The organism is Empedobacter sp. GD03861 (assembly GCF_029840885.1).
Taxonomy (GTDB): Bacteria; Bacteroidota; Bacteroidia; order Flavobacteriales; family Weeksellaceae; genus Empedobacter; species Empedobacter falsenii_B.
The window spans coordinates 1-57,671 of the sequence record NZ_JAOCDJ010000002.1 but is presented as its reverse complement, the minus strand read 5'-3'; the positions used below and the strand labels follow the sequence as shown (position 1 = coordinate 57,671).

Below are 57,671 nucleotides of genomic sequence, written 5' to 3'. Positions count from 1 at the left end.
CTATTTTTCCACCATCTTTGATTTGATTCGTATAATCTAAATTAACACGAATGTTATTTGTTCTATCATCACGATCTTCATAATATTTTACTTCATCTGGATAAAAATTATGCATGTTTCGTAAATCTACACTTTTAGCTCTAGAGAAAAATGCGTCCAAAACAATGTTGTGATCTGCTTTATCAAAATCACGTTTGAAATTCAAACTATAATCTTGACTTCTCCAATCTCCATCAAAATTCGAATTATTGGGATAAAACTCTTGTGTTTTGGTATTCACCATATCCGATCCAATTAATCCATTTCCTTTTCCAAACCATTGATTTGTATAAATCGTCAAAGCTGTTTTGTCGTTGATGAACCAATCGAAACCAATTTTACCTGCTTGGCTTTCGTCATTGTTTAAAATATCAATTGCACTTTTGAAATTTGTGTCAAAATTATTTAAAGAGCCATGAAATTCACTTGGACGTTTATTGTAACTATAATTTCCGAAAAAATTGAAAGAACCTGTATTTACATTTGCTGTTAACGAATTATTGAAACGACTTTTCTTCCCTTGCTCATAACCTGTACTCAATGCAACATTGTATCCTTTTTTCTTTCCTTTTACCATCACTATATTGATGATTCCAGATTTTCCGTCCGCCTCATATTTTGCAGAAGGATTAGTAATAATTTCTACACGCTGAATTTGATTCGAAGGAATTTGCTTCAATACTTGCGATGCTGATAAAGATGAAGGCTTTCCATCAATATAAATTTTCACATTTTCATTTCCACGTAACGATAATTCTCCTGTTTGTTGATCAACATTTACAGACGGAATGTTATTCAAAACCGCAGCAGCATCCGCTCCAGAAGAAATTAAATCATTTCCTACTTCTACAACACGTTTGTCTATTTCGTTACGATATTGAGAAACTTCTGCACGAACGAAAGCACCTTTCAATTCTACAGTTTCAGTTTTAGCAGTTTCTAAAATGATGTTACCTAAATTTAACTCACCTCCTTTTACTTCTGCAGTTGTTACAGATTGTTGATAACCAAATTCTGTAATCACCAAACGATAACTTCCGTCTTCTAAATCTGGAATCTCGAATGTTCCGTCTGCGTTCGCATACACTTCATCGAATAATTCTTTTGAATCTGCTTTATAAATCTGAATCGCAGCCATACCAACCGCTTCATTTTTTGCATTTTCAATCTTTCCTTTCACAGGATGTTGTTCCTGCGAGAATCCGTAAATAGAGCAAACGGAGAAAAGAATAGCTAAAGTAAATTTGTTTAATTTCATAGTTAATATTTTTTAACAGTACTATGTTTTACATAATACATAATAAGAGTTGTCCGTACTTTTTCCTAATTAGACGTTTTAAAAAATGTTTTGTTACAAAATTTTTAAACTTTTTTTTAAATTTTAAAGTACTATGTTTTACATAATAGGTAAACCCAATTGTTGGATGATTTTATTAATAAGACGCAACAACTTCAAAAATGTTACAAGAATTTTTAATTTTTTTTTAAAATTTTTTTCCTCGGCTGAAAAACTTACATTTATCATTCAATTAATATTAATCAAAAAATTGCTAAAACATTGAGTTCAATTGTCATATTAGGTGCAGGAAATGTTGCGTTTCACTTAACTCGTGCATTAATCGAAAACACTTGCAATGTTCGACAAATTTTCAATAGAACATTAGAACATGCTAGAGAAATCGGAGAAGCAAATAGAATTTCGTATACCGATAAAATTTCTGAAATAGAAAAAGCAGACATTTATATTATTGCGAGTGCCGATTCTGGAATCGAAGAGTTTTCTCATTATATTCCGTATGATGATGTTTTGGTTGTGCATACTTCTGGTTCGTCTCCAATGTCTGTTCTGAAAGGCGATTACCGAAAAGGCGTTTTTTATCCATTGCAAACTTTTTCGAAAGAAAGAACAATGCGTTATGATAATATTCCATTTTTCATCGAGGCGGAAAATTCTGAAGATTTGAAGAAATTGAATGAATTAGGGAATCGTATTTCAAACGAAGTTCATGAACTAAATTTTGCAAGTAGAATGCAAGTGCATATGACAGGTGTTTGGGCAAATAATTTTGTCAATCATTTATATTATATCGCTGGAAATATTTGTGAGCAAAACAATGTTCCGTTCGATGTTTTGTTACCTCTTATACAGGAAACAGCAAATAAAGTCATCGAAATGAGTCCAAAAGATGCGCAAACTGGTCCAGCAAAACGTGGAGATCAAGTGATTATTGATCGTCATTTAGAGGCCTTACAAGATGATTCGAGATTATTACAGATTTACCAAATATTGACAGATTCAATCAAACGAGTTTACGAAAAATGATAAGTTATAAAGAAAAACTAAATAACATTAAAACCGTTATTTTAGATGTAGATGGAGTTTTGACAGATGGAAATTTAATTTTATTACCAACTGGCGAAATGGTGAGAACAATGAATACGCGCGATGGTTATGCAATGCAATTAGCCATCAAACAAGGAATACGAATTGCGGTGATTACAGGCGGAAGAGATGAAGCTGTTGTGAATCGTTTAAAATATTTAGGCTTAACAGATATTTACGTGAACAAACGTGATAAAGTAGAAGCCTTTGAAGATTTACTTTTTTCTTATGGATTAGATCCTGATGAAATTGCGTATATGGGCGATGATTATCCAGATTTAGCTGTGATGAATTTAGTAGGATTATCTGCTTGTCCAAATGATGCGTGTATGGATGTCCGCAAAGCGTCGGAATATATTTCACCAGAAAATGGAGGAAAAGGATGTGTTCGCGATTTATTAGAACAAATCTTGAAAGTTCAAAACAAATGGTATAATGTAGAAGAAGTAGCTTCTATATAAAAGAATTGAACAAATTAAATATTTAATTTTCTGCTTAAAATCGGTATTAAATCTATCACGTTAAGAAAATGTTCGAATGTAACGTTAAGAAGATTTTAGCCCGTTGGGTTTTTAAAATCTTTAGTGAAATGAAAACATTTTTAGTGAATAGATTTACAGCCTTGACTTTTTTGTTTCGTTTTTGTGTCAAGACAAAAATGAAAGAAGTATAAAATTTTAGTCAGAAATAACAGATAAGAATTCATCAGAATAACAAATCATAAAAATGTTATTAACAGAAAAATTAAAAGATACCAATATCATTTTGGCATCACAATCGCCAAGAAGAAAAGAACTTTTAGCTGGATTAGGATTACAATTTTCGACAATTTCATTGGATATTGACGAAACATTTGATCGCAACGAATTCAAGAAAGAACAAATCACCGAATATCTTTCCGCTAAAAAAGCCAAAGCTTATACGGATATTCAACCAAATGATTTGATTATTACTTCGGATACAACTGTTTGGGTTGATGATGAGTCGTTAGAAAAAGCTTCGAATAGAGAAGAAGCGTACGAAATGATTAAAAAATTAAACGGAAAAACACATTCTGTTTATACATCAGTTACGATTCGTTCTTTAGAGAAAGAAGTTACTTTTTCGGACGAAACACAAGTGACTTTCGCAGATTTAACAGACGAAGAAATATATTTCTATATCGATAATTACAAACCTTTCGATAAAGCGGGTGCTTACGGCGTTCAGGAATGGATTGGTTACATTGGTGTGGACAATATGAATGGAAGTTATTTCAATGTAATGGGACTTCCTACGCATAAGCTATATAAAGAATTGGTAAAATTCTAAACATATCATCCAGCTTCGGCTGGATTTTTTTATTCTACAATTATCGTATTTTTGTTTTTCTAAAAAATCAATTTTATGAAGGTCGGTTTATATTTTGGATCATTCAATCCTATTCATGTCGGACATTTAATTATTGCCAATCATTTTCAACAATTCACCGATTTGGATCAGGTTTGGTTTGTGGTTTCGCCTCAAAATCCATTGAAGAAAAAAAGTTCTTTAGCAAATGAATATGATCGATTAGAAATGGTAGAATTAGCGATTAAAGATTATCCTAATCTTCGTGCTTCTAACATCGAATTTACGTTACCAAAACCTTCTTACACGATTGATACATTAATTCATCTAAACGAAAAATTTCCTGAGCATGACTTTGCGTTGATTATGGGTTCTGATAATTTAGATGGAATTTCAAAATGGAAAAACGCTGAGATTTTAATGCGCGATTATCAAATGTATGTTTATCCGCGTCCTGGTTATTCGCAAGAAGAAAATTTGGATAATGTCGAAATGGTTGAAGCGCCTTTGATGGAAATTTCTTCTACATTTATCAGAAATGCAATCAAATATGGAAAAAATATAAAACCTATGTTACCTCCAAAAGTTTGGGAATATTTGGATGGAAGTAATTTGTATGGATAAATTTAATGTGAGAATTTGAAGGTTATGGACTGGGAAAATTTAATAGAATATGAATCATTAAGAATTCAAAAACAATTTGCTGGTGAAATTCGGTTTGGTCCAACTTTTTTCTCGCTTAATTCTAATCCAGAAATTAAAGAATTGAATAGTAAAATCTTTGGAGATTGGTTTTATAAACACAATTCAACGATATATTTACAACAATGGAATTCTACTAAAAACCCAGATATAAATCTTATTGCAATAGATATATTTACGCTTCAATATAAAATTGTATTAGAAAATATAAAATCTGTTTTTGGGGAAATGAGATGTAGAAATAATCAATTATATTTTGTAGATCAATACAATAAAAAAGAATATTTAATCACATAATCATGACAAAACAAGCCACAATAAATAATTTAGAAGAATTAGTTCCTTTATTTGATGCGTATCGTCAATTTTATGATAAAAAATCTGATGTAAAAGCAGCTGAAGAATTTCTTGAAGCCAGAATTGTAAATGACGAATCGGTTATCTTTTTAGCCTATAATGAAGACGAAAAAATAGTTGGCTTTGTACAATTATTTCCTTCATTTTCATCTACACGAATGAAACGTTTCTGGATTTTGAACGATTTATTTGTTTCTCCAGAATTTCGCGGACAAGGTTTTTCGAGAGAATTGATTGAAGAAGCAAAAAGTTTATGCCGCAAAACTGATGCTTGCGCGATGCTGTTAGAAACCAGTGTTACAAATCATATTGGAAATTCATTATATCCAAGTGCTGGATTTCAATTACGCGATGATGCAAATTTTTATGAATGGGAAGCTTAACCAAATTGACGTTTCAATTCGTAGATAATATCTTCTAAACCATTTAGTTTTATTTCGTAAACAGTCGATAATAAAACGCCTAATTTTCCTTTCGGAAAACCACCTTTACCAACAAACCATTCCAAATAAGAAACAGGTAAATCGCACAACAATCGCCCTTCATATTTACCGAAAGGCATTTTTGTTGTGACAATTTCTTTTAATATTTCGGGACGAAATCCTTCCATTATTTTGCTACAGTTCCTTTGTACGTTGACATTCCATCTTTGAAATTCTTCGCATTTTTGAAACCTTTTTCTTGCATTTTGTCTGTTGCTAATTTTGCTCTAACACCAGATTTACAATAAATAAAATAATTCTTTTTTGTATCTAATTTCTGAATTTCTTCTTCGAAATTTGGATTTTTTACATCAATGTTTACCGCTCCAGGAACATGACCTTCAGCAAATTCTTCAGGTGTACGAACGTCTAATAAAACATTCTTTTTGTTCTTGAAATTGATTTCATTTACATTGTCTAATGTCGAAGTTACTTCTTCTATTCTCGCTTCTTTTCCTTCTGAACTTGACGAATTACTTGCACAAGAACCTAACAAAAGTGTTCCTGCAATCATTGCAACTCCTAAAATTTTATTTACCATTATATTGATTCATTGTATTTCCTAATCCTTGAAAAATAAACGACAAAACTGCATCAGCAGCCAAATTCAATCGTTCATTCATTTTTTCATTTTCTTCTGCCGACCAATCGCCTAACACATAATCCACTTGTTTACCTTCCGAAAATTCGTTTCCTACACCAAAGCGTAATCGCGCATAATTTTGTCCGCCAACTTTATTTTGAATATCCTTCAAACCATTGTGTCCACCATCGCTACCTTTTCCACGCATACGAATTGTTCCGAAAGGCAAGTTCAAATCATCTGTAATGACAAAAATATTTTCTAACGAAATATTTTCTTTTTTCATCCAAAAACGAACCGCATCTCCACTCAAATTCATGTATGTATTTGGTTTTAACAACGTAACTGGACGCGCTTTATATTTAAACTGTGCTACTTCACCAAAATTTGATGGTGAAAATTTAGCATCAACTTTTTTAGCAACTTCTTCAACAACCTTGAAACCAATATTATGACGAGTATTTTCGTATTGAGCACCAATATTACCAAGCCCAATAATCAGATATTTTTGCATGAAACAAAATTACATCTTTTTGCAATGATTAGAAATAAATATTTACCTTTGCTTTAAAGTCTACTGAATTGGTATAGATTTTGTAAATACATGAAATCGATAAAAAATTATCATGAGAAAAATAATTAGCGTTTTAATATTATTTGTAGGAATTACTGCTTTTTCGCAGAAAATTCCAACGGTGATGAAAACTGAATTTCCCGCTGCTGCTTTGCAAGATAGTGTAGTTGATTTGGATGGAAATTCGACAACTATAGAAAAAGTTTTTTCGAATTATAAAGGAAAAATTGTCTTGTTGGATTTATGGGCAACTTGGTGTGGAGATTGTATCAAAAACATGCCTGCTTTGAAATCTTTGCACGAAAAAAATCCTGACGTAACCTTTGTTTACCTTTCAATGGACAAGAATGAGGAAGCTTGGAAAAATGGTATTAAAAAATATCAGATTGAAGGTCAACACTTTTACTTAGGAAACAACTGGAAAGGCAATTTTGGCACAGGGATTGATTTAAATTGGATACCAAGATATTTGGTTCTTGATCAAAATGGAAAAATTGCAGATTATTACAGCGTAAAAGCTGATGATCCTAAAGTTCAAGAAACAATTGATCGTTTAAGAAATAAGAAATAAATAGTTTATAGTTTACCAACCAAATGGTGATTGAAATTAAAAAATCAATCACCATTTTCTTTTATTAATCATTAGAAATCAATATCTTTCATAGAATAAAAATAAATATTCTATAATTTTTTATAGATCATTTTTTGTATCAAACTTTTAGTTATTATTGCATTGATTTTAATACCCTTTTTATTTATATGAAAATATGCTTCGTAATGTATCCTTGGGACAAGGTTGAACCAGGAAAAGACACCACTATGCGAATTATTAAAGAATGCGTAGATCGTGGATTTGAAGTATCCTATTTAACAAAAAAAGATATCTCTATTGCCAAGGGCAAAGTTGTGGGAAACTGCAAAAAGATGATAACTACAGAAACAAATGATTGTGTTGAGTTTTATCACACCATGAAATTTGAAAGTAGTATAAAAGATTTGACCGAATTTGATATGATTTTTATGAGAGCCGATCCACCAATTGATCCGCTTTTGTTGAATATGTTAGAATTAATCGAAGATAAAGTATTCTTCGTAAATAAAATTTCGGGTTTACGTAAAGCAAATAATAAAATATACGCCGCATCTTTTGATGATGGTCAAGAAACAATTGTTCCTCAAACACTTATTACAAAAGATATTGATTTGATAAAATCGTTTGTAGAGGAAAATAATTTCGAGAAATTTATCATCAAACCATTAGACGGAATGGGTGGTAAAGGTGTTATACTTTTCGAACGAAAAAATATTGGTAACTTAAGCTCGATTTGCGATTTTTATATCAATCATACCGGGAATTCTCAGCCTATTATTTGTCAAAATTATATAGAAGGTGCAGAAAAAGGTGATGTTCGCGCCATTGTGATTAATGGTGAACCGATTGGTGCAATTATGCGTGTTCCTGCAGAAGGTGACCACCGTTCTAATATTTCGGCTGGTGGTTCTGCGATTAGACACGAAATGAGTGAACATGAGTTAGATTTATGCCGTAAAATAGGAAAACAATTAAATGAAGATGGAATTTATTTTTGCGGAATCGATTTGATTAACGGGAAAATGGTTGAGCTAAATGTCGTAAGTCCTGGAGGAATTGTTCCTCACAATAATGTAAACAATAACAACGAAATTCAGAAACAAATCGTATCGATGTTATTGGAGAAATATAAAGAATTTAAAGCATGAAATCCATAAGTATACAGCAAATTTTAGATAATATTGAGAACGAAATTGTATTTGAAGCTTATGCAGAAGACGAATCATTCAAAATAAAAATCGACGAATACATTCCTTACGTTTGTGCTGCCATTCATGATGGTGGACAAATGCGCGAAGATATTCGCGAAAAATGTTTATTAAGCAATTATGAACGTTGGTACGAGGAAGATCCGCATACAGCTGAGTTTGTAGAAACTTTTCCAATCTTAATTCAAGGTTGTGATTCTCGATTTGAATACGATCTAAATCGTGGTCCAGAAACTGCTGTGTACGAAGAAGCTTGGGGAAAACAGGTTTGGAAAGAGCCTTTGTCGGTTTCTCAAAAACAAAAAAGTATTGCAAAACATCATGCTTTTTATGAGGTTTTGGAAGCTTTAATCAACAAGCTTGAAACTAAATTTAAGTCGTGTTTGGTTTATGATATTCACTCGTACAATTGGAAACGTTGGGATCGTCCGGTTCCAGTGTTCAACATTGGTGCGGAGCGAGTTGATAACGAACGTTACGGAAATTATGTAGAAAGTTGGCGCGATGAATTAGCGAATATTGAGTTAGAAAATATTCACAATTATTCAGCGATTAACGATGTATTTTATGGACGCGGATATTTGTTAGAATTTGTCACAAATCGATTCAAAAATACATTGGTTTTAGCGACAGAAGTTTCAAAAATTTATTGCGATGAATTGACAGGAGAATCTTTTCCAGAGATTATTAACCAAATAAAAGAAGGTTTTAAATCGGCGATTCTTAACCACGCTTACGAGTTTGTAAAAACGGAAACGACGTACAAAGTAGGTTCTAAGCAAGTGAATATTTTGCACAATGAATTAGAATCTGATTTGGTCAAAATTGATAAACAATTGTATCAATTGGTTCAAAATTTTGAGTTGTTGAGTGTCATCAATCCGATTAATTTAGAATTTGAAAAGAAGAAATTCTTAGCTTCAAAATATACATACGAACCACAATTTAAGTACAATCCGCTTAACATTGATCCATTCGAATTTAAACGAAAATTATCGAATATTAAAGTCGAGAAAATCAATGATATTAGTATTCAAAATATGTATGTTAACACGATTAACGCTTATTTTGACAAGGTAGATTTATTGGCGAATCTTGGTACGGATAAATTTTTGTACAATTCGTTGCGTTATTTTGGCGAACCATCTAAAAAAGATATCGAAAATGCGAACTTTATCCTTTATTGTCCTGAGTTTAGAATGGATAAACAAGGAAATTATACAGAGGAAGAAGTGGTTAATCTTTTTAGAAATGCTACTAATGATTATGGTTTCAAATTTGACATCGAAGTTTCGGATGATATCGCTTCAAAAGCGCTTGTGATTAATAGCAAAAGAAAAGTTGTGATTAAGCGTGGCGTTAAGTTTGACAAACGTTTTACAAATGGTTTAATTGAGCACGAAATTGGAGTTCATATGGTGACAACGATGAACGCGTTGGATCAACCATTAAAAATCTTTAGTATTGGTTTACCTGTGAATACGTTGACGCAAGAAGGTTTGGCGATTTTAAGTGAGTATTATTCTGACTCTATTAATCATAGCCGTTTAAGAGAACTTGGTCTGCGCGTTATGGCGGTTCATATGTTGACAAATGGAAAATCGTTCAACGAAACATTTATGACGTTGATGGAAGAATACAAAATGCAACCAGAAGACGCATTTTATCTGACAACTCGCGTTTATCGTGGTGGTGGTTTTACAAAAGACGCGCTTTACTTGAAAGGTTTGAAAACAATTTTGAATTATGTTGATCAAGGACTTTCTTTGGATAATTTATTAATTGGAAAAACTTCGGTTGAATACATTGATACAATTGACGAATTAGTTGAGCGTAAAATGATTAATAAACCAAAATATTATACCAAAATTTTCAAAAAACATCTTGAAAATCCAGAAATCAATCCGATTTTACAATATATTTTTAATGGAATAAAAGATTAAAAAAATAAAAACCCACTCAAATTGAGTGGGTTTTGTCTTATTATAAACTTATATTTAATCTTTGTTCTCAATTCTCTTATCAAAATAGAATAATACAATTCCTAATGTGATAATTCCTAAACCAAATAAACTTTCTTTTGGTTTTTGCATCAAAACGAAATAACAGATATATAAACTAAATGCTAAAAATATAGCAGGTAAGACATAAAAGAATTTACTTTTGATAATAGTTAATTGATCTTGTTTGATAAAGAAAGCTGTACAAACTGCTAATGTTGCTAATATTTGTAAAACAAACGATGTATAGGTAAAAATCACTTCAAAATCTCCTGAAAAAATTAGCAAAATACTAATTGCTGTATGCACCCAAATTGCACGAACTGGAATTCTATTTTTGTTCTCTTTCGCCATAAAATTCCACAATTTATTTTCGCGCGCTGTGGCTTGCGTCAAACGAGAACCAATCCACAAATAACCGCTAATCGTCGCAATTAATTGTAAAGCAATAAAGCAACTCACCCATTTTACATTATTTCCAAGCAGATTACCGAACGAAATATTTGCAACATTTTCTTGTCCAGCCAAAGTTCCTGCTGATGCATGTTTCAAGAAAACATAATTTAGCAAAACATAAGAAATCGTGACAAAAATAACGCCTATAAATAGTGCTTTTGGTAAGTTTTGTTTTGGTTGCTCAATTTCTTCTACGATGTATGAAGCCGAATTCCAACCTGTATAAGCAAAAGTAACATAAACCAAAGACGTCGCAAATGCAGGAAGTAACAATTCATTTTTCCAAGTCGAATCAAAAACTACCGCATTTGGCTCAACTGCTGGAGCAAAATAAAAACCTAAAGCAATTAAAACAACAATAAATACAACTTTTAGAATAGTAAAAATATTCTGAAATTTACTACTCAAATTTAGACTGAATGATTGAAAAACGGCAACAATCAAAATCATGGCTATTGCAAATTCTTTTCCTAAATCAAACCCGAAAACATTCAAGTATTTTCCCATTGCCAAAGCCGCTAAAGAAATTGGCGCTGAGAAACCAACGAATAAAGAAATCCAACTTGATAAATAACCAAAAACGGGATGAAATGTCCGAGATAAATAAATATAATCTCCTCCTGATTGTTTAAATTTTGAAGCTAATTCCGAATAAATAAATGCGCCAATCAACGCTAACAATCCTCCTATTGACCACAATAATAAGATAGAAGTTGTATTTTTTAAATCAGAAATTTGATAACCCAAACTGGTAAAAACACCTGTTCCGATCATATTCGAAATCACTAAAGCTGCTGCGGTTTTCCAACCAATTTTTGAATGTGCCATACACAAAAAAGTGCCAATTGAATGTTTGAATTTACATTAAAATTGACACTTTGAATATTTTATTATTGATTAAAATTTAAAACTTGCACGTGCAAAATAATACGCTCCTGTCATCCCCATTTGAACTGGCGCATACGGAAAAATTCCATAATAAGAATTCTCATAAACTTGCTTGTCTGGGAAAACATCAAACAAATTATTTGCACCAATTGTAAAGTTGAAATTCTTTGTAATATCATAACCAATCGAAGCATCCGTCACCGCTTTTCCCGTATGTTCTTGGATACTTCCCCAAGGATATCCATCTTTTGTCACTTTTCCGAAATACGTGTTACGCACCATAAAATTGAATCCAGAAATTGCATAATTCAATCCTAAAGTTGCTTTTGTTTTTGGACTTAATGATTCGATAATATTGACTTGATCAGGACCAAAAAATTCTTCCGTTGGAATTGTTAAAGCTGTTGGAAAATGATAACCGACAATTTTTGTTTCGTTGATATTTCCTGATAAACTTGCATTCAATTTTCCTCGACCTAAACGAGTATCATAGGAAATTACTAAATCCAAACCTTTGGTTTCTGTATCAATTGCATTCGTAAAAATACGCGCTGTCGCTACATTATATTTTTCTAAAGCAGGATCTGTGATATCAGAAGTTAAGACAATTCGGTCATCAACTTTTATAAAATATCCATCCAATGTGATAAATAATTTTGAAGTCGGACGAAATGTTAAACCTAAACTTGCATTGATTGATTTTTCTTCTTTTAATTTATCCAAACCAATTTCTTTCGACAATTCAGACTCATTTCGAATAATTCCTTTTGTTACCAAAACTTGATCACCATTATCATTCAAGAATAAATCGGTATACGAATTACTGAAATATTTTTGTTGTAAAGAAGGTGCTCTAAATCCTGTCGAAATTGCTCCACGAACCGAATACCCTTTTGCGTATTCATATCGCATCGCTAATTTTCCGTTGATTGTACTTCCAAAATCAGAATAATTTTCGAATCGTCCAGCCAAATCAGCCGTAAAATCTCCAAATTTCAACTCTCCATCTACATAAGCCGCAACTGAATGACGATCACCTTTTACAGCATTTAATGGAGAAAATCCTACAAAAGATTCAGATCCAGAACCTGAATAAGACGCTTCATCTCCAGCTTCAATTTTATATTGTTCAAAACGATATTCTCCTCCAAACGCTAAACTAACATTTTGATTGATTCGTTTCGAAAAATCTAAATTGACTGTATTTTGTTAAAATTGATGTTTCCCAGCGTAAAAATCGGTTGGAGAATTTAAGCCTAATGATTGATTAATTGAATTTTCTAAATCATACTTGAATGAATTTAATCCAAAAGTATTGCTCAAGTCAACTTTCCATCCATCATATGAATAACGTAATCCTGTAGAATTTGAATAATCATTTACATTAGATTTTAACGTTGCTTGAAAACCATTTGGATAAATTTTTAACGCATCTTCAGACAATTCGCTTGGTAATCTTCTAAAACCAAATCCATTTCCTTGGCGCAGCGAAACGCCTCCAAATGAATAAAAATCTAAACGATCATTAATCGCCGTTTCAGCATTTACAAAAAATTGTTGATTTTTGATTGCCGCATCTCCAATTTGAAATCTAAAATCTTTTCTCGAAAGCCCTAAAGCAGCAATTTTAGCGTCATCCGCAGCTCTTGCAGCATCTGGATCATCTGCAAAATCGTAGGCGAAATTATCTCCAAAAATATCTAAATTATGATCTTTCGAACGATTCGTTTTCTTGCGCTCACTTACAACTGCCGAAAAAACAATCGAACCCGATTGTCCTAATTTCGTTCCATAACTGCCGTTAAAATTGTACGTTTCTCCATCATTTCGAGAAGTCTGACCATACGTCAAAGACGCGTCACCACCTGGTTTAGATTTCAAAACAATATTTACAACTCCCGCAATCGCATCAGAACCATATTGTGCAGCCGCACCATCACGTAAAACTTCAATTTTATCAATTGCTGAAATCGGAATTGCACCTAAATCTGTTCCTACAGAACCATTCCCTACCGTATTTTGGTAATTCACTAAGGATGTTGTGTGACGACGTTTTCCATTAATCAAAACCAAAACCTGATCTGGTCCCATTCCACGCAACGTCACAGGATCAATATGCTCCGTTCCATCGGCAGATGATTGACGAACCGAATTAAAAGAAGGAATAACCACATTCAAAATATCATTCACACTCAATTGAGGAGAAGACGTTTTCAATTTCTCAACATCGATAATATCGACAGGAACCGACGAATTAACCACCGTTCTTTCTGATGTACGACCACCAATTAAAATAACTTCGTTAAGATTTGTTTCCTCTTTTTCAACTTCTTGAGCGAAAAGTGTAGATGCGCAAATAAATGCGAATGAAGCAAGTAAAAATTTGTTTCTTTTCATTTTTAATTTTCATAAAACTTTCAAGAAACCAACAGATAAAAGTGAAATACTTTTACTCATCTTTCCCTCTAATAGGTTGGATTTAGCACCTTAGATTATAAGTCATCTGGTTGCTAAGGTTTCACAGGGCCAATCCCTCCACCTTTCTTGATAAGTTATGCAAAGGTAATGTTAAAAAATGAAAATGCAAATAATACTCTATCAATTTTATAGAGTTATTTAATTAACAATGAAATATCTAATTCTTGACTTTCATCTAAATTCATCATTGCATTGATTCGTTTAAAGGATTTAAAATTAACTAGATCTGAAACTTTTATATTTTTCTGAATGATTTCGCCTGATTGCAACAAAGCTTCTCGCATTGTTCCTTTCAACAAAAAACTTCGTGGCGTGATCCATTTAGAACCATCAAAAAAAACAATATTCGAATAAATACAATCGGTAATATAATTCGATTTTACCAAGACCAAATCATCTGTTTTTGATTCTTTCAAATACTCATCAAAAAACCAACGATCCAAATATTTGTAGGAATAATCAATTTTATTTTCGATTTCAAAAAGTTGAATACTTTCAATTGGTTTGATTTGATACGGTTGAAATTCTACCGATTGAATTTCGCGATCATAAACAATTCTAACTTTATATTTTTCATCCGTTAAATCTGTTGGAAACTTAATAATTTCATCTAATAAAATCGGATTGATTTCAGTAAAATTATCATTTCTTGTTCGATCAAATCTCGCTTGATGAAATTCTAAATTTCGAAGTTGTTTATTCACACAACAAATCGATTCAATAAATTGGAACATATACTTTCTGAATTAATTCTTCGTATTCTGCTTTCGCTTTGCTTTTTGCCGTAATTCCTCCTCCACTTTTGAAAAACAATTCACCTTGATTATTTTCAATAAAACGAATCATCACAGCACTATCAAGATTTTCGCCATCAAAAACACCAAAAACTCCTGTATAAAAATTTCGATGATACTTCTCGGCTTCTAAAATAATTTCAACGGTTTTCTTTTTGGGCGCACCGCAAATAGAACCAGCAGGTAAAAGTTGATCGAAAATCGTTCCTAAATTTTGACTATAATCATCATTCAAATCGCCTTTTATCTCAGAACTTACTTGCAAAAGTGTTGCATCATTTGTCTTCACCTCATCCATGTAGCGATAATTTATCACCTCAACATTTTCGGAAACAAGACTCAAATCATTTCTGATTAAATCGACAATTGTTGCATGTTCGGCAGCTTCTTTTTCATCATTCAAAATAAGTTGCTTCGCATTTAGAATCGAGGCATCAATGGTTCCTTTCATTGGATTTGAAAAGATTTTTTGATCTTCAATTTTCACAAAACGTTCGGGAGAAAAACAAACAAATTCGTTTTTATATTTCAGTTTATATTTTGCTTCAGAAAACTGAAAAATATCATTCAAAGACAAATCTGTTTCAATTTTTGTTGGAAGCGTTAAATTCGTTAAATATGAATTTCCAAACAAAAGATTATCGTGAACATAATTGAATTTTGGCAAATATTCGTCGAAAGAAATCGGGAATTTATTGAATTTAAAATCTTTCTGAAAAGATTCTTTTTTTGTTGAATCTACTTCAAATTTTATCTCATCAGGTAATTCATTTAACGGAACTACTTCTCCATTTTCTTTCAAAAAATCGATCATAAAAAAAAAGGGAACTTTTGCAGCTCCCAATTCATTCATTTTCGTAAAAATCGAATGCTTTGCTAACATTCGATAAAATTAATATTATTCTTGATTTGTACCAAGTAGATCAATTTCTGTTTTTTCATCATCTGTCAAAATCATATCTTTTAACATAAAGTATACCATCATATAGCCAATTGGATAGGTTGCAAGAGCACCAACATAACAAGCAATAGCACCAATTGAAGCAACCAGACTAACCACAATCGCCATTAAAACCATCCACCAAAAATTCTTTTTTACAATTGCATAAGAAGTTTTCATTGCGTCAATAGCGCTCATGTTTCCGTAATGAATAAGATACGGAGCCAGATAAATGCACGCTTGTAGGAATAATAAAAATATCGTCGCCACTAAGATATATAACATACCGAAAAGTGATGAACCAATCATTAATGCTGGATTTACATTTTCGGGATCATTAAACATAAGTGGTAAAAAAGAAAAAATAATATAAGGCGACAAAACGACAAGCGAAACTCCCATTACGATAAGTGTTAAAAGGAAATAGCTTCCTATATTTTTGAAACCTCCAAAAAAGTCACCTAGTTCTACTGACATTTTGTTTTCGGCACGTTCTGCTCCAATCATAAATCCCATTATAAGTGGATACATCACAAAAAGCAATCCGATTACAGTGAAGGAAGTAAACATATAAATAATAGCTGCGACAAGAGCATAAATAACAAATGGCTGCCAATTATTTTGGAAAAGTTCTAATGATTGATTGAAATATTTCCCAATATCAAATTGAAATTTATTGTTTTTGTAATACTCAATTTTGTTGTAATCTAATGTTTTCATCTTAACGTTGGTTTTATTGAAATTAATGTAAATTTGCTTGATTAGTAGAATAAAATTAATAATTGTTACAACATGAATGCAAACGATTTATTATCAATCATAAAAAATAGACGCTCTATATTTCCTCCGCAATACACACAAGAAGAAATTACACGCGAAGAATTGAATCAAATTTTTGAGGCAGCAAACTGGGCACCATCTCATAAAAAAACAGAACCTTGGCGTTTTGTCGTTTTAGAAGGTCCTGCAAAAGACCGTTTCCGCGAATACGTAAAGCGTGTTTATGTGCAAGGAACGCCAACAGATCAATTGAGCGACAGAAAAATAAATGCATTAATTGAGAAATGTGATAAGTCGAATAAAATTGTTTTAATCAATTTTATCAACACAGAAAAAAATCCTGAATGGGAAGAATTAGCTGCAACCTCTATGGCTGTTCAAAATATGTGGTTAATGGCAAGTGCGCTAAAGATTGGTGCATATTGGTCTTCTCCAGCAAATGTAATTGCAAATGTTGATGAGTTTACAACTATGGAAGAAGGTGAAAAATGCGTTGGTGTTTTCTATATGGGAAAAATTGAAGGAGAAATCCCAGAAGCTATTCGTCAACCAATCGAAGATAAAGTGAGATTTTTAGAATATTAAAAATCTTCTGAAAATAATTTGAGAAAGACTACTATTTTTTAGTGGTCTTTTTTATTAAATAGAAAATCAACTCTTTATGATTTTTGTATATTTGAATAAATACTTTAATATGAAATACATGAAATCGATTTTTAACTACTTATTAGTTGTAATCTCTATTAGTTTTTTTACATCTTGCAAAAACTCTAATCTGCCTGTTTACAACGATCCAATCCCGAAACACGAAACATTTACAATTGATTCTAAAATTCTAAATGAAAAACGAGTTATTAATGTTTGGGTTCCAATAGAATATTCGACTTCTCAGGATTCGTTATCCGTTTTGTATATGCCTGATGGCGGAACAAAAGATGATTTTCCACATATTGCAAACACATTAGATAGTTTGATTACTTCGAAAAAAATAAAACCAGTTATTTTGGTTGGAATAGAAAATATACAACGTCGCAAAGATTTGAGTCCACCAACTGAAAATGAAGAAGATAAAAAAATAGCCGATGTTGTGGGAGGTTCTAATCAATTTAGAAACTTTGTCAAGGATGAGTTATTTCCTGAAATCACGAAAAAGTATCGCACTAAAAATAATAAAGGAATTATTGGCGAATCGTTGGCTGGATTATTTATCATGGAAACTTTTCTGAAACAACCAGAAATGTTTGATTATTATATTGCAATTGATCCTTCACTTTGGTGGAACAATCACAAAATGTTATTGAATTCAAAAAATGATTTAGCTAAATTTCCTTCAACTCCAAAAAAGTTATGGTTTGCAGGATCTGGAGCAAGTGATATTTTACCTTATACAGATGATTTGAAGAATATTTTGACGCAAGAAAAACTTCCAAATCTACAATGGAATTATTCTCCAGAACCTAAAGAAGAACATGCTACAATTTACAGAGCAACTAAAGAAAAAGCATTGATTTGGAGTATTGGTAAATAAAATTTATCTGATAAACAAAAAACCCTCACTTCAAATGAAGTGAGGGTTTTTTTATGCGATTCGTTTTCCTAAAATAGTTAAACTTCTTTCTATTCCGTCTAAAATTGCAATATTGGGATAATTTCCCCATTCTTCGAAACCAAAATGTTTGAATAATTTCAAGCTCGGTTCATTATGCGAAAAAATAAAACCTAAAATCGTTTTGATTCCAAATTCTGCTGCTTTCGTAATGCTATATTCCAACACTTGTTTTCCTAAACCTTTTCCACGTTGCATAGCATCTAAATAAATGCTAATTTCTACAGTTGCATCATAAGCTGGTCTTCCATAAAAAGATTGAAAACTTACCCAACCTACAATGTCTTTCAATTCATTTTCTACAACCCAAAGTGGTCTTTTTTCAGGTGAATGTTCTTCGAACCATTTTGCTTTACTTTCAACTGAAACTGGTTCTGTATCGGCAGTTACTAATCGCGAAGCTATTGTAGAATTATAAATTTCTGTTATTTTTTCTAAATCGCTTCGTTTAGCATCTCTGTATGTTAACATCTAAATTTTTAAATTTTATTCTCTTTTTGATTTTAAAAAGGAATATTCTTTTTCATCGCCATCATATAGCCCAAATGCATTGCTTCGTGAATATTGTTGTACAAAATTGCATCTTCAATCGATTCTAACGTCATACCAAAACTTGTTTTATATGATCGATAATACGATAGTTTTTCCGAACGATAATCCTTGAACATCTGCATTGGTGTACTTTCCAACATTTCCTTCAATTCTGTCACATCTTCTTCCGTTACTTCCGTATTTCCGATTGTTCCTTTTTTATACTTCTGAATAAACTGAATATCGACCAACATCCTATTATCGGTTAAATAATAATGGATCAATTGCTGTGTTGCCAAAACGTGAGCCGCATTCCAAAACAAATTGTTTTTATAGCCAACAGGTATATAAAGTAGTTGTTTCAGAGAGTGTTGTTCAAGCTCATCAATAATCTGTTTTCTTATATTCGTCAGATAAATAATATGCTCTTCCATAGTCAGATTTAAAGTTTAAATATACATCAAATTAAGTCTATTTATCAAATTATAAAGCAAAACAATTAAAATCACGTTTTTAGATTATTTAAAGTCTTTGATTCTTCGTAATTTTGTCTCATTAAATTTAAAAGATGGCTTACACAAGAGATCAAATATATCAAGTATTAGAAGAATTAGGTATTCGCAATTGGATGCGTAACGCTCAAGTGATGGGAAATGATATTATATTGGATATTGTTTCTCCTTCGCCTGCAATGCACGAACGCAAGCGTTTGGAAATTGCGTTGAAAAATGCATTTAAAGAAAATTTACCTGAGTCAAATCTTAAACTTAACATTTCTGTTGAAGTTGAAGAAAAAAATCCGAACGAAATCAAAGGTTCTGAATTGCCAGGTGTTAAAAATATTATCGCTGTAGCATCAGGTAAAGGTGGTGTTGGTAAATCTACTGTTTCATCAAACTTAGCAATAAGTTTAGCAAACATGGGATTCAAGGTAGGTTTATTAGATGCTGATATCTACGGACCTTCTATGCCAATTATGTTCGATTGTCAAGATGCTCGTCCATATTCTGTAGAAGTTAATGGAAAAACGAAAATAAAACCAGTAGAAGCTTACGGAATTAAATTATTATCAATTGGATTCTTTGCTGATACAGATCAAGCAATTGTTTGGAGAGGACCGATGGCTGCAAAAGCATTGAATCAAATGATTCGTGATGCACATTGGGGAGAATTAGATTTCTTATTAATCGACTTACCTCCAGGAACAGGTGACATTCATTTATCTATCGTTCAACAAGTTCCAATTACAGGAGCTGTTGTAGTTTCTACGCCTCAAAATATTGCATTAGCAGATGCAAAAAAAGGAGTTGGAATGTTCCAAATGGAAGCGATTAATGTTCCAGTTTTAGGAATTGTAGAAAATATGGCGTATTTTACACCAGAAGAATTACCTAACAACAAATATTATATCTTTGGACAAAATGGTGCAAAGAACTTAGCAGAACAAATTGGTGTTCCTTTCTTAGGCGAAATTCCAATTGTACAATCTATTCGCGAAGCTGCTGACGTTGGTCGTCCAGCTGCAATGCAAGAAGATACTGTTGTAGCTAATGTTTACAAAGAAATTGCACGTAACGCAGTACAAAGTTTAGTAGAACGTAACAATACTTTGCCTCCAACAGAAGCTGTTCGTATTACAACGATGGCAGGTTGTTCGGCAAAAAATTAAAAAAGTAAAAGATCATGACTCCAGAAGAAAAATATTCAGAAGTTGAAAAGGCCTTAACTGAAATTAGACCATTCTTAAATTCAGATGGAGGCGATATCGAATTAGTATCTGTAGAAGATAATATTGTAAAAGTTCGCCTTACAGGTGCATGTATAGCATGTTCTGTCAACCAAATGACCTTAAAGTCAGGTGTTGAAATGACCATCAAAAAATATGTTCCAGAAATAGTTTCGGTTATCAATGTTTCAGATTTTGAAACTTCAACTGAAGCAGATCAAATATCTTCCTTAAAAGAAGAAAATTAGAATATCATTAGATTCTCATAAATTAAAACGCCTTTATATCAATTTATAAAGGCGTTTTATTATTTTTGGCAAACAATTTGAATCTTAACCTCAAAACCAAAAATTCAAAATGAAAAAATATATTTTATTTTTTACTTTTATTGTCCTTTCATTTGCATTGCCTTTAAATGCTCAAAACAACTACAAAGTTGGCGAAAATCTAAAATTTAGAGTTCATTATTCTGGATTGAATGCAGGTTTTGCTTCCATTGATGTAAGAGAAGCTACATTGAATGGAAAAAGCCATTATCACATCATAGGAAAAGGAACTTCAACAGGTGCTGTGCGTGCTTTTTTTAAGGTAGATGATAATTACGAATCGTATATTGACAAAACAGATTTGAAACCTACAAAATTTGTTCGAAATATTGTAGAAGGAAGTTACAAACGTCATCAAATCTATTATTTTGATCATGCCAATAGAAAAGCAAAAGTTGAAAATAAACGAGATGGAAAAGTAACGACAGAAACAATTCCGTACGATGCGCAAGATTTACTTTCTGCTTTTTACAGCTTACGTAATGCCAATCATGCCACTCTTAAAACAGGAGATTATTTGAACGAAAATATTTTTCTTGGTGACGAAACGCTTAAATTTCGATTGAAAGTTTTGGGACGTGAAACCTTAAAAACAAAATTCGGAAAAATTGCAGCAATCAAAATTCGTCCGTACGTACAATCTGGTCGTGTTTTCAAAGAATCAGAATCGGTTACAATGTGGGTTTCTGACGATGATAACTTAGTTCCATTAAAAATAAAAGCTGGTTTATTAGTTGGATCGTTAAATGCAGATCTTAACGAGTATAGCAATTTAAAATATCCTATTACTTTTACGAAGTAATATTCTTGATCATTAGCATGAAGAATGTATTAATTCTTTTAGTCATAGCATTCATTACGATTGGAGCTTTAAAAATTTTCAAAACTGAAAAATCTCCAATTACAATAAATCTTCAACTTGAAAAAAAATCTTCAACAAAATTGAATAAGCATTCTTATGGTTGGATATTAGATCAGATAAAAGATGATGACTTAATTATTTCATCAGATTCTGTCATTGTAAATGATTATGAAGTGAAAATAGATATCCAAAATACCGAAAAAAAAGAGATATATCTATGGATGATGAATTGTTCTTGGGATCAAAATTTCGAAATCAATAATAATTATATTCAATTTTATAATCAAGGATGTGATAAAAATTCGCCTCAACTTTTCAAGATTGCACCTAATTCAAAAATTACATTAAAAGGAACTTTACGAAAAGATTTAAAGTTTCAATATGGTGATGATAATTTTGACAATGAAGTAAAACTTACAAAAATAGGTTTAATTATTATCGATGATATTTATAATCCAAAACTAAAAATGTTTGATTATGACTTAAATATTAAAGATAAAAGCAAGCATAAAATTATTTGGAGTAATGGAATCGATTTACTTGACAATTAGTAAAATTTTATTTCTCCAAATATTCCAAAAAAACATCACTCGGAATTTCCATTGCACCCAAACTCGCTAAATGCTCTGTATAAACTTGACAATCGATCAATTTATATTTCTTGTGATATTTTGCAACAAATTGTATAAAACCCGCTTTGGAAGCATTGCTCACTTTCGCAAACATACTTTCTCCACAAAAAACATCGCCCATATCAATTCCATAAAAACCGCCAACCAATTCGTCGTTTTGCCAAACTTCGATACTTTTAGCAATTCCCATTTTATGTAAAATACAATATGCTTCGATCATATCATTTGTAATCCACGTTCCGTCCTGATCCTTTCTATACGCTTTCGAACAATTTGTAATCACTTCTCGAAACGCTTTATTTTCTGAATACGTAAATATTTGATCTCGAAAAACTTTCTTCATCGATTTCGAAACATGTAAATTTTCTGGAAATAAAACAAATCGATCTTGTGGAAACCACCAAATAATTGGATCTTCTTCATTAAACCAAGGAAAAATTCCTTTCTGATAAGCCAAAATTAGGCGTTCTGGCGAAAGATCTCCTCCAACAGCTATAATTCCCTCGCTATTCACTTCATCGTAATCAGGAAAGATTAAATCAGAACTTAACCAATACATATCGTTTTGTGTATAATTTATATAAAATTAAAAAAACGTGTCCAATAAAGAACACGTTTAGTATTAATTGATGTTTTGTTTTCCTTAGAATGGTAAATCATCATCATCTCCGTTAGAAAAAGTATCTACTGGAGGCGCTGGTGCAAAATTATCGTAACCTTGAGGTGCTTGTGCAGCTGCATTTGCCATATTTTCAATTCTCCACGCTTGGATTGTATTGAAATATCTTGCTACACCTTCTGGGTTCACCCACTCGCGACCACGAATGTTGATAGAAACTTTCACTTCATCACCAGGTTTGTAAGCATTCAACACGTCTGTCTTATCTTGTGTAAGCTCAATTAAAATATCTTGTGGATATTGTTCTTGCGTTGTAACAACGAATTCTCTTTTCTTGAAACTTGCAGTAATATTTTGAGTTTCAAATACTTTTTTAATTCTTCCTGTAATTTCCATTTTTGTAAAAGCTTTGTACAAATTTAGAATGTAAAAAAAGATTAAAAAAATTTTATTTCGAAATTTTGTTAGAAAGAAAACTTGTGTATATTTGCAATCCAAATCGGTGAGATTTTAGCGGGCGTGGTGGAATTGGTAGACACGCTAGACTTAGGATCTAGTGCCGCAAGGTGTGGGAGTTCGAGTCTCCCCGCCCGTACAACAGAAAAGACTTTGAAATATTTTCAAAGTCTTTTTTTATGATTTATTGTTTTCTAATGATTTATAATATTTTTCATAAATTTAGATCATTATTTGGTTATAAGTTGGTTTGGTATGTATTCGAAAAGAAAAAGAAATTTGAAATCTGGAGGTAGAACTATCCCCATTTTTGAATTTATAGTGGTTGTTATTATCATCATAATTTTGATTTACTTCGCAGTTTTCTAAGGAAATTATTCTTCATTTTTTTTAACATTAATTTATAATTATTTCATTATCTATGGTTTAATATTTGTTCGTTATAGATAACAAATCTATTAACAACTTATAAAACAAAAATTATGGACAAATTACAATTAGAAGGAAAATGGAATCAAATCAAAGGATCTGTTAAACAAAAATTTGGAGATTGGTTTGATGATGATGATACTTTTTTGAATGGAAAATTTGACGATATCGTTGGAAAAATTCAAGAAAAAACAGGAAAAACAATCGAAGAAATTGAAAGTACAATTAGAGATTGGGTTGACACAGATGATGATGCAGAAGATAATGCGAAAAATAATCAACCACAAGCTTAGTTGATATAGAAAATGGTTAGAATTTAGGTTCTAACCATTTTTTTATTCTTCTATATTTTTATAAAATGTTTTTCTACGTTTATGGATAACAGGATCAAAGTTTTTCCATAGTTGTTGCACTTTTGTATTTTCCTCAAGCAAAGGATTAGTTTCTAAAGTTTTAATTCCTCTTGCTATAAATCGATCATAAAGTTCTTTAAAAATCAAGGCATTTACACCTTTATTTTGATAATGAGGATCAATTCCAATCAAATAAAATTCGACATGATCGTTCTTTTTTTGCGCTTGCATCAAATGCCACCAACCAAATGGGAACAACTTTCCTTTCGTTTTCTGGAAAGCTTTCGAAAATGAAGGCATTGTAATCGCAAAAGCAATCATTTTGTTGTTTTTATCTTTTACACACGAAATAAAATCAGGATGAATAAATTTTAGATATTTCTTTTTGTAATGTTCAACCTGAAATTTTTCTATCGGGACAAAACTTTGCAATTCTGCATACGTCACATTCAACAAATCGAACATCTCATCAACATAAGGTAACATTTCGTCAATTGTATCAAATTTATACGTATCAATTTCGTAACGTTTTTTGAGCATTTCGCACAATTTATCCATTTGCTTTACCTTGCCCAAATTCGCAATATCAATAGAATATTCTAACCATTCGGCTTTTGGTTGATAACCTAATTCTTGCAAATATGTTGGATAATATTCGTAATTATATAAACCGATTAGAGTGGCAACTTTATCAAATCCTTCTGTTAATAATCCAGCTTTATCCATATTCGAAAATCCCATCGGACCTTCTATATAACTCAATTTATTGTTTTTAGCTATGTTTTCAACAGTTGTTAACAACGCTTCAAGAATGTTGATATCGTCTTTAAAAACTAACCAACCAAACCGAATTTTAGTCTTTCCAAGTTCTTTTACTTCGGTCCAATTAATAATCGAAACAATTCGTCCAACCACTTCTTTGCCTTTGTAAGCTAAAAAATAGTTAGCATCAACCGTCTCAAAAATTGCATTATTTTTATCAAAACTTGCGAGTTCATCTTTCTTTAAAGAAGGCACCCAATACGGATTATCTTTATACACTTCAAAAGGTAAATCGACAAATTTCTTCATTTCACTTGGCGTGTTCACCTCTTTTACTTCGATCATATGCTATTAAATTGCGTCTTACAGATTCTAATTTAGGAAGATTTTTTTAGAGAACAATTTTCTCTTCTACAGATTTTCCGTTTTTATCTTTTCCGTAAAATAAAATATAATCAAGCTTTACCGAAATTCCTGCCGTTCCTTTTTTCTGTTTCAAGAAAACGCGATTCAATGTTATCAACTTGTTATTAACAGTTGTTTGAACAATTGGATTTTTTTGAGAATCAAGTTTAAGCGTTAATTTTTGAGTTGGATAAGAAACCAATGTCAACTGAAAAACATTCTTTTCAATTTTCTTGATGTCCAAACCATACGCCAATTTCTTTTGTATAGAAGTCAAGGGCTTTTTCGAACCATCTTCAGCATAAAGAATGCGATAAATATCAACTGGATTATCATCATCTAAAATCCCTTTGCTCGAAAAAAGCGCATCGTAAACAAACGTATTTTTATTGTCGTTGTGTTGAATATAAAATAATCTATTTTCTGATTTTGGAGGAACGGGATAACCTTGTTGTGCATTTACAACAAAAGAAAAAAGGATAGAGCAAATAATTAATATGTTTTTCATTAGTTGATATTTTTGAGGATAGAAGATATGAATTATTTGAATGATTATCTAAATCCAAATAAAAAGTTTCGAAACTTTAACTTGTACAATATTATTTTGATCAAGAAAATCTTGTGGAAAGTTGATTAAATCTGAAATTGAAACGACGTTTTCATTCTGAATAAAATTATATTTACCATGACCAGTTTGATATTTAGAACTTTTATTAGAAACTTCATGATTGATTTCAATCATTTCATCTTCTAAATCTATTGTAACTTCTGTTTCTTTTTCTATAACTAACAAAGCTTTTTTATTCCTGAAAAAATAAATCTCGCGCTTAGATTCCTTGAAGAGATGATTGTAAGTATTCGAAATTGGAATAATAAAAGCAAAGAATAGTATCAAAGAAATCATTCCAATAATTATGTTTGTTAAAGTGAAATCTTTCACAAACAATAACTGATAAGCTACAAATAAAAAAGTGAGACAAAGAATTGCGAAAAGAATCGTATTGAAAACTGAAATATAGCTTACAAAAGCAATCTTGACGCGAATAACTTCATCATTTTCGTGTTTATATTCTTTTTGTGAATCAATGATAAATAAAATAATAGGTAAAAAGATAATCAACAAAAGTAAGATGATGAAAATCGAATTTTCTGTGTTCATTTTTTTATTTCTTCATTTTCTCTTTGACGAATTCTACAATAATTGGAATTAAAGAAAACACAATAATTGCCATGACAACTATCTCGAAATTGTTTTTGATAAATGGAATTGTTCCAAGGAAATAGCCAGCCAATGTAATCCCGAAAACCCAAATTGTTCCTCCGATAAAATTATATTTGATAAATGTGCCATAATGCATTTTAGAAATCCCTGCAACGAAAGGTGCAAGCGTTCTTACAATCGGAACAAAACGTGCAATTACAATGGTTTTTGAACCATATTTTGTAAAGAAATCTTCGGTCTTTAGTATCGCAGAATCTTTAATAATTCGTTTACCGAAAATTTTAGTTGTAACTAATTTCGTTCCTAAGGTTTTCCCAATCGTATAATTGACTGTGTCGCCTGCAATTGCCGCGATCCAAAGTAAACCTAATACAATATAAATATTGAGTTGAGCTGGAAAAGCCGCAGCTAACATCCCTGCTGCAAATAAAAGCGAATCGCCAGGTAAAAAAGGCATGACAACCAAACCTGTTTCGATAAAGATTAAGAGAAATAAAATCAAGTAAAACCAATGTTGATAATCATTCAAAATGGTTTCTAAATATTTATCGATATGTAGAATATAATCTAAAATTTCCATGATTTAAAGGTATAAAAAAACTCGACCGAAGTCGAGTTAAGTTTTTATAGTTATTCTTGTTCAGCTACCTTTTTTTTGCCGAACTTTTCTTTGATAATTTCCACTAAAATTGGAAGTACAGAAGCGATTGTTATTCCTAAAATTACTTTAGAAAAATTATTTTGAACCCATTCTATATTTCCTAAAAAGTATCCAATAAGTGTTAAACCAACAACCCATAACACGGCTCCAATCACATTATATGTAATGAAAATAGAGTATCCCATTCTCCCAATTCCTGCAACGAAAGGCGCTAAAGTTCTTACAATTGGTACAAAACGTGCAATTACAATGGTTTTTGAACCGTATTTTTCGTAGAATTCGTGCGTTTTATTGATATGTTCTTCTTGGATGAAATTTTTACCAAAAATCTTAACTTTAGTTGCTTTGTAACCAACTTTCTTTCCGATGGTATAATTCAATGTATCACCGAGTATCGCGGCCACCAAAAGAATTGCAATCATAATCCACACATTCATATCATTTGTTTCTTGTGCAGCTAACATCCCTGCCGCAAACAACAATGAATCTCCAGGTAAAAAAGGCATCACAACTACACCTGTTTCCACGAAAATGATTAAAAATAAAATTGCATACAACCACAAACCATATTCATTTGCAAACTCTGCTAAATGTTGGTCGATATGCATAATAAAGTCAAAAAGACTCATAAATACTTCCATAAAAGTTGATTAAATTTCCGAAGCATTAAATGCATTTTTGATATGATTTACGCTCCAAGATTGTTGTTTTTTTAAAAGTGCTAAAATATCAAATCTTACCTCAGAAATAAAATTATTTTTCTGAATAAAATCATCTGCGGCAAGAATTAACAATTTCTTCTTCTTTGTGTTAACAGAACTTTCTGGCTCCGCAACATAATTTGAAGTACGACTCTTAACCTCTATAATAACAATCTCATTTTCAAATTGAGCAATAATATCGATTTCGGCTTTTCTGAAAAAATAATTTCGAGCCAATATTTTGTATCCATTTTGGATTAAATAATTAACGGCAAAATCTTCTGCTTCTTTTCCGAAATCGTAACTAATACTCATTCAAAAAAATTATTTTGTCCCGTACAAACGATCTCCAGCATCACCTAAACCTGGAACGATGTATCCATTTTCATTCAATTTTTCATCCAAAGCAGCTAAGAAAATTGGAACTTCTGGATAAACATTTTGTACCGCTTCCACTCCTTCTGGACAACCAACTAAACAAGCCAAACGAACAGATTTTGCTCCTTTCTCTTTTAGAATTTCAATTGCTTTGATTGCAGAACCTCCGGTTGCTAACATTGGATCTACCAAAATCACATCGCGAGAATCTAAATCGGTTGGTAGTTTACACAAATATTCGACAGGTTGCAATGTATCATGATCGCGGTAAAGCCCAATATGACCAACTTTCGCAGTTGGAATTAATTGATGAATTCCTTTTACCATTCCCAATCCTGCCCGTAAAATTGGAACAATAGCCATATCACTACCTTTTATCTTATAACCAATTGTTTTAGTAATTGGAGTTTCAACCTCGATTTCTTCTAGTTCTAGATTACGTGTAATTTCATAACACATTAATCCTGAAATTTCATCAACTAACTCTCCAAATTCTTTTGTAGTTGTTTCTTTATCACGCATTTGCGTAATTTTAGCTTTTACTAATGGATGAGTAATGATGGTTAAATTATCTTGTTTCATATCTATTATTCTATAAAATACAAATTTACACTATTTGAAGTTATATTCAATCTGACTTTTGCCCCCATTTTAAGCGCAACATTATGTCCTGTATGTCCTGATGGAAAATTAAATGCTATAGGAATATTTAAATCTTTTGTAAAACTATGTATTACTTCATAAGTCGTTGAATCAAAAGGATGATTATAATTTTCTTTATTCTCATCTTCAGTATCCATATGAGTAAAATTTCCTAAAATTATTCCTTTTACTTGATTTAGAATATTATTCCTTTTTAGATTCATCATCATTCTATCTACTGCATACCAGTTTTCAAACCAATCCTCTAAAAATAATATTTTATTTTGAGGATTATTTATAGCTGATTCACTTCCCAAAAGTGAATAAACAATGGACAAATTACCTCCTACTAATTCTCCTTCTACTTCTCCTAGCTGATTAAAACGATGACTATCTTTTATATGATATTCTATTTTGTTTCCAAACAAAACATCATAAACACTTTGATATGATGAAGGATGATAAATTGTATCTGCTAATTTTTTTGCAGTAACTCCATGTAAAGTTTGGAAACCTAATCGGTTAAAATGATTATGAAAAACTGTAATATCAGAATAACCAATAATCCATTTTGGGTTTTCTCTAAATTTATCTATGTTTAAGCTGTCTATAATTTTTACAGATCCATATCCTCCTCTCGCACACCAAATAGCTTTAATATCATCATTATCCAAAGCCCACTGAAAATCTTCTGTTCTTAATTCATCAGTTCCTGCATAATGATATCCCAAATCAAATTCAGCATAAACATTTTCTCCTAATACAGGAGTTAATTTCCAAGTTTTTATTAATTGAATTACTTCGTCCAATTCTCCAAACAACATTTGTTTGGCTGGAGCTACAATTGCTATTTTATCACCTTCTTTTAAAAAGTTGGGCTGAATCATTTTTGTAAAATTACCTGTCCCAAAGATAGAAACAAAAAATACATGAGTGAACCATTAACTTGAATTTTATCAACAAAAAAACCAATCTTTAATAGATTGGTTTTTTTATAAATTATATATAACAACTAATTATATTGTAATTTTTATTGTAGCATTCCATGTTCTTCCGTATCCGAAATAAACTTGGTTGTTTACGTTAATTCCTTTATATGTATCAGCTCCTTTGTAATCTGCTTGATAGTTTGTAGTTGCTTCAGAAATATAAATGTGGTTAAATACATTATTTACATTAAAACGTAAAGTTAATTTATTTCTATCTGTTAATTTATGCTCCCAAGAAATACCAGCATCCATTAAATTGTATGAAGGCAATTTTAAATTACCAGATCCACTTGTTGATGTATCATCAACTACAGAACTAACTCTTGAACTATATAAATCTCCTTGATAGCGATAATTTGCATTAACAGAAATACTCTTTATGACTTTATAATTCATACCTAATCCAAATTGTGTTTGTGCAGCATCTCCTACTTTCAATTTATCAAGGTTTTCGCTTGTAGTATCTAAGTAATTTTGATTATCTCCATATACAAATGTCGTAGATTGTCCTCTATATTCCCAATCTCCTAAAGAAGCGAAACCTGTCAATTCTAATACTCTCATTAGTTTGTATCCCATTTCCAGTTCTAGTCCTTTATGTCTTTGTTCAACACCTTGGTTTACTAAATTTATAATTGAACCACTTTCTACGCCGTATTTACTTATATCAGTTGATGTAGCAGTTCTAGAGTCTGTTGTTACACGATTTTTCCAATTTGTGTAATATCCATTCAAGTTTGCCCAAAAATTTCTAGCTTTGAATTTATATCCAAACTCTATACCTAATACCTCTTCATTTTTAGTATTATTATTTGCTTCATTACTATTTCTTAAAAATAAAGCTCTACTAAATGGCTGGCGAGAATAGAATCCAGAGTTGGCAAAAATCATGTGATTTTCTGCTATAGTAAAACTAACACCTCCTTTTAGGTTATATCCCCAGTTTGATAATTTTTCAGATTTTTCGTTTTCTTCAGTATATTTAAAATAATCCCAACGTTGATTAGTTTGATTAGATACCGATCCTTGAAAAAATGTACTAAATGCATCTGTTGAATACTCTAACTGAGTAAATAAACCTCCATAATTCACTCTTTCTCTATCATCATAACTCGTTTTTTCTGTGTCATTCTTAGCGTAATTATTCAATTTCCATGGATCATTTGTAGAAAACGTTTTGGAAACATTATAACCATTTGGATATCTAACATTTGTCCCCGATCTTACAGTGTAGTAATCACCTCCCATTAAATTCGCTAATTGTTGAAAATGATCTCCTTCGTATGCTCTAAGATCAAAACCTACATTCAAATTTAATTTGTCTGTGAATTTATGCTTTAGATTAGAAAGCATTCCATACCATTGATGATTGTTTACGTTAGATCTTATGGCATAACTAGAAGCTCCACCTGCTTGACTTTGTCTATCAAACTGATTTTGGATTAATTTTAATCCTGTATCAGAGTCAGTTGTCGCTCTACCCAAAGGTCCTGTTCCTCCTCCACGACCCCAAGAACCATAAAGAACTGTAGATAAACTAGTTTTATCATTTATATCAAAATCCCAGTTTATATTCATTACGGGTTTATGGTAGAAATTTCTTCTTTCATTATACAGTTCACCATGTAAATAACCTTGATTTCCATTGAACTTACGCCCATATTTCAAAAGAGTTGATATTGGTTGAGCATAATTTTGATCATGCCACTGAGGTGCTCCTGTCAATAAGAAGTTTAATGTATGATTTTTAGATGGTTTATAGCCAAATGAGATAAAATAATTTTGTCCTTGACCTTTAGTACCATCATTGTATCCGTTACCTTGCCAATGACTTAATAATAAGGAAACACCAAATTTATTATTGATTAACCCTGTATTGTAGGCTAATGTCGAAGTGTAATAATCGTCATTTGCTATTCCTGCTCTAAAAACACCTCCTTCTTTCTTTTCTGTAGCTTTTGTTATAAAGTTATATGTTCCCCCTACAGATGAAATGGCTATTTTTGATGATCCTAAACCTCTTTGAATTTGAATTGCAGAAGCTATATCAGACATACCCGACCAGTTTGACCAATATACTCTACCACTTTCCATATCATTGATTGGTTGCCCATTCAATAAAAATGCCGTGTTAGATTGATCAAAACCACGTGTAACAACTCTAGAATCACCAAACCCTCCTGATTGTCCTGCTACATATACAGATGGTGTATTAACAAAGGCTTTGGTAATATCATCACCTCCTCCAGTGCTTCGCTCTATCTGTTCTTTAGTAATTGTAGTTGATGCAACTGGTGTTTTTCTGTCTTCAGCTAGATCAATTACTCCTTTACCTATAATTAATGTCTCTACTAAAGACACATTTTCGTCCTCTTGTTGAACAACTTTTGTAGAATCTGTTGGTTCAACAACTTGAGCGAAAGATAATGTTGCCGTTAAGGCAAAAGCTCCTACTAATAAAAGCTTCATTGAGTTTAACCTCATCTTATGAAATAGTTTAAAAGTTTACTTCTGCAAATTTCTATACTTTAAATGAGATTATTGTTAAATTATGGTAAAATTTTATAAAATCAATTAACATCTTAAATATTATTTACAGTATTTTATTCAAAACAGTCGATATTTTATCAATATTTTAAATTACATGAAGTAATTGTATTAAATATTAAAGATTATTTAATATTTAATTAAAAATTAACATAACGAAAATGTTAATTTTTAACATTAATTATCAGCCTTCGCTGATTTTTTTTCAGAAAAAAGATAAAAACTCAAGAAAAAATTAATTATTTAGAATCAGTATTAATAAAATTAAATTCAATAACTTTTTTATTTATAAGCTAATACTAATAAATTTTCAAACAAATTATTTCAAATACAATACAACTAACGTTAAAACCTGTTGTATAGTATACTTAATTACAAAAAAGAATTAAAATGTTAAAAAAACTAAGCTTTCACAGCTTTCAAACTTAAGTCAAAGTTAGGAGCAGAATGAATAATTGCGCCAGAAGAAATAAAATCAACACCAGTTTCGGCAATTGCACGAACAGATTCTTTTGTAATTCCACCCGAAGCTTCAGTTTTTACTTGTCCATTTATATATTGAACAGCTTCTTTCATCGTTTCGAGATCAAAATTATCCAACATAATAAAATCAACATTTGCCTCCAAAGCTTCTTTTACCTCATCCATATTGCGCGTTTCCACCTCTATTTTTAAATGTAAATGATGTTTTGCTAAATAATCTTTGGTTTGCGCAACTGCTTTAGTAATATTTCCACAAAAATCGACATGATTATCTTTTAACATCACCATATCGTATAATCCAAAACGATGATTCTCTGCTCCTCCAATTTTAACGGCCCATTTTTCGAACATCCGGAAATTAGGTGTTGTTTTTCGTGTATCCAAAATTTTGGCATTTGTACCGCTTACCAATTCCATCATTTCATGTGCATAAGTCGCAATACCAGACATTCGTTGCATACAATTCAACGCTAATCGCTCGCAAGTTAAAATTGATTGCGAAGAACCTTTCACTTTGAACGCAATATCACCAAATTGAACTTTATCGCCATCATTTATATATTGTTCTATTTTTAAAGATGGATCAAACGTATCGAAAATAATTTTTGCTAATTCAATTCCAGCTATTATTCCGTTATCTTTCACTTTCAGTTCAGCTTCTTGAATTGCATCATACGGAACCGACGCTAAAGTTGAATGATCGCCATCGCCAACGTCTTCTAAAAAAGCTTGACGAATAAAAAGTTGTAATTTTTCTTGTGTGATATATGGAGGAAAATTCATTATCTATATGTTAAGGATGCAAATTTTGATTGATTAAATTCTTTCTTGGTTTTGTATTCATAATATTCAGCCCAAGTACCGTTTTCTTCACGCACAACTGTAATCAACACTTGTACTGAAGGATCATTTTCGAAGAAATTTTTGATTTGAAGTTTATATTCTTTGTCATCAATTTTACCTTTTGTAATGTCAATTGCTCCAGATTTAAAAGCCACATCAAAAGCAGTTGCATAAGGATCAATAGAAGCCATTTCGAAAAGATTAGAAAACTTTCCTAAATAATATTCTCGACTTCCATTATTACCAAAAGTTGTTAAATTAAATTCTTTATCAATTCTTACTTCAATCGTTTCTTCATCAGTTTTTAAAGTAAACAATACACGATTTTCTGAAGGGAAAGTTTCAAAATCATTATTTTTTTCTGCCGATTCGTAACGTAAAGGCATTGTATATTTCATCGCAACCGCTTTTCCATCGACTCCTTTTGCAGGCGTCATTTTCAGATTAGCTCGCTCCATTTTATTGTTCAACAAAACTAAACTCGACAATGCTACACTATTAAAAATTGGATTTGAACCATCAGTCGAGACATCATCAAAATTACCATCTTCATTGATTTTAAAACCTAATTTAGATTGAGCAGTTTCGATATGAAGATAATCAGCAATATTAGAAAAGAATGAAATTTGAGTTTGAATATCTTGATTCAAATTTTTGTTCATACAAGCCTGTAGTTCGCTATTTTCTTTTAAATTTTCACAACCAAAATACACAACCGCTTTCTTAGCTTCTTTACCAAAAGTCAAACTTACGTTTTGTTTTTCTTTCGAATTTTGAGCAAAAGAAAAACTTATTGCAAAACATGCAACGAACAGAAATAATTTCTTCATTAATTAAAATCTTTGTTATAAAAAGTTCCTCGATTTTCTTTTTGATTGATACTTTGCTCAATGATTAAATGTGCGACATCAACCAAATTTCGAAGTTCTAAAATTTTAGGCGAAACAATCGTAAAATAATAAATTTCTTTGACCATTTTCTCAATTTCATTGATACGATTCTGTGCAATTTGCAAACGATTATCACTTCGTACAATTCCGACCAATTCGCTCATCATCGCTTGTAATTGTTTGCGTAAATAAGAAATCAATACTAATTCTTCTTGCACTTTCATCCCTTCTTCGTTCCATTCTGGAAACTCAAAATTATAAATCGAAAATTGATTATCATTTAATAAATCGACCGTTTTTAACGCTGCACGATGACCAAAAACCATCGCTTCCAACAACGAATTCGAAGCTAAACGATTTGCACCATGTAAACCTGTATTAGAACATTCGCCAACCGCAAACAAATTCTCGATAGATGTTTTTCCTTCTAAATCGACGTCTATTCCACCGCACAAATAATGCGAAGCAGGAACAACCGGAACCAATTCGGTAAACATATCGTAGCCTTCGGATTTACATTTTTCGTAAATATTAGGGAAATGTTCCAAGAATTTTTCTTTCTCTAAATGTCGACAATCAATATAAACATAATCATCTCCGCGCAATTTCATTTCGTTGTCAATCGCACGCGCCACAATATCACGAGAAGCCAATTCTTCACGTTCATCATATTTGTGCATAAACAACTGGCCATCTTTCGTACGCAACTTCGCACCAAAACCACGAACTGCTTCCGAAATCAGAAATAACTGTCCATCAAATTCGCTATAAAAAGCTGTTGGATGAAACTGAATAAATTGCATTCCCGAAACGGTTGCTTTCGCACGTCGAGCCAACCCTATTCCATCGCCAGTTGCAATGATTGGATTCGTCGTATTTTTATAAACATGACCAACTCCGCCTGTTGCTAACAAAGTTACTTTGGCTAAATGTTGTTCAACTTTATCTGTATTCAAATCTAAAATATATGCACCAAAACATGTTGTTTTCTGAGTTATAATACGATTCAAATGATGTTCTGTAATCAAATCTACTACAAAATGATGCGTAAAAACTTGAATATTTGGATATTCTTTGATTGCTTCTAACATCGCGCGCTCAATCTCCCAACCTGTCACATCTTTATGATGAACAATTCTGTTTTCGGTATGTCCACCTTCACGACCAAGGTCATAAATTCCTTCGTTATTTTTATCAAAACGAACGCCCCAATCTATAATTTCATTGATACGTTCTGGTGCTTCTTTTACGACAACCTCAACCGCTTCCAACTTACACAAACCATCTCCTGCACGAAGCGTATCTTCGATATGTTTCTCGAAACTATCTTTCTCGAAATCGCTCACAACAGCTACTCCGCCTTGCGCATATTTCGTATTGGTTTCGTCTTTATTTGCTTTGGTTACAATGGTAATTTTCGCATCAGGATTTCGAATCGCGATTTTCAACGCATACGAAAGTCCAGCAATTCCAGAACCAATGACTAATACATCTTGAATAGCCATTATTTGATTTTTTCTGATAAATCTAACATTCTATTAATTGCAGCTAACGCTTTAACTCGTAATTCTTCTTCTATTTGAATTTCTGGCAATTCATATTTCATGCACAGATATAATTTTTCTAATGTGGATAATTTCATATAAAAACATTCAGAACAATTACACGATTCATCTTGAACCAAAGCTGGAATTAATGTTTTATTCGGCGCAAGTTTTTGCATTTCGTGTAAAATTCCTTCTTCCGTTGCCACAATAAATTCTTGTGCATCATTTTCTACCACATAATCTAACAAACGAGAAGTTGAACCAATAAAATGTGCGAATTTCAATAAATCTTCTTGCGCTTCTGGATGCGCAATTAATTTTGCATTTGGATGATCAGCCATTTGTTGTGCAATTCTTTCCAAAGAAAAAGCTTCATGAACAATACAAGCACCGTCCCACAAAATCATTTTGCGATTACAAACTTGATTTAAGTATCGACCTAAATTACGATCTGGTGCAAAAATAATTTCTTGATCTTCTGGCAACGAATTAATAATCGCTTCCGCATTCGAAGAAGTGACAATAATATCCGACTCTGCTTTAACACCCGCATCACAATTGATATAACTTACCACAATTGCATTTGGATGTTGCTCACGCAAACCACGCAAACCTTCTGCCGAACAAGAATCTGCCAAAGAACAACCTGCTTTTGTATCTGGTAAAACCACTTTTTTAGACGGATTCAAAATCTTTGCGGCTTCCGCCATAAAATGAACACCACAAAAAACAATCATATCAGCTTCAGTTTTTGCAGCTGCACGAGCCAATTGTAGCGAATCGCCTAAATAATCTGCTAAATCCTGAATTTCTCCTGACTGATAATAATGCGCCAAAATCACCGCATTTTTCTCTTTACGTAATTTATTGATTTCCGCAATCAAATCGGTTCCTTTTGGAATTTCTACATCCAAATAACCTTTATAATCTAGTTTTTCTATTGCTTGTTCTAATGTATTCATTTGTGAGTGATTTTATTTTATACCTAATTGCTTTTTCACTTCTTTTGACAACGCATCTTTGTGCACTGTAAAAGCAATTGATTTCATTCTGAAAAATGGTTTCGACATATAAATATGCCCATTATTTCCTAAATCTGTTGTTCCCCAAGAATTTTTGACATCATAATATTGATTTCCCAATTGATCTTTCAAAATTCCCGTAATATGCATTAAATGATCATCCTCTGTCGAATAATCTTCGAAACCTTTTTGACGTTCATCAGCAGAAACCCATTTTTCAGGTAAAATCTGAACAAAATAATCTGATTCTAAACCTTCTGAAGGCCAAATTGCCATTCCATACTTTTTAGAAAATGTTTTTTCAGAAACATCTGTATCAAAAGCTGCTGTATATCCTTTATATAATGCTTCGTCCAAAACTTTCATGTATTCATCTAACGGTAAATTATAATATGAACCATTTGAAAAATTATCTGGCACTTGTAAAATAAATTGTGAATAATAAGGCGCTTGCTGAAAAGATGTCAAGGTTACATAATCATCAGGATTTATTTTCAAGGCTTTTGCAAATTCTTGTGGCGTATATTCTTTTCCTTCGAATTTGAATTTTGTCGGAGGAACACCTAATTTATCATTCAATTTTTGATCAAATTTTGATTTCCAATCTGCTGTTAAATATTTTTTAGGATTTTTTACAATCGAATCTAATCCAACTTTCAAATCCTTTACCAACATTTCGTGGTTATGTTTCACATCTGTTCCATTCGCAAAACCTGCATAAACTTCGTTTGGAACTAATCCATTTTTACGAACCGAGTTTAATACATCATGCGACAAACCTCCTTCACTAAATTGTGCTTTTCCTTGGCGATATATATAATTATAAGCTTTTACAGGATAAGTAAAACGCACATTATACATTTCCGATAAATCGACATCTTTTCCTGTCAAACGCTTCACTTCCGATTCTAAAAAAGAAGTTGTCGAAAATGACCAACAAGTTCCCGTTTTTCCTTGCGAAATAATAGGAAGTGCAGAATTATTAACTAATTCTTTGAATTTGAAAGGCGTTTCTTGTGCCGAAACCAACATACTTACAAAAGCGATGCTAGCGAATATATATTTTTTCATTTGTGTTTGTATAGATTTCAAAAGTAAAGTTATTTTATGAAGTTTTCATCTAAAACGGCTCCAAATTGAATGTTTCTTAATTAGAAAAATTATTTCAGAATTTATAATATTTCACTTTTCGAACAAATTATAAATCAAATCAGTATAAATATTCAATTTTTATTCATCTTAAAATTAATTTTCGTGAAAATGCCATAAATGACTCAAAAACCTATTAACTTTGCTCAAACATTACACAGATGCAACCAAGAGAAGATTTTTTATTGAAAGCTTACGAGCTGGGAATTATAAAATTTGGAAATTTTACTTTAAAAAGTGGTATAGAATCTCCTTTCTATGTCGATTTAAGACCTTTAGCTTCGAGTCCACAATTACTAAAAACTTTAGCAAATAACTTATTAGATTTAGTTGAAGATGTAGAATACGACTTGATTTGTGGTGTGCCTTATGCAGCTTTGCCAATGGCGACTACAATGAGTTTAACATCGAATATTCCTTTGATTATCAAACGTAAAGAAAACAAAGGTTACGGTACTAAACGTATGGTAGAAGGTGTTTTTGCGGAAGGACAATCTTGTCTTTTGGTCGAAGATGTAATTACTTCTGGACAATCTTTATTAGAAACAATTGATCAAGTTGAGCGCGAAGGTTTACGTGTAAAAGATTTGGTGGTTGTTTTAGATCGTGCGCAAGGTGGATCTGAAAAATTGAAAGAACAAGGTTACAATGTGAAAACGTTATTTACAATTCACGAGGTAATCGATATTTTACATAAATATCACCGTTTAAGTGATGATGAAGCGAAAAAAATCAAAGACTTTTTAGCTCTACCTCCAGAAGCGGTTCCTGCAAAACAACGTATTGCATTGGAAAACAAAAAAATTGTACATCCAGTTGGAAAACGTTTGGTTGAATTAGCATTGAAAAAACAATCTAACTTAATTGCTTCTGCAGATTTAATTACTTCTGAAGAAATTACAGATTTCGCTAAAAAGGTTGGTGATCATATTGTTGCGTTAAAATTACATTCAGATATTATTCAAGATTTTTCGGATAACTTAATTGTTGAGTTGAAAAAAATCGCACGTGAAAAAGAATTCTTATTATTCGAAGATCGCAAGTTTGGAGATATTGGAAATACGCAAGAATTACAATTTAAGAAATCGATTTACAAAATTTCTGATTGGGCAGATTTAGTAACTGTTCATCCAATTGGAGGTTTAGAATCATTAAAAGTTTTCGAAAATACCGGAGTTATCACAATTGTTGAAATGTCTTCGAAAGGAACATTGACTGATGATTATTACTTTACAAAAGCAATTAATGTTTCGGAACAATCTGGAAATGTTTTAGGAGCTGTTGCACAACGCCAAATTCCTGATAACTTGTTATTGTTTACGCCTGGTGTTAATATTTCTTCGACTGGAGATAGCAAAGGACAACAGTATAATACGCCAGAATTAGTTTTCAAAAATTACCACACAGACTTTATGATTGTTGGTCGTGGAATTTACAAAGCTGCTGATGTAAAAACTGCGGCAAAAGAATACCAAACGTTAGGTTGGGTTTCTTACCTACAAAGTTTGAATGACTAAGATTTAGATAAATTTCAAAAATATAAAAGCAAGCTATTTCAGCTTGCTTTTTGTTTTTTATTTGGTAAGAAATCTACTTCAATATAAATTTATGCGAAACACTATTTCCATTATCATCTTGAATTGTTGCGACATAAAATCCTGCTGATAAGTTAGAAAGATTTACACTTCCATTAGAATTTTCAGTATTTATCGTTTTAATCATTCGTCCTGTTGCATCAATAATTTTAATCGAAATTTGAGACTCAAAATTTAATTGATAATTCAATGTTTTGTTTGAAATATAAATTTTAGATGAATTTCTATCAACATCATTTGTCCCTAAAGTTGATGTTTTAGCAGCTTCAACCACATATTCGATTCCTAATTTTGTAAACTTCGCAGCATGCGTAGAGGTTTTCCCAAGAGTTGCATATGTATCATTTACAGAATGAATGTATGGATTGCTATCTTGCATTTTAGCCTCGAAAGGTAAAGTTGCCGCAAAACCATTATCCGACCAACTAAAATGATCTGAACATCCGTATCCACATTGTGAAGTATCATACGTGAATTGATGTAAACCAGTTTTGTTGTATTCGTCCATCAATTGCATCAAAAACGAATTGAGATTTGCATCACAATAAGCATCCGTCATCAAAATAACATCTTTCGTAGAACCTTTGTAATTCGTCATATCAAATTGTACATAACCTATTACATTTTTATTCTCCGAAGCGTATTTCTGCGCAATTTCTTTCGATCCTACTAAACCTATTTCTTCTGCTGCGTAAGCCATAATTTCGGTAGTTCGTTGCGGTTTGAAATTATTTTTTAACAACACACGCAAAACTTCGGTGATTGTTGCAATTCCCGATGCATTATCATCTGCTCCTGGTGCAAAAGTTTGATTTGCATTCCAACCAACAGTCGAATCGGCATGACCTCCAATAATCACAAATTCATCTTTCTTTTCAATTCCATTAAAAGTCAAAATCAACGACTTCATTGGCGTATTCACATGATCAACGATTCTTACAAATACGTCAGTTCGTCCTGCATCAGCAATCATTTTCACCCAAACTTCTTTCAATTTAAGAACCGCATTATTTGCTTCTTGTCGTGTATGATAACGCGTTTTGAAATCTTCTAACATCAAAATTGTTTTCTCAATTTCTTTCACATCAACATCATTCAAAGCTGTTGTTATAAAAGCTTGTTCTGAAATGGTATAATTGAAAGGTGCTTTTTTCTGAGATGGTTTTTCTTGAAGTGATTGTAGTGCATCTTCTTTCGAATTTTGAAAAACATAACCATGTCCATGCGCAAATTTTCCATGTAAACTTTCAGCAATTTCTGGATGAAAATAAATAGCAGAAAAATTATCTTTCGAAGAAATTATTTCAATAGAATCCGCATGATTTTTTTGTAAAAAAGTGGCATTCTCAGTCTCCATTGTCGCAAAAATGAAATTTTCTCTAGATTGCGAAAAAGAAAAGATATTATGGAATAAAAAAGGTGTTAGGAATAAAAATTTATTTTTCATAAAATCATAAAAGTGTTACAACAAATATATGATTAATAAACTTTTATCAAATTTATTTCAAATAAAAAAATCCATCTTTCGATGGATTTTTTTATTAATATTTTAATTGAAACTTTATATAAGTAATCTTTTTACCTTCTTCCAAAAACTTCGATTCGTAATATGTTTGTACTTCCGTTACAATTGCAGGAATATCCGAATGATCTGGGTGATAAACATCGTGTGTAGAACGAATCACTTCGTGTCCTTCGATGTGAATAACACCATGTGTATATCCGTGTAAAAATTCAGAATCTGTTTTTAAATTAACTGTTCCTTCAGGTTTTAAGATGGTATTGTAACGTCTCAAAAATTCAGGATCTGTTAAACGATGTTTTGTTCTTCTGTATTTGATTTGTGGATCTGGGAAAGTAATCCAAATTTCGCTCACTTCATTTTCTGCAAAAAGATGATCGATAATTTCGATTTGAGTTCGAAGAAATCCAGCATTTTCAATTCCTTCATCCAAACAAGTCTTAGCACCACGCCAAAATCTTGATCCTTTAATATCTACTCCGATAAAATTACGATCCTTGTCACGACGCGCCATTGCAACTGTATATTCTCCTTTTCCGCACCCAAGTTCTAACACAATTGGTTTGTCGTTCTTGAAAAATTCTTTGTTCCAATTTCCTTTTAATGCAAACTCGTTAATTGCCTCTTCTCGTGTTGGTTGAACAACATTCTGAAAAGTTTTATTTTCGTTAAATCTTCTGATTTTATCTTTTCCCATTTCGGATATATTTTGCGCGAAATTACGAGATTTTGATTAATCTAAAAAACTGTTCTGAAAACACATAAATATCATCAAATAGTATTTATGTAAAAAGGTTTGTTATTTTTGTATTGAAAAACTAAAATTAGAAAAATGGATTTTATCAAACAATTTCATAGTGGCTGGGCTTATCTTGTGATTTTGATGGGCGTTATCTTTGTGATTTCAACATTAATTTATGCGATTTCTAAAAAAGATACAAACGCAACAATAAAAAAAATCGGGTTATTTACAACCATTACTTTTCACGTTCAATTATTACTTGGATTAGTCTACTATATTATGATGTTTTCTGCTTTGGAACCATCAGGAATAATGAAAGATTCTGGCTTGAGATTAACTTTTGTTGAACACCCTATGATGATGATTGCAGGTGTTGTTTTTATGACAATTGCGAATGCAAAATTAAAACGATCTACAACTGTACCAATGAGCGTTGCAGTCTTTGCAATTATTGGTTTAGTTTGTATTTTAAGTAGAATTCCTTACCATGTTTGGTTTGCTTAAAAATTTAGAATAAATTCATAGAAAAGAGTATTAAGTTATTAATACTCTTTTTATATTTTTATGTGATTTATAATTTTTTTATTCTAATTTCGTTATTAACAAGTCGCTAAAGCTTTCTTTTAAATTTTAAGAATCTTTGGCACTCGATTTGAAATAGACTTGTACAAACTAAGAAATAAAATGAAATATATAAAATATCTATTCTCTTTGCTTTTGGTTTTAGTAGCTTTTAACCTAAGTGCCCAAGATTTTCATACAGCAAATATCAAGGTTGATTACGAACAAGAAACCGGAACTTTAAACATAACCGCGCGTACATTTACCAATCAGTTGGAAAAAGCAGTTGGTGCAGATGTTTCGAACAAATCTAACTTTGAGAACAAGTTGAAAGCGTATGTAAATAGTAAAGTTGATGTCAAAGTAAATGGTAAAGCTCTAGGAACTTCTTATTATGGTTATCAGGTAAATGATAAATCTACACGAGTTTTCTTTAAGTTTGATAAAATTTCTGATATCAGCTCGATAGAACTAAAAGTGGCTTTGTTGACAGATATTTTTAACGATCAACAAAACATTGTAACTTTTGATGTCAAAAATAAAAAAGACACAAAAGTATTAACAGGAAATAACGACACCGTAAAGATGTCTTTCTAATAAAGCAAAAGCCTTCCGAAATCGGAAGGCTTTTTTATTTCAAATATGCTTAATAATTATCTCTAATAATTCGTAATAACTTTTCGTTCTCATTTCGAATCCAAGATAAATCTTTGATCGAATTATTATTCATCAAACTAAAAATTAACGTTCTTCCAGATTTCGTTTTCAAATAACCACTCAACGTTACATTATTGTTCAACGTTCCTGTTTTGGCATAAATATAAGGTTGCGCCGAATCTTTGTATCTATTTTTGATTGTTCCCGTTTTACCACCGATTGGGAAAATAGAAAACAAACGTTGCTCAGGAAATTCGTTATACATTTTCCCTAAAACTTGTGCAAAACTTTGTGGTGTAAACAAATTATAACGCGATAATCCCGAACCGTCAAACCATTCTGGTTGTTGTTTCAAATCATTCAACAAATATCTTTTCGAATAGGTAATCGTTTCAGAAGCGCTCAGTTTTCCTGGTAAAGTACTCGAAGCTAAAATCAATAAATGTTCAGCCAAAAAATTATCGCTATTTTCCATCATTTCGCGGTAAACATCATCTGATTTCTGACTATAAAACACTTTCGGATTATTAACCATTGGCGTTTTGACCATATCAACAGGTTTTCCCAAAATTTGCGACAACGATTTTTCTATTACCGTTTCATTCACAATAAAAGGAACTTTTTCTGTTCGTTTTTTATTGCTGATATAAAATTTATTGTCATAGAAATTCCTCGGCTCTGGCATTTCTCTAATTTCTGTTAATTCTTCAAAATATGTTGGAAATGTTTTGATTGAACTTCCATTTTTCGAAATCGAAACTAAATTTTCATGAATCGGAAACTGACTTCTTTCTGGCGCATAATCTTTTCTAAAATCGTCCCAAGTCCAACCTGGTAAAAAAGATTCTTCGTCGAAATTATTCCAATGAAAAACAATTTTAGAACCATTATTTTTCAGGAAATCTAACGCTCGTGTATTTTTATATTTTGGATGCAAAAAAGTTGGATCTCCAGTTCCTTCGATATGCAATTCGTCACCAATCAACTGATATTTGAATGCAGGAATAGAATCGTTCAACATTTTCATCGCTGTATACAACGTAAAAATTTTGGTGTTAGATGCTGGAATAAAAAATTTGTTTCCGTTATAATTATAAATTTCTTCTTTCGTGATTGGATCATACAAATAAAATCCCGTGAATTGAGTGGAATAGAAATCAGAATTGAGATGTTTCTCAATTAATTCGGTTTGCGCAAAAAGATGCACAGACGAAAAAATTGATAATATGGTAAGTAAATACTTCATTAATCTTTGTTCTCGAAAGGAATTGTTGACGAATTCGATTCGTTTTTAATAATCATTTCTGTATGTGGATAAGGCATCGAAATATTATTGTCGTCCAACGCATATTTCACCGCGCGATACAATTGCCAATAAGCTGTCCAATAATCGCTATTTTTCACATAACAACGCACAGCCAAATTCACAGAACTTGCAGCAAATTCTAGAATCTCAACCGTTTTAGATTGTGTATCATCAACCAATTCATTTTTCTCTAAAACATTCAACAAAACTTCGCGCGCTTTGTCAAAATCATCATCATAAGAAATACCAACATTTACATCTAATCTTCTAAATTCGTTTGTAGAAAAGTTTGTAATAGGGTTATTAAATAAATTTCCGTTTGGAAGTGTAATTACTTGTCCTTTGGCAGTGTCTAAAACAGTATTTAAGATACTAATCGATCTAACTGTACCTTCATTACCCTGAGATACAATGTAATCTCCAACCTTAAAAGGTTTAAAAATTAAAATTAAAATTCCAGCAGCGAAGTTAGATAACGATCCTTGCAATGCTAAACCAACTGCTAAACCAATACCACCAATTGCTGCAATTAAACCAGAAGCATTTAGACCTAAACGATCTACAACAAACATAATGATGATTACTTTTAATACAATATTGATTATAGGTATTAAGAATGTGCGGATCGATGGATCAACACCTCTAACAATCATGCGATTTTCAATAAAATTTTTAAATTTCGTAGATACCCAAAATCCTACAACTAAAATTAAAATTGCTGAAACTAAGCTCCATCCAACTTCAGAGCCTTTCGTTAATAACCATTGTGTAAAGTTTTCTAAATCCTTAAATGGTGTTGTTATTACATCTTGCAAACTATCTACCTTGTCTTGCTCTTGCATAATTATTCTTTTTTATTAGTAATTCAGTTGATAAAATTAGTTCCAATCTAACATCTTTTCAAAAAAATAGAAAAATTATCATTTTTTTTAACTAATTTTAATAAATATGAATATTGGTACAATATTCGTTAAGAACAAATTACAACTTAAAAAAGGCTATAATTAAAAATTAAAATCTATGAACATTATTGAATTAGTAAAAGGGTATATTACCCCAGATTTGATCTCGAAAACTTCATCAGAATTAGGTGAAAATGAATCGGGAATTTCTAAAGCAATCAATGCATTTATTCCTATTCTTTTAGGAGGTGTTTTAGAAAAAAAGAATTCTACTACAGGCTTATTTCATACCATCAAATCTTTTGGTGCTTCTCGTGGATTAGCAAATATTTCGACAGAACAAGAAACACCAGACACAATTAAAGAATTAATCAATGTTATTTTTGGTTCGAATGCGCAACCAATCGTTTCTAAAATTGCTGAATATGCAGGAATTTCAACAGGTTCATCTTCAAAATTATTAGACTTAACAGCTTTAACAACTTTTGGATCTATTGGGAAAGAAGCCGAATTTAACAATGTAACAGAAGCTGATTTCTTTTCATCTTTAGGAGGAATTAAAGATAAAATTTTAGGATTAATCCCAACTGGCTTAGGACTTGGAGCTTTAGGTTTAGGAACAATGTTTAATGATGCGCCTAAAATCACTGAAACAATAGATGTTGCAAAAGATCATGTAACTGAAACTATTACAGAAACAAGAAAAGTAGTTGATGTAGAACCGGAAGAAAAACCTTATGTAGCGCCAGTTGATGCTTACGCAGAAACTCATAACAACAATGATGGCGGAGGTTTTTGGAAATGGTTAATTCCATTAATTTTAGTTGCTTTAGCGGCCTTTTTCTTATTAAAAAAATGCAATAAGAACGAAGAAAAAACAGTTGTTACAGAAGAAACTGAAATTGTGGTTGATTCATTAAATGAGGATTCTCTAAACGCTGCACCAAAAGAATTATCTGATATTGATTTAGATGGTGTTGCATTGAAAGGATATGCAAATGGATTAGAAGATCAAATTATCAAATTTATCAAAGCGCCAGATTTTGCAACAATGACAGAAGATCAATTGAAAGAAAAATGGTTCAACTTTGATAATGTTAACTTCGTTTTTGGTAAAACAGATCAATTAGAATCAGGTTCTGACGTTCAATTAGATAATGTTGCTGCAATTTTGAAAAAATATCCAACTGCAAAAATTAAACTTGGAGCGTACACAGATAAAGTTGGTGATGATGCAAAAAACAAAGAAATCTCTCAAAAAAGAGCAGATTACTTAAAAGCTGAATTAACAAAACGTGGTGTTGGTGCGCAAGTTATTGCTGCCGAAGGTTACGGAGAAGAATTTGCAAAAGTAGCTGAAACAGCTTCTGACGCAGAAAGAGCTTCTGATCGCAAAATGTCATTACGTTTTACAAAATAATCATTTCATAAAATTTTTAAATAAGGGGTAAAGGCAACTTTATCCTTATTTTTTTGTTATTTTTTTCGAAACCAACTCGCAACAAGCTAAACAATTAATATCTTTGCACACTATGAAATTTTCAATCGATAAAAAAGACGAATTTTCTAAGGCAAGAGCTGGTGTTGTAGAAACCGATCATGGTAAAATCGAAACACCTATTTTTATGCCAGTTGGTACGGTTGGTACAGTAAAATCTGTTCACCAACGTGAATTAGAAGAAGATATTAAAGCCCAAATCATTCTTGGAAATACTTATCATTTGTATTTGCGTCCAGGAACTGATATTTTGCACAGAGCGGGCGGATTACATAAATTTATGAATTGGCAAAAACCAATCTTAACAGATTCTGGAGGATTCCAAGTGTATTCTTTAGCAACAAGTCGTAAAAAATCTGAAGAAGGTGTGCGTTTCAAATCGCATATCGATGGTTCTTACCATATGTTTACGCCAGAAAAATCAATGGAAATTCAACGTTATATCGGAGCTGATATTTTTATGGCTTTTGATGAATTAACAGGAATTCCAGCAAAATATCACGATGCAAAACGTGCTATGCACGTGACACATCGTTGGTTGGAGCGTTGTAGAACTTGGTTAAACAATAATCCTGAATATTACGATCACAAACAAACGCTTTTCCCAATTGTACAAGGAAATGATTTCAAAGATTTGCGTCAAGAATCAGCAAAATATATTGCGGATTTCGGTGCAGAAGGAAATGCTATTGGTGGATTATCTGTTGGTGAACCAGAACCTGTGATGTACGAAATGACGGATATCGTAACAGAAATTCTTCCACAAGACAAACCTCGTTATTTAATGGGAGTTGGAACACCTTGGAATATCATCGAATGTATTGCTTTAGGAGTTGATATGTTCGACTGTGTTATGCCAACTCGTAATGCGCGTAACGCCATGTTGTTCACGTGGAATGGTGTTATGAATATGAAAAATGCAAAATGGAAAGATTGTTTTGAACCATTAGACGAAAACGGGACTAGCTATGTGGATAGTTATTACACAAAAGCCTATGTTCGTCATTTGTTCAATGCCAACGAAGCTTTAGGAAAACAAATTGCATCTGTTCATAACCTTGCGTTTTATTTAGATTTGGTAAGAGTTGCAAGACAGCATATCTTAGCAGGAGATTTCGCTCAATGGAAAGAACAAATTGTTCCACAATTAAAACAACGTCTGTAGTTTGAAAATAATTGATAAATACATCATCCGAAACTTTATCGGAACCTTTATCTTCATGGTTTTGATTTTGTCTACTATCGCTGTTATTGTCGATCTTAGTCAAAAATTAGGACGTATTAATGATAGTGGTTCTACAGCTTTTTCGGCTTTAACCCAATTTTACCCTTATTGGTCTATTTGGATTATCAACACCTTTTTACCAATTGCCGTTTTTATCACTGTGATTTATTTTACATCACGACTTACGATGCAAACCGAAATTGTAGGTGTGCTTTCGGGTGGTATTAGTTTTTATCGATTTACACTTCCATATATTTGGGTTGCTATATTTTTAGCTGTTTCTGCTTTGGTAGTAGGAAATGTGGTTTTGCCTTGGGCAAATATCAAAAAAAATAAATACCAATACACCCATTTATTGAGTAATAACGACAAGGAAGAATATTATAAACGACAACGTATCGGTTCGCAAATTTCTCCTGATGAGTTTGTTTTTGTAGATAGTTATGACAGAACAGAAAAATTAGGAAGTTCTTTTATGTATCAAAAATTTGATTCGACTGAGTTGAAAAAACAAATCATCGCTTCAAGTTTTAATTGGAATGATAAAGATTCTACTTATGCATTAATGAGTGTTTACACACGCGAAATTAACAAGGATAAAACCGAAAAGTTAAATTACGAAGCCAATACAAATTTGAAGTTACCAGCTTCTCCTGATGAAATTTTACCAGAAGAATATGTTGCTGAAACAATGAATACCTTCGAATTAAATGAATTTATTCAGAAACAAAAAGCAAAAGGTTCTGCCAATGTAAATACATACGAAAATGAATTAAATAACCGTTTGAGCGTACCATTTTCAACTATTATTTTGACACTTTTAGCTTTATCGCTTTCATCTAAAAAACGTCGTGGAGGAATCGGAATCAATCTTGCAGTTGGTATTTCGTTAGCGTTTGTCTACATTTTCTTCTCGCAAACAACGTCTACGTTTTCCGAAAAAGGATATGTTTCGCCACTTGTCGCCTCATGGATACCAAACATCGTCTTCGGATTACTAACTTTGTTTTTATATTTCAGACGAGCACGTTCATAAAATATTTCAAAATCCAGTTTCGAAAAGAACTGGATTTTTTATTTCCTATTTGTTAATTCATTTTACCAATAACCTAGTAATTTCCACCAAGCCCCTCCTACTAACAAGAAGATTAACAAGTTCACTACACTCATCACAAAACCTGTTTTCCACCATTCACCGAGCGTTGTATAACCCGAACCAAAAATAATAGGTGCAGTTCCTGTTCCATAATGTGTTAACGACATCATGATTGAAGATGAAAAACCAAGTACTAATGCCCAAAGCATTGGAGGTGCTCCTAAAGCAATTCCAGCTGCAAAAAACGCTGCAAACATCGCAGTAATATGTGCTGTTGTACTTGCAAAGAAATAATGAGAATAAACATATACAAGTAGCAAAATAATAGAAGCAGTTATCCAATCAAATCCAAAACTCGCAATTCCATTCCCAACCGTTGAAGCCAACCAAGAAACTAAACCTAACTTCCCTAAAAACCCTGCCATCATCACCAAAGCAGCAAACCAAACAATTGTATCCCAGGCTCCCGTATTTTTCAAAATATCTTCCCATGTTAATACACCTGTTACAATCAAAATAGATAATCCAATAAAGGCTGCTGTAGTTGGCTGCACACTATATTCAGAACCAAATATCAAAGCAGGAATACCTGCCCACAGAAGTAATAAAATAGTAAACACACCCATTGTAATTTTCTCACTAAGAGAAATCGGACCTAATTCTTTCATTTTTTCTTTTGCGAAAACTGGTGCATCAGGTGTTTTCTTAATTTCAGGAGGGTATATTAAATATATAACTAAAGGCATAATGACTAATGCTACCAATGCAGGAACAATTGCCGCTACAGCCCACATCCCCCACGTTAATGTTTCTCCTGGGTGAGTTCCTTCATAAACTAAACTTACAATCAATGGATTGGGTGCTGTTGCAGTAATAAACATAGCAGATGTAATCGGATTAGTATTATAATTGACTAATGCCAAATAACGACCAATTTTTTCTGTTGAACCTCGCTCAGGCTTAGAACCAAAACTATTTGCAATGGAACGCATAATTGGATGAATAATTCCACCACCACGCGCTGTATTACTTGGTGTGATTGGAGCTAGTAATGTTTCCGCAAAAGATAGTGAATACGCTATTCCTAATGTTTTTTTACCAAAAAGGGATATAAAAAAATAACCAATCCGAGCTCCTAGTCCTGTTTTCTTTAAACTTATCGATATCATAACAGCAACCCCAATTAACCAAATCAAATCATTTGAAAAACCACTCAATGCATCAGCTAATGCATCTTTTGTACTTTCCGGATTTGTAACTCCTGTAATTGCAACTAAACTTATCGCAACAATGGATACACCTCCAATTGGTAAAGCCTTTCCTATAATTGCTGCAATTGTTCCTGCAAATAGTGCTAACAAATGCCACGCATTCGGACTTACACCTTCTGGTACTGGAATAAGAAACCATACAATGAGTGTAATTGCTATTGCAATAGAAGCGGGAAGAATTTTGATTGGGACTAATTTATTTTCCATATTCTCTACTTTTTCAATAAAACGGTTTGTGAGTTGATTATAAATTTAAGTATTCTTTTTCAATGATTAATAAACATTTACTAAATAATAAACACTAAAAAGAACTTCTTTTTAATAACCTTTATGAAAAATTTATATTTGCAATTATAATTCCAAATTACCTTCTCTTTTCTACTAAATCTATTCTTTTTGAATTCCACTTATTATTAAATGAAGGATTATAACCTTAAATTTTTAGTTACTTTTAATCAAGAAAAAAGTGATAAAAAATCAACAATTTATTCAATAACAACACTAATTAAAAAAATTATATATACAAAATGTCACAATTTCTATATCAGTGTATATCCAAAACAACATTTTTCTGTATCCGTCCTGTATCCACGCTATATCCATCCTGTATGTATTCTATATCCGTTCTGTATGGTTTGTTCGGTGTTCCTATATCCGTTATAGGTATTGAAGGAATCATTTGATTTATTATATACATCATTTTAATCAATTCACTAAAAATAAAATAATGAATGTTTCCTTCAAATAAAGGATTTTTTTATTCAACTGTAAATGAGTATATTTAGCATTTAAATATTAAACGACAACCTATTACTATGAAAAAAATAATCCCCTTTTTATTTTTACTCCTTTCGATTTCTATTTTTGCGCAAGAAACATTAAATACGATGTTTTACAATGTGTTCAAATTCCCGAATTCACTTCCTCAAAATCGCCAATTAATCTTAAGAGATGTTTTAGACGAATACAAACCTGATCTATTTATGATTTGCGAATTAGTATCAGAAAATGGTGCTGATTTAATCCTAAATACTTCCTTGCAAAATCAACCTGATCAATTTGCTCGTGCTGTTTTTATACCTGACGAAACTAAATTGGATGATCCATTACAAACCATGGTTTTTTATAATACGCGTAAATTGACATTAGTCAACCAAGAAAAAATACCAACTGTTTATCGCGACATCAATCAATATTCTTTTCAATTAAATATTACTTCAAACGATCCTATTCATTTAGAAGTTTTTGTTGCGCATCTAAAATCAAGTACAGGACCTGCAAATCGTCAAATGCGTTTGGAAATGGTGCAAGAAGTCACAAAATCCTTGAAAAAATTAACGCAACCTAATACATATGTTCTTTTTGCTGGAGATTTTAATTTTTATAATTCATCAGAACCAGCTTATCAAGAAATTATCAATCCGGCAAATGCTATTTTGATGATTGATCCATTAAATGCACTTGGAAATTGGCAAGACAATCCAGCTTTTAGTTATTTACATACACAAAGTACACGCGTTTCTAACATAGGTTTTGGAAGCGGAACTAATGCAGGGGCAAGTGGCGGTTTAGATGATCGTTTTGATTTTATTATGATGAGTGAAAATTTCAAAAACAGCTCACGTTTTTCTTTTATAAACGATAGTTATAAAGCGTATGGAAATAATGGAGATTGTTTGAATAAAGATGTTAAAGATCCTGATTGTACAGGCATTTACTCTCAAACTCTACGAACTAATTTGTACAATATGAGCGATCATTTACCTGTTGTGATGCAATTTAAAATTCATGAGAGTTTAAGTACAAAATCAATTGAATCAAAACCTTTTATCTGGTTAAAATCAGCAAATATTACGAATGATAAAATTATAATTGGTATTGATAAAACACAATTAAATACTCAAAATAATATACTTTTCATTTACAATTCAGTTGGACAAAGTGTACAATCGGTTCGTATTAATAATCAATCAAATATAACGATTAATTGTCAAGGATTAGCGGCTGGAATTTATTATATTAAAACAAAAGAATCAAACGAAATTTTAAAGTTTATAAAGAGATAATTCAATATTAATTTTATCGAAAACAAGATAATTTCATTCAAAACAATAGCTCAACTATTTACTTAATATTTTAGCTAAAATCAACCCTTTAAAAATTTCGTCAACTTACAGAAAATTCGTAATTTTGCATCCTAGTACAAATTCTAAAAGTAAGATGATAAACATTTCTCTTCCAGATGGAAGTGTAAGACAGTATGAGAGTGGCGTAACTCCTATGGACGTGGCGCTAAGCATTAGTGAAGGTTTAGCACGTAATGTAATTTCGGCTATAGTAAACGATCAACAAGTTGAAACAACAACCCCAATCACCACAGATGCAACGATCAAATTGTTAACCTGGAATGATGAAATGGGTAAAAAAGCTTTTTGGCATTCATCTGCTCACTTATTAGCGCAAGCTATTTTAGAGTTTTATCCAAATGCTAAATTAACTATTGGACCTGCTATTGACAAAGGTTTCTATTACGATGTTGATTTTGGTGAGGATAAATTTACAGAAGCTGATTTTGCGAAAGTAGAAAAAGCAATGTTAGAGAATGCAAAGAAAAAAGCTGAATTCAAATTATATTCAGTTTCAAAAGCAGAAGCATTAGAGACATACAAAGACAATGAATACAAAACAGAATTAATCTCTAATCTACAAGATGGAGATATTACATTCTGTACACACGATAATTTTACAGATTTATGTCGTGGTGGACACATTCCAAACACTGGAATTGTGAAAGCTGCAAAAATCTTGAATGTTGCGGGAGCCTATTGGCGTGGAGATGAGAAAAACAAGATGTTGACTCGTGTTTATGGTATTACATTCCCAAAACAAAAAGATTTAACAGAATATCTTGAGTTATTAGAAGAAGCAAAAAAACGTGATCACCGTAAATTAGGGAAAGAATTAGGTTTATTTGCTTTCTCTGAAAAAGTTGGTGCAGGTTTACCTCTTTGGTTACCAAAAGGAGCTGCTTTGAGAAGAAAATTAGAAAACTTCTTATTGAAAGAGCAACAAAAAATGGGTTACGAAATGGTAATTTCTCCACACATTGGTCAAAAAGAATTGTATGTAACTTCTGGTCACTATGCAAAATATGGTGCAGATAGTTTTCAGCCAATTAAAACGCCAAACGAAGGAGAAGAATTCTTGTTAAAACCAATGAACTGTCCACATCACTGTGAGATTTACAAAACATCTCAATGGTCGTACCGCGATTTACCAAAACGTTATGCAGAGTTTGGTACAGTTTATCGTTACGAACAATCAGGAGAATTACACGGTTTAACGCGTGTTCGTGGATTTACTCAAGATGATGCTCACTTATTCTGTACACCAGATCAATTATTAGAAGAATTCAAAAAAGTAATTGATTTAGTATTATATGTATTTACAAATCTTGGATTTGATAATTATTCGGCTCAAATCTCATTAAGAGATCCAGAGAATAAAGAAAAATACATCGGATCTGATGAAAACTGGGAAAAAGCTGAACAAGCAATTATCACAGCATCAGCAGAAAAAGGTTTACCAACAGTTGTAGAATATGGCGAAGCTGCATTCTATGGACCTAAGTTAGACTTTATGGTGAAAGATGCATTAGGACGTCAATGGCAATTAGGAACAATCCAAGTGGATTATAATTTACCAGAACGTTTTGATTTAACTTACACTGGAGCAGACAACGAAAAACACAGACCAGTAATGATTCACCGCGCGCCATTTGGCTCTATGGAACGTTTCATTGCCATTTTGTTAGAAAATACAGCAGGTAATTTACCACTTTGGTTAACACCAGATTTATTCACAATTTTACCAATTAGTGAAAAATATGTGGAATATGGAGAAAAAGTATTAAATTTGCTGGCCGAAGAAGAAATTAACGGACTGATTGACAGTAGAAACGAGAAAACTGGTAAAAAAATCCGTGATGCCGAAATCGGTAAAATTCCTTTCATGTTAATCATCGGTGAAAAAGAAGCAGAAAACGGTACAGTTTCTGTAAGAAGACACGGAGAAGGTGATTTAGGAGAGATGACGATTCAAGCGTTTATCGACTTCATGAAAGAACAAATCAAATTAAAATAATTTAAAACAGAATAACTATCGCAATTAGAAGAAAAGGCGGCAGAGGTCCAGCCAGAGTAATTAAGGAAGATCAACACAAGATCAATGATAAGATTGACGCGAAAGAAGTACGCGTTGTTGGAGAAGGTATAGAACCTGGTGTATATCCAATAGCTAAAGCTTTAGAACTTGCAGAAGAACAAGGTTTAGATTTGGTAATGATCAGTGAAAAAGCCATTCCACCTGTTTGTCGTGTCGTAGAGTACAAAAAATTCTTATACGAACAAAAGAAAAAAGAAAAAGAGCTTAAAGCTAAACAGCAGAAAGTTGTCGTAAAAGAAATTCGTTTCGGTCCTCAAACAGATGATCATGATTACGAATTCAAAAGACGTCACGCAAGATCTTTCTTAGAAGAAGGTTCGAAATTGAAAGCGTATGTTTTCTTCAAAGGACGTTCTATTATCTTTAAAGATCAAGGAGAAATCTTATTGTTACGTTTAGCTCAAGAATTGGAAGATGTTGGAAAAGTAGAACAAATGCCAAAACTTGAAGGTAAAAGAATGATTATGATGATGGGACCTAAGAAATAATTAGGTTCTTATCATCTTACAAAAAATAAAAAACGTTTTAATTTTAAATATTTGTAATCATGCCAAAATTAAAAACAAAATCTGGAGCGAAAAAACGTTTCAAATTAACAGGAACAGGTAAAATTAAAAGAAAACACGCTTTTAAAAGCCACATCCTAACAAAAAAAGAGACTAAACAAAAGAGAAATTTAACTCAAACTGGTTTAGTTGATCAAGCTGATGTTCATTCAGTAAAACAACAATTAAGATTAAAATAAGAACGTGTTCTTATTTGGTTTATTAATTCATTATTAACCCTGTCGATGGGCCTTAAAGCAGAGCAATCTCGCCCACTACAAAAAAATTAAAAATTATGCCAAGATCAGTAAACGCAGTTGCGTCAAGAGCTAGAAGAAAAAGAGTTTTAAAACTTGCAAAAGGATATTACGGAAGAAGAAAAAACGTTTGGACTGTTGCTAAAAATGCAGTAGAAAAAGGTTTAGTATACGCTTACCGCGATAGACGTCAAAAGAAAAGAAATTTCCGTGCGTTATGGATTCAAAGAATTAACGCTGGAGCAAGATTACACGGATTGTCTTACTCTAAATTTATGGGAGCTATCCACAAAGCTGGAATTGAATTAAATCGTAAAGTTTTAGCTGACTTAGCGATGAACAATCCAGAAGCTTTCAAAGCAATCGTAGAAAAAGTAAAATAATTTTTTTAAACAATATTAAAACGTTTTAAAACTTGGCTATTTAGTCAAGTTTTTTTTTTGCTTAAATTTGAATGAATGTCATTCTAGACTTATTTGGAATCTCATCATAAATGTTATTTAAAAACCCAACTCAAATGAATCAACAAAAAGATTTATTTCTAAGAATTTGGCCATTTTTTGTCGTTTTTTTTATCTACAATTTTGCTGCAATTGCTATGACGCAATATTATGGTCGCGACGAATTACATCTGCATTTCAATCAATACAGCAATCATTATCTCGATAAACTCTTTGTTTTTTATACCGATTTTGGAACCTATTATTTATTTTTTATACTTCTTGGTTATCTATTTTGGAAAACAACTCGAAGATATTTTTATTATTTATTAGTTTCTGGAGCAGTTGCAACAACAATTAGTGTATTCTTTAAGAATGTCTATTTCGAACAAGTTTTACGTCCTGGATATTATTTTACACAGAAAAAAATAGACATTATTCTAGTCAAAGATTATGCGATACAAATGGCTTCAACTTTTCCATCAGGACATTCATTAACAGCGGCAATAATTTCGATGACTTTATGTTTATTAACCAAAAACAGATGGTTACAATTATTTTTTGCACTTCATTTTCCAAGTATCGCAATTAGTAGAATCTACTTATCACGCCATTTTGCGATTGATACCGTTGGTGGTTCGTTTATTGGTTTTTTTATATTTATCTTTATGTATTACATCATCAACCAATCTAATAAACCAAAATTAGATCAAAAATTTATCAACAATGAAAATTCAAAATAAACTTAAAATATCATTAATACAATACGATGTAATCTGGGAAGATACAAAAGCTAATCATTCCTATTTAGACGAATTATTAGCCAATCACCAAACTGATATTATATTGTTACCAGAAATGTTTGCTTCGGGATTCTCGATGAATATAGAAAAAATTGGTCAAAAACCTTTTGGAGAAACCTTCGAATGGATGCAACATAAAGCCAAAGAATTGAATTCTGCAATTGCTGGAAGCATATCTACGCATGAAAATGATAAATACTATAACCGATTTTATTTCATCTGTCCAAGCGGCTCTATTTACATTTACGATAAGAAACATTTGTTCAGTTACGGAAAAGAAGCTGGAGTATATTCAGCAGGAGATAAAATTGTAACGATAGATTATAAAGGATGGCAAATTCGTCCTATTGTTTGCTACGATTTACGATTTCCAGTTTGGATTCGCAATACTGAGGAAAATCCCTACGATTTGATACTTTGTAACGCTAGTTGGCCAAAAGCACGTCGAGAAGCTTGGATTTCACTCCTAAAAGCTCGAGCAATCGAAAATATGGCTTTTATTGCTGGTGTAAATAGAATTGGCGTAGATGGCTATAATCTCGAGTATCAAGGCGATTCGCATTTATTTGATACATTGGGACAAGATTTGAAAACGATTAACAATCATCCTGAAATTTTACAATTTGAAATTGATAAAGAAGAACAAGATAAAACTCGAAAG

Annotated in this window: 61 protein-coding genes, 1 tRNA gene, 1 pseudogene and 1 riboswitch (1 of these 64 running past the window's edge); of the genes and pseudogenes, 30 read left to right on the top strand and 33 right to left on the bottom strand. The window is 31.8% G+C overall.

What is annotated here, in order from left to right; genetic code table 11:
• Positions 1-1,297: the 5' portion of a TonB-dependent receptor gene (locus N5D03_RS01460; protein WP_280049370.1), read on the bottom strand. It extends 1,112 nt beyond the left edge of the window; only the first 1,297 of its 2,409 coding nucleotides appear in the window; its start codon is at positions 1,295-1,297; its stop codon lies off the left edge, out of view.
• 300 nt (positions 1,298-1,597) lie between these two features.
• Between N5D03_RS01460 and N5D03_RS01455 the strand changes: the two genes are divergently transcribed.
• The 6 genes from N5D03_RS01455 to N5D03_RS01430 all read left to right on the top strand — a co-directional run bounded on the left by N5D03_RS01455 (position 1,598) and on the right by N5D03_RS01430 (position 5,193).
• Positions 1,598-2,362: a Rossmann-like and DUF2520 domain-containing protein gene (locus N5D03_RS01455; RefSeq protein ID WP_038336382.1), complete on the top strand. Its 765-nt coding sequence runs from the start codon at positions 1,598-1,600 to the stop codon at positions 2,360-2,362.
• Positions 2,359-2,883 carry an HAD hydrolase family protein gene (locus N5D03_RS01450; protein WP_084106935.1) on the top strand — a complete coding sequence of 175 codons (525 nt, stop codon included), beginning with the start codon at positions 2,359-2,361 and terminating at the stop codon, positions 2,881-2,883. Before N5D03_RS01455 ends, N5D03_RS01450 begins: the two co-directional genes overlap by 4 nt.
• 265 nt (positions 2,884-3,148) lie before the next feature.
• A complete protein-coding gene (locus tag N5D03_RS01445; protein ID WP_114998733.1) occupies positions 3,149-3,733 on the top strand; it encodes a Maf family nucleotide pyrophosphatase in 585 nt (194 codons plus the stop codon).
• A gap of 75 nt (positions 3,734-3,808) precedes the next feature.
• Positions 3,809-4,375, top strand: coding sequence for a nicotinate (nicotinamide) nucleotide adenylyltransferase (nadD, locus tag N5D03_RS01440; RefSeq protein WP_038336386.1), 567 nt, complete (start codon positions 3,809-3,811; stop codon positions 4,373-4,375).
• A 24-nt stretch (positions 4,376-4,399) separates the two neighbouring features.
• Positions 4,400-4,750, top strand: coding sequence for a hypothetical protein (locus N5D03_RS01435; protein WP_280050745.1), 351 nt, complete (start codon positions 4,400-4,402; stop codon positions 4,748-4,750).
• 2 nt (positions 4,751-4,752) lie between these two features.
• The gene (locus N5D03_RS01430) at positions 4,753-5,193 is read left to right on the top strand and encodes a GNAT family N-acetyltransferase (protein ID WP_280050744.1); all 441 of its coding nucleotides are present in this window, start codon (positions 4,753-4,755) and stop codon (positions 5,191-5,193) included.
• Here N5D03_RS01430 and N5D03_RS01425 read toward each other — a convergent pair.
• The 3 genes from N5D03_RS01425 to pth are packed head-to-tail and all read right to left on the bottom strand — an operon-like array spanning position 5,190 to position 6,389.
• Positions 5,190-5,420 carry a DUF3820 family protein gene (locus N5D03_RS01425; protein WP_114998729.1) on the bottom strand — a complete coding sequence of 77 codons (231 nt, stop codon included), beginning with the start codon at positions 5,418-5,420 and terminating at the stop codon, positions 5,190-5,192. The genes N5D03_RS01430 and N5D03_RS01425 overlap by 4 nt on opposite strands.
• Entirely contained in the window at positions 5,420-5,833 is a 414-nt protein-coding gene (locus N5D03_RS01420) for a rhodanese-like domain-containing protein (protein ID WP_280050743.1), read from the bottom strand. Before N5D03_RS01420 ends, N5D03_RS01425 begins: the two co-directional genes overlap by 1 nt.
• Entirely contained in the window at positions 5,823-6,389 is a 567-nt protein-coding gene (gene pth / locus N5D03_RS01415) for an aminoacyl-tRNA hydrolase (RefSeq protein ID WP_038336392.1), read from the bottom strand. Before pth ends, N5D03_RS01420 begins: the two co-directional genes overlap by 11 nt.
• Positions 6,390-6,501: 112 nt before the next feature.
• Between pth and N5D03_RS01410 the strand changes: the two genes are divergently transcribed.
• The 3 genes from N5D03_RS01410 (at position 6,502) to N5D03_RS01400 (ending at position 10,192) form a co-directional block, all read left to right on the top strand.
• The gene (locus tag N5D03_RS01410) at positions 6,502-7,020 is read left to right on the top strand and encodes a TlpA disulfide reductase family protein (protein ID WP_280050742.1); all 519 of its coding nucleotides are present in this window, start codon (positions 6,502-6,504) and stop codon (positions 7,018-7,020) included.
• A gap of 188 nt (positions 7,021-7,208) precedes the next feature.
• The gene (gshB, locus tag N5D03_RS01405; protein ID WP_280050741.1) at positions 7,209-8,189 is read left to right on the top strand and encodes a glutathione synthase; all 981 of its coding nucleotides are present in this window, start codon (positions 7,209-7,211) and stop codon (positions 8,187-8,189) included.
• Positions 8,186-10,192, top strand: coding sequence for a flavohemoglobin expression-modulating QEGLA motif protein (locus N5D03_RS01400; RefSeq protein ID WP_280050740.1), 2,007 nt, complete (start codon positions 8,186-8,188; stop codon positions 10,190-10,192). Before gshB ends, N5D03_RS01400 begins: the two co-directional genes overlap by 4 nt.
• A gap of 54 nt (positions 10,193-10,246) precedes the next feature.
• Here N5D03_RS01400 and N5D03_RS01395 read toward each other — a convergent pair whose 3' ends face one another.
• From N5D03_RS01395 to N5D03_RS01370, 6 genes and pseudogenes are all read right to left on the bottom strand, one after another.
• A complete protein-coding gene (locus tag N5D03_RS01395; protein ID WP_280050739.1) occupies positions 10,247-11,533 on the bottom strand; it encodes an amino acid permease in 1,287 nt (428 codons plus the stop codon).
• Between the two features lie 69 nt (positions 11,534-11,602).
• A pseudogene (locus tag N5D03_RS01390) lies at positions 11,603-12,775 on the bottom strand (TonB-dependent receptor); the annotation flags it as partial.
• 27 nt (positions 12,776-12,802) lie between these two features.
• Positions 12,803-13,990 (bottom strand): TonB-dependent receptor plug domain-containing protein, encoded by a 1,188-nt coding sequence (locus tag N5D03_RS01385; protein WP_280050738.1) that lies wholly within the window; start codon positions 13,988-13,990, stop codon positions 12,803-12,805.
• Positions 13,991-14,043: 53 nt separating this feature from the next.
• Positions 14,044-14,147: riboswitch (SAM riboswitch) on the bottom strand.
• 58 nt (positions 14,148-14,205) lie between these two features.
• Positions 14,206-14,805 carry an aminotransferase class IV gene (locus tag N5D03_RS01380; protein WP_280050737.1) on the bottom strand — a complete coding sequence of 200 codons (600 nt, stop codon included), beginning with the start codon at positions 14,803-14,805 and terminating at the stop codon, positions 14,206-14,208.
• Positions 14,789-15,748 carry an aminodeoxychorismate synthase component I gene (locus N5D03_RS01375; protein WP_280050736.1) on the bottom strand — a complete coding sequence of 320 codons (960 nt, stop codon included), beginning with the start codon at positions 15,746-15,748 and terminating at the stop codon, positions 14,789-14,791. The genes N5D03_RS01380 and N5D03_RS01375 overlap by 17 nt, the downstream gene beginning before the upstream one ends.
• A gap of 15 nt (positions 15,749-15,763) precedes the next feature.
• Positions 15,764-16,525, bottom strand: a complete 762-nt coding sequence (locus N5D03_RS01370) for a hypothetical protein (RefSeq protein WP_280050735.1) — start codon at positions 16,523-16,525, stop codon at positions 15,764-15,766.
• A 72-nt stretch (positions 16,526-16,597) separates the two neighbouring features.
• On the opposite strand from N5D03_RS01370, the gene N5D03_RS01365 reads away from it, so the two are divergent.
• Together N5D03_RS01365 and N5D03_RS01360 are read left to right on the top strand one after the other, a co-directional pair.
• Positions 16,598-17,170, top strand: coding sequence for a nitroreductase (locus N5D03_RS01365; protein WP_125349571.1), 573 nt, complete (start codon positions 16,598-16,600; stop codon positions 17,168-17,170).
• A 109-nt stretch (positions 17,171-17,279) separates the two neighbouring features.
• The gene (locus N5D03_RS01360; protein ID WP_280050734.1) at positions 17,280-18,113 is read left to right on the top strand and encodes an alpha/beta hydrolase-fold protein; all 834 of its coding nucleotides are present in this window, start codon (positions 17,280-17,282) and stop codon (positions 18,111-18,113) included.
• Between the two features lie 51 nt (positions 18,114-18,164).
• On the opposite strand, the gene N5D03_RS01355 is transcribed toward N5D03_RS01360, so the two are convergent.
• Together N5D03_RS01355 and N5D03_RS01350 are read right to left on the bottom strand one after the other, a co-directional pair.
• Positions 18,165-18,662 carry a GNAT family N-acetyltransferase gene (locus tag N5D03_RS01355; RefSeq protein WP_260509600.1) on the bottom strand — a complete coding sequence of 166 codons (498 nt, stop codon included), beginning with the start codon at positions 18,660-18,662 and terminating at the stop codon, positions 18,165-18,167.
• A gap of 32 nt (positions 18,663-18,694) precedes the next feature.
• Positions 18,695-19,156, bottom strand: coding sequence for a DinB family protein (locus N5D03_RS01350; protein ID WP_038336414.1), 462 nt, complete (start codon positions 19,154-19,156; stop codon positions 18,695-18,697).
• A gap of 134 nt (positions 19,157-19,290) precedes the next feature.
• Here N5D03_RS01350 and N5D03_RS01345 point away from each other — a divergent pair, with 134 nt between their 5' ends.
• From N5D03_RS01345 to N5D03_RS01330, 4 genes are all read left to right on the top strand, one after another.
• Entirely contained in the window at positions 19,291-20,391 is a 1,101-nt protein-coding gene (locus N5D03_RS01345) for an Mrp/NBP35 family ATP-binding protein (RefSeq protein WP_114998705.1), read from the top strand.
• 14 nt (positions 20,392-20,405) lie between these two features.
• Complete coding sequence (locus N5D03_RS01340; protein ID WP_114998704.1) at positions 20,406-20,696, top strand: NifU family protein; 291 nt, start codon at positions 20,406-20,408, stop codon at positions 20,694-20,696.
• A gap of 109 nt (positions 20,697-20,805) precedes the next feature.
• The gene (locus tag N5D03_RS01335; protein WP_280050733.1) at positions 20,806-21,576 is read left to right on the top strand and encodes a DUF3108 domain-containing protein; all 771 of its coding nucleotides are present in this window, start codon (positions 20,806-20,808) and stop codon (positions 21,574-21,576) included.
• Positions 21,577-21,593: 17 nt separating this feature from the next.
• Complete coding sequence (locus N5D03_RS01330; RefSeq protein ID WP_280050732.1) at positions 21,594-22,187, top strand: hypothetical protein; 594 nt, start codon at positions 21,594-21,596, stop codon at positions 22,185-22,187.
• A 7-nt stretch (positions 22,188-22,194) separates the two neighbouring features.
• Here N5D03_RS01330 and aat read toward each other — a convergent pair whose 3' ends face one another.
• Together aat and N5D03_RS01320 are read right to left on the bottom strand one after the other, a co-directional pair.
• Positions 22,195-22,827: a leucyl/phenylalanyl-tRNA--protein transferase gene (aat, locus tag N5D03_RS01325; RefSeq protein ID WP_280050731.1), complete on the bottom strand. Its 633-nt coding sequence runs from the start codon at positions 22,825-22,827 to the stop codon at positions 22,195-22,197.
• 84 nt (positions 22,828-22,911) lie between these two features.
• A complete protein-coding gene (locus N5D03_RS01320) occupies positions 22,912-23,283 on the bottom strand; it encodes a DUF3127 domain-containing protein (RefSeq protein WP_038336420.1) in 372 nt (123 codons plus the stop codon).
• Positions 23,284-23,400: 117 nt separating this feature from the next.
• On the opposite strand from N5D03_RS01320, the gene N5D03_RS01315 reads away from it, so the two are divergent.
• Both N5D03_RS01315 and N5D03_RS01310 read left to right on the top strand, forming a co-directional pair.
• Positions 23,401-23,482, top strand: a tRNA-Leu gene (locus N5D03_RS01315).
• Between the two features lie 343 nt (positions 23,483-23,825).
• Positions 23,826-24,065 (top strand): CsbD family protein, encoded by a 240-nt coding sequence (locus tag N5D03_RS01310; protein ID WP_280050730.1) that lies wholly within the window; start codon positions 23,826-23,828, stop codon positions 24,063-24,065.
• Between the two features lie 42 nt (positions 24,066-24,107).
• On the opposite strand, the gene N5D03_RS01305 is transcribed toward N5D03_RS01310, so the two are convergent.
• The 14 genes from N5D03_RS01305 to N5D03_RS01240 all read right to left on the bottom strand — a co-directional run bounded on the left by N5D03_RS01305 (position 24,108) and on the right by N5D03_RS01240 (position 38,288).
• Positions 24,108-25,232, bottom strand: coding sequence for a GNAT family N-acetyltransferase (locus N5D03_RS01305; RefSeq protein WP_280050729.1), 1,125 nt, complete (start codon positions 25,230-25,232; stop codon positions 24,108-24,110).
• Between the two features lie 46 nt (positions 25,233-25,278).
• Entirely contained in the window at positions 25,279-25,800 is a 522-nt protein-coding gene (locus N5D03_RS01300; protein ID WP_280050728.1) for a DUF4833 domain-containing protein, read from the bottom strand.
• Between the two features lie 48 nt (positions 25,801-25,848).
• Positions 25,849-26,451: a hypothetical protein gene (locus N5D03_RS01295; protein WP_280050727.1), complete on the bottom strand. Its 603-nt coding sequence runs from the start codon at positions 26,449-26,451 to the stop codon at positions 25,849-25,851.
• A 4-nt stretch (positions 26,452-26,455) separates the two neighbouring features.
• Entirely contained in the window at positions 26,456-27,094 is a 639-nt protein-coding gene (locus N5D03_RS01290) for a VTT domain-containing protein (protein ID WP_280050726.1), read from the bottom strand.
• A gap of 50 nt (positions 27,095-27,144) precedes the next feature.
• Positions 27,145-27,816, bottom strand: coding sequence for a DedA family protein (locus N5D03_RS01285; RefSeq protein WP_180905395.1), 672 nt, complete (start codon positions 27,814-27,816; stop codon positions 27,145-27,147).
• Between the two features lie 9 nt (positions 27,817-27,825).
• Complete coding sequence (locus N5D03_RS01280) at positions 27,826-28,191, bottom strand: YraN family protein (protein WP_125349580.1); 366 nt, start codon at positions 28,189-28,191, stop codon at positions 27,826-27,828.
• A 9-nt stretch (positions 28,192-28,200) separates the two neighbouring features.
• The gene (gene upp, locus N5D03_RS01275; protein WP_280050725.1) at positions 28,201-28,836 is read right to left on the bottom strand and encodes a uracil phosphoribosyltransferase; all 636 of its coding nucleotides are present in this window, start codon (positions 28,834-28,836) and stop codon (positions 28,201-28,203) included.
• A gap of 5 nt (positions 28,837-28,841) precedes the next feature.
• On the bottom strand, positions 28,842-29,783 hold the full coding sequence (locus tag N5D03_RS01270; protein ID WP_114998688.1) for an LD-carboxypeptidase: 942 nt from the start codon (positions 29,781-29,783) through the stop codon (positions 28,842-28,844).
• Positions 29,784-29,912: 129 nt separating this feature from the next.
• Entirely contained in the window at positions 29,913-32,354 is a 2,442-nt protein-coding gene (locus N5D03_RS01265; protein WP_280050724.1) for a TonB-dependent receptor, read from the bottom strand.
• A gap of 480 nt (positions 32,355-32,834) precedes the next feature.
• Positions 32,835-33,698, bottom strand: a complete 864-nt coding sequence (gene nadC, locus N5D03_RS01260) for a carboxylating nicotinate-nucleotide diphosphorylase (protein WP_280050723.1) — start codon at positions 33,696-33,698, stop codon at positions 32,835-32,837.
• The gene (locus tag N5D03_RS01255) at positions 33,698-34,588 is read right to left on the bottom strand and encodes a hypothetical protein (RefSeq protein WP_114998683.1); all 891 of its coding nucleotides are present in this window, start codon (positions 34,586-34,588) and stop codon (positions 33,698-33,700) included. Before N5D03_RS01255 ends, nadC begins: the two co-directional genes overlap by 1 nt.
• Positions 34,588-36,153, bottom strand: coding sequence for an L-aspartate oxidase (nadB, locus tag N5D03_RS01250; RefSeq protein WP_221856070.1), 1,566 nt, complete (start codon positions 36,151-36,153; stop codon positions 34,588-34,590). Before nadB ends, N5D03_RS01255 begins: the two co-directional genes overlap by 1 nt.
• The gene (gene nadA, locus N5D03_RS01245; protein ID WP_038337116.1) at positions 36,153-37,157 is read right to left on the bottom strand and encodes a quinolinate synthase NadA; all 1,005 of its coding nucleotides are present in this window, start codon (positions 37,155-37,157) and stop codon (positions 36,153-36,155) included. Before nadA ends, nadB begins: the two co-directional genes overlap by 1 nt.
• Positions 37,158-37,169: 12 nt before the next feature.
• Positions 37,170-38,288 carry a C1 family peptidase gene (locus N5D03_RS01240; protein ID WP_280050722.1) on the bottom strand — a complete coding sequence of 373 codons (1,119 nt, stop codon included), beginning with the start codon at positions 38,286-38,288 and terminating at the stop codon, positions 37,170-37,172.
• A gap of 239 nt (positions 38,289-38,527) precedes the next feature.
• On the opposite strand from N5D03_RS01240, the gene N5D03_RS01235 reads away from it, so the two are divergent.
• Positions 38,528-39,883: an orotate phosphoribosyltransferase gene (locus N5D03_RS01235; protein WP_125349589.1), complete on the top strand. Its 1,356-nt coding sequence runs from the start codon at positions 38,528-38,530 to the stop codon at positions 39,881-39,883.
• Between the two features lie 73 nt (positions 39,884-39,956).
• On the opposite strand, the gene N5D03_RS01230 is transcribed toward N5D03_RS01235, so the two are convergent.
• On the bottom strand, positions 39,957-41,408 hold the full coding sequence (locus N5D03_RS01230) for a M20/M25/M40 family metallo-hydrolase (RefSeq protein WP_280050721.1): 1,452 nt from the start codon (positions 41,406-41,408) through the stop codon (positions 39,957-39,959).
• A 94-nt stretch (positions 41,409-41,502) separates the two neighbouring features.
• On the bottom strand, positions 41,503-42,180 hold the full coding sequence (gene trmB, locus N5D03_RS01225; RefSeq protein ID WP_114998671.1) for a tRNA (guanosine(46)-N7)-methyltransferase TrmB: 678 nt from the start codon (positions 42,178-42,180) through the stop codon (positions 41,503-41,505).
• Between the two features lie 135 nt (positions 42,181-42,315).
• On the opposite strand from trmB, the gene N5D03_RS01220 reads away from it, so the two are divergent.
• On the top strand, positions 42,316-42,729 hold the full coding sequence (locus N5D03_RS01220; RefSeq protein WP_125349592.1) for a hypothetical protein: 414 nt from the start codon (positions 42,316-42,318) through the stop codon (positions 42,727-42,729).
• A gap of 180 nt (positions 42,730-42,909) precedes the next feature.
• Entirely contained in the window at positions 42,910-43,383 is a 474-nt protein-coding gene (locus N5D03_RS01215) for a DUF6702 family protein (RefSeq protein ID WP_180905404.1), read from the top strand.
• Positions 43,384-43,432: 49 nt separating this feature from the next.
• Here the strand turns inward: N5D03_RS01215 and N5D03_RS01210 are convergent, their stop codons facing one another.
• Both N5D03_RS01210 and N5D03_RS01205 read right to left on the bottom strand, forming a co-directional pair.
• Entirely contained in the window at positions 43,433-44,689 is a 1,257-nt protein-coding gene (locus N5D03_RS01210) for a D-alanyl-D-alanine carboxypeptidase (RefSeq protein WP_280050720.1), read from the bottom strand.
• A complete protein-coding gene (locus N5D03_RS01205; protein ID WP_280050719.1) occupies positions 44,689-45,591 on the bottom strand; it encodes a mechanosensitive ion channel domain-containing protein in 903 nt (300 codons plus the stop codon). Before N5D03_RS01205 ends, N5D03_RS01210 begins: the two co-directional genes overlap by 1 nt.
• Positions 45,592-45,769: 178 nt before the next feature.
• Between N5D03_RS01205 and N5D03_RS01200 the strand changes: the two genes are divergently transcribed.
• The 3 genes from N5D03_RS01200 (at position 45,770) to N5D03_RS01190 (ending at position 49,410) form a co-directional block, all read left to right on the top strand.
• Positions 45,770-47,071: an OmpA family protein gene (locus N5D03_RS01200; RefSeq protein ID WP_280050718.1), complete on the top strand. Its 1,302-nt coding sequence runs from the start codon at positions 45,770-45,772 to the stop codon at positions 47,069-47,071.
• Positions 47,072-47,183: 112 nt separating this feature from the next.
• A complete protein-coding gene (tgt, locus tag N5D03_RS01195; RefSeq protein ID WP_038337127.1) occupies positions 47,184-48,314 on the top strand; it encodes a tRNA guanosine(34) transglycosylase Tgt in 1,131 nt (376 codons plus the stop codon).
• 1 nt (position 48,315) lies between these two features.
• A complete protein-coding gene (locus N5D03_RS01190; protein ID WP_114998662.1) occupies positions 48,316-49,410 on the top strand; it encodes an LptF/LptG family permease in 1,095 nt (364 codons plus the stop codon).
• Positions 49,411-49,472: 62 nt separating this feature from the next.
• On the opposite strand, the gene N5D03_RS01185 is transcribed toward N5D03_RS01190, so the two are convergent.
• Positions 49,473-50,948, bottom strand: a complete 1,476-nt coding sequence (locus N5D03_RS01185; protein ID WP_280050717.1) for an anion permease — start codon at positions 50,946-50,948, stop codon at positions 49,473-49,475.
• 608 nt (positions 50,949-51,556) lie between these two features.
• Here N5D03_RS01185 and N5D03_RS01180 point away from each other — a divergent pair.
• The 7 genes from N5D03_RS01180 to N5D03_RS01150 form a co-directional block, all read left to right on the top strand.
• Positions 51,557-52,807, top strand: a complete 1,251-nt coding sequence (locus N5D03_RS01180; RefSeq protein ID WP_280050716.1) for a hypothetical protein — start codon at positions 51,557-51,559, stop codon at positions 52,805-52,807.
• A 154-nt stretch (positions 52,808-52,961) separates the two neighbouring features.
• The gene (gene thrS, locus N5D03_RS01175; RefSeq protein ID WP_219033819.1) at positions 52,962-54,884 is read left to right on the top strand and encodes a threonine--tRNA ligase; all 1,923 of its coding nucleotides are present in this window, start codon (positions 52,962-52,964) and stop codon (positions 54,882-54,884) included.
• A 59-nt stretch (positions 54,885-54,943) separates the two neighbouring features.
• Entirely contained in the window at positions 54,944-55,453 is a 510-nt protein-coding gene (gene infC / locus N5D03_RS01170) for a translation initiation factor IF-3 (RefSeq protein WP_236688239.1), read from the top strand.
• 59 nt (positions 55,454-55,512) lie between these two features.
• Positions 55,513-55,710 (top strand): 50S ribosomal protein L35, encoded by a 198-nt coding sequence (gene rpmI / locus N5D03_RS01165; RefSeq protein WP_038337133.1) that lies wholly within the window; start codon positions 55,513-55,515, stop codon positions 55,708-55,710.
• A 95-nt stretch (positions 55,711-55,805) separates the two neighbouring features.
• On the top strand, positions 55,806-56,150 hold the full coding sequence (rplT, locus tag N5D03_RS01160) for a 50S ribosomal protein L20 (RefSeq protein WP_038337134.1): 345 nt from the start codon (positions 55,806-55,808) through the stop codon (positions 56,148-56,150).
• A gap of 134 nt (positions 56,151-56,284) precedes the next feature.
• Positions 56,285-56,950 (top strand): phosphatase PAP2 family protein, encoded by a 666-nt coding sequence (locus N5D03_RS01155; protein WP_181816269.1) that lies wholly within the window; start codon positions 56,285-56,287, stop codon positions 56,948-56,950.
• On the top strand, positions 56,934-57,671 hold a 738-nt coding region (locus N5D03_RS01150; protein ID WP_280049319.1), incomplete at its 3' end, for a nitrilase-related carbon-nitrogen hydrolase. The genes N5D03_RS01155 and N5D03_RS01150, both read left to right, overlap by 17 nt.

Bases quoted from the DNA above. Each gene is read 5' to 3' on its own strand.
- N5D03_RS01320 (WP_038336420.1), bottom strand. From the start codon at position 23,283: ATGGAAATTACAGGAAGAATTAAAAAAGTATTTGAAACTCAAAATATT.
- N5D03_RS01430 (WP_280050744.1), top strand. From the start codon at position 4,753: ATGACAAAACAAGCCACAATAAATAATTTAGAAGAATTAGTTCCTTTA.
- N5D03_RS01345 (WP_114998705.1), top strand. From the start codon at position 19,291: ATGGCTTACACAAGAGATCAAATATATCAAGTATTAGAAGAATTAGGT.
- N5D03_RS01280 (WP_125349580.1), bottom strand. From the start codon at position 28,191: ATGAGTATTAGTTACGATTTCGGAAAAGAAGCAGAAGATTTTGCCGTT.
- N5D03_RS01395 (WP_280050739.1), bottom strand. From the start codon at position 11,533: ATGGCACATTCAAAAATTGGTTGGAAAACCGCAGCAGCTTTAGTGATT.
- N5D03_RS01425 (WP_114998729.1), bottom strand. From the start codon at position 5,420: ATGGAAGGATTTCGTCCCGAAATATTAAAAGAAATTGTCACAACAAAA.
- N5D03_RS01350 (WP_038336414.1), bottom strand. From the start codon at position 19,156: ATGGAAGAGCATATTATTTATCTGACGAATATAAGAAAACAGATTATT.
- tgt (WP_038337127.1), top strand. From the start codon at position 47,184: ATGAAATTTTCAATCGATAAAAAAGACGAATTTTCTAAGGCAAGAGCT.
- N5D03_RS01205 (WP_280050719.1), bottom strand. From the start codon at position 45,591: ATGCAAGAGCAAGACAAGGTAGATAGTTTGCAAGATGTAATAACAACA.
- N5D03_RS01295 (WP_280050727.1), bottom strand. From the start codon at position 26,451: ATGAACACAGAAAATTCGATTTTCATCATCTTACTTTTGTTGATTATC.
- N5D03_RS01450 (WP_084106935.1), top strand. From the start codon at position 2,359: ATGATAAGTTATAAAGAAAAACTAAATAACATTAAAACCGTTATTTTA.
- N5D03_RS01385 (WP_280050738.1), bottom strand. From the start codon at position 13,990: ATGAAAAGAAACAAATTTTTACTTGCTTCATTCGCATTTATTTGCGCA.
- aat (WP_280050731.1), bottom strand. From the start codon at position 22,827: ATGTATTGGTTAAGTTCTGATTTAATCTTTCCTGATTACGATGAAGTG.
- N5D03_RS01330 (WP_280050732.1), top strand. From the start codon at position 21,594: ATGAAGAATGTATTAATTCTTTTAGTCATAGCATTCATTACGATTGGA.
- N5D03_RS01200 (WP_280050718.1), top strand. From the start codon at position 45,770: ATGAACATTATTGAATTAGTAAAAGGGTATATTACCCCAGATTTGATC.
- thrS (WP_219033819.1), top strand. From the start codon at position 52,962: ATGATAAACATTTCTCTTCCAGATGGAAGTGTAAGACAGTATGAGAGT.
- nadD (WP_038336386.1), top strand. From the start codon at position 3,809: ATGAAGGTCGGTTTATATTTTGGATCATTCAATCCTATTCATGTCGGA.
- N5D03_RS01360 (WP_280050734.1), top strand. From the start codon at position 17,280: ATGAAATACATGAAATCGATTTTTAACTACTTATTAGTTGTAATCTCT.
- N5D03_RS01335 (WP_280050733.1), top strand. From the start codon at position 20,806: ATGAAAAAATATATTTTATTTTTTACTTTTATTGTCCTTTCATTTGCA.
- N5D03_RS01340 (WP_114998704.1), top strand. From the start codon at position 20,406: ATGACTCCAGAAGAAAAATATTCAGAAGTTGAAAAGGCCTTAACTGAA.
- nadA (WP_038337116.1), bottom strand. From the start codon at position 37,157: ATGAATACATTAGAACAAGCAATAGAAAAACTAGATTATAAAGGTTAT.
- N5D03_RS01305 (WP_280050729.1), bottom strand. From the start codon at position 25,232: ATGATCGAAGTAAAAGAGGTGAACACGCCAAGTGAAATGAAGAAATTT.
- N5D03_RS01155 (WP_181816269.1), top strand. From the start codon at position 56,285: ATGAATCAACAAAAAGATTTATTTCTAAGAATTTGGCCATTTTTTGTC.
- rplT (WP_038337134.1), top strand. From the start codon at position 55,806: ATGCCAAGATCAGTAAACGCAGTTGCGTCAAGAGCTAGAAGAAAAAGA.
- N5D03_RS01400 (WP_280050740.1), top strand. From the start codon at position 8,186: ATGAAATCCATAAGTATACAGCAAATTTTAGATAATATTGAGAACGAA.
- N5D03_RS01380 (WP_280050737.1), bottom strand. From the start codon at position 14,805: ATGTTCCAATTTATTGAATCGATTTGTTGTGTGAATAAACAACTTCGA.
- N5D03_RS01370 (WP_280050735.1), bottom strand. From the start codon at position 16,525: ATGAAAACATTAGATTACAACAAAATTGAGTATTACAAAAACAATAAA.
- upp (WP_280050725.1), bottom strand. From the start codon at position 28,836: ATGAAACAAGATAATTTAACCATCATTACTCATCCATTAGTAAAAGCT.
- N5D03_RS01180 (WP_280050716.1), top strand. From the start codon at position 51,557: ATGAAAAAAATAATCCCCTTTTTATTTTTACTCCTTTCGATTTCTATT.
- N5D03_RS01215 (WP_180905404.1), top strand. From the start codon at position 42,910: ATGAAATATATAAAATATCTATTCTCTTTGCTTTTGGTTTTAGTAGCT.
- N5D03_RS01285 (WP_180905395.1), bottom strand. From the start codon at position 27,816: ATGGAAGTATTTATGAGTCTTTTTGACTTTATTATGCATATCGACCAA.
- N5D03_RS01410 (WP_280050742.1), top strand. From the start codon at position 6,502: ATGAGAAAAATAATTAGCGTTTTAATATTATTTGTAGGAATTACTGCT.
- N5D03_RS01235 (WP_125349589.1), top strand. From the start codon at position 38,528: ATGCAACCAAGAGAAGATTTTTTATTGAAAGCTTACGAGCTGGGAATT.
- N5D03_RS01310 (WP_280050730.1), top strand. From the start codon at position 23,826: ATGGACAAATTACAATTAGAAGGAAAATGGAATCAAATCAAAGGATCT.
- N5D03_RS01185 (WP_280050717.1), bottom strand. From the start codon at position 50,948: ATGGAAAATAAATTAGTCCCAATCAAAATTCTTCCCGCTTCTATTGCA.
- N5D03_RS01435 (WP_280050745.1), top strand. From the start codon at position 4,400: ATGGACTGGGAAAATTTAATAGAATATGAATCATTAAGAATTCAAAAA.
- N5D03_RS01255 (WP_114998683.1), bottom strand. From the start codon at position 34,588: ATGAAGAAATTATTTCTGTTCGTTGCATGTTTTGCAATAAGTTTTTCT.
- N5D03_RS01445 (WP_114998733.1), top strand. From the start codon at position 3,149: ATGTTATTAACAGAAAAATTAAAAGATACCAATATCATTTTGGCATCA.
- N5D03_RS01290 (WP_280050726.1), bottom strand. From the start codon at position 27,094: ATGGAAATTTTAGATTATATTCTACATATCGATAAATATTTAGAAACC.
- N5D03_RS01230 (WP_280050721.1), bottom strand. From the start codon at position 41,408: ATGAAAAATAAATTTTTATTCCTAACACCTTTTTTATTCCATAATATC.
- rpmI (WP_038337133.1), top strand. From the start codon at position 55,513: ATGCCAAAATTAAAAACAAAATCTGGAGCGAAAAAACGTTTCAAATTA.
- N5D03_RS01270 (WP_114998688.1), bottom strand. From the start codon at position 29,783: ATGATTCAGCCCAACTTTTTAAAAGAAGGTGATAAAATAGCAATTGTA.
- N5D03_RS01300 (WP_280050728.1), bottom strand. From the start codon at position 25,800: ATGAAAAACATATTAATTATTTGCTCTATCCTTTTTTCTTTTGTTGTA.
- nadB (WP_221856070.1), bottom strand. From the start codon at position 36,153: ATGGCTATTCAAGATGTATTAGTCATTGGTTCTGGAATTGCTGGACTT.
- gshB (WP_280050741.1), top strand. From the start codon at position 7,209: ATGAAAATATGCTTCGTAATGTATCCTTGGGACAAGGTTGAACCAGGA.
- N5D03_RS01240 (WP_280050722.1), bottom strand. From the start codon at position 38,288: ATGAAAAAATATATATTCGCTAGCATCGCTTTTGTAAGTATGTTGGTT.
- N5D03_RS01375 (WP_280050736.1), bottom strand. From the start codon at position 15,748: ATGTTAGCAAAGCATTCGATTTTTACGAAAATGAATGAATTGGGAGCT.
- N5D03_RS01355 (WP_260509600.1), bottom strand. From the start codon at position 18,662: ATGTTAACATACAGAGATGCTAAACGAAGCGATTTAGAAAAAATAACA.
- nadC (WP_280050723.1), bottom strand. From the start codon at position 33,698: ATGAATTTTCCTCCATATATCACACAAGAAAAATTACAACTTTTTATT.
- N5D03_RS01210 (WP_280050720.1), bottom strand. From the start codon at position 44,689: ATGAAGTATTTACTTACCATATTATCAATTTTTTCGTCTGTGCATCTT.
- N5D03_RS01420 (WP_280050743.1), bottom strand. From the start codon at position 5,833: ATGGTAAATAAAATTTTAGGAGTTGCAATGATTGCAGGAACACTTTTG.
- N5D03_RS01365 (WP_125349571.1), top strand. From the start codon at position 16,598: ATGAATGCAAACGATTTATTATCAATCATAAAAAATAGACGCTCTATA.
- trmB (WP_114998671.1), bottom strand. From the start codon at position 42,180: ATGGGAAAAGATAAAATCAGAAGATTTAACGAAAATAAAACTTTTCAG.
- N5D03_RS01265 (WP_280050724.1), bottom strand. From the start codon at position 32,354: ATGAAGCTTTTATTAGTAGGAGCTTTTGCCTTAACGGCAACATTATCT.
- N5D03_RS01220 (WP_125349592.1), top strand. From the start codon at position 42,316: ATGGATTTTATCAAACAATTTCATAGTGGCTGGGCTTATCTTGTGATT.
- pth (WP_038336392.1), bottom strand. From the start codon at position 6,389: ATGCAAAAATATCTGATTATTGGGCTTGGTAATATTGGTGCTCAATAC.